The 57,671-nt window shown below is 70.5% G+C and carries 25 protein-coding genes (2 of these 25 running past the window's edge); 9 read left to right on the top strand and 16 right to left on the bottom strand.

The features are described 5' to 3' along the window. Window positions 1-288: the 5' end (the start) of an FAD-binding oxidoreductase gene (locus tag ACQPWW_RS22050; RefSeq protein ID WP_433125187.1), read on the bottom strand. 1,062 nt of this gene lie to the left of the window's left edge; 288 of the gene's 1,350 nt are visible here — the first part of the coding sequence; its start codon is at window positions 286-288; its stop codon lies off the left edge, out of view. 47 nt (window positions 289-335) lie between these two features. On the opposite strand from ACQPWW_RS22050, the gene ACQPWW_RS22045 reads away from it, so the two are divergent. After that, window positions 336-1,757, top strand: a complete 1,422-nt coding sequence (locus tag ACQPWW_RS22045; RefSeq protein WP_433125185.1) for a PLP-dependent aminotransferase family protein — start codon at window positions 336-338, stop codon at window positions 1,755-1,757. 55 nt (window positions 1,758-1,812) lie between these two features. Here ACQPWW_RS22045 and ACQPWW_RS22040 read toward each other — a convergent pair whose 3' ends face one another. Together ACQPWW_RS22040 and ACQPWW_RS22035 are read right to left on the bottom strand one after the other, a co-directional pair. Next, window positions 1,813-2,202 (bottom strand): hypothetical protein, encoded by a 390-nt coding sequence (locus tag ACQPWW_RS22040; RefSeq protein ID WP_433125183.1) that lies wholly within the window; start codon window positions 2,200-2,202, stop codon window positions 1,813-1,815. A gap of 102 nt (window positions 2,203-2,304) precedes the next feature. After that, entirely contained in the window at window positions 2,305-4,920 is a 2,616-nt protein-coding gene (locus ACQPWW_RS22035) for a DEAD/DEAH box helicase (protein ID WP_433125181.1), read from the bottom strand. Here ACQPWW_RS22035 and ACQPWW_RS22030 point away from each other — a divergent pair. Beyond that, on the top strand, window positions 4,919-5,299 hold the full coding sequence (locus ACQPWW_RS22030) for a DUF1737 domain-containing protein (protein ID WP_433125180.1): 381 nt from the start codon (window positions 4,919-4,921) through the stop codon (window positions 5,297-5,299). The genes ACQPWW_RS22035 and ACQPWW_RS22030 overlap by 2 nt on opposite strands. Before the next feature lie 106 nt (window positions 5,300-5,405). Here ACQPWW_RS22030 and ACQPWW_RS22025 read toward each other — a convergent pair whose 3' ends face one another. Next, on the bottom strand, window positions 5,406-5,663 hold the full coding sequence (locus ACQPWW_RS22025; protein ID WP_433125178.1) for a hypothetical protein: 258 nt from the start codon (window positions 5,661-5,663) through the stop codon (window positions 5,406-5,408). Window positions 5,664-6,107: 444 nt separating this feature from the next. Between ACQPWW_RS22025 and ACQPWW_RS22020 the strand changes: the two genes are divergently transcribed. Then, window positions 6,108-7,307 (top strand): FAD-dependent monooxygenase, encoded by a 1,200-nt coding sequence (locus ACQPWW_RS22020; protein WP_433125176.1) that lies wholly within the window; start codon window positions 6,108-6,110, stop codon window positions 7,305-7,307. Between the two features lie 28 nt (window positions 7,308-7,335). Here the strand turns inward: ACQPWW_RS22020 and ACQPWW_RS22015 are convergent, their stop codons facing one another. After that, window positions 7,336-7,992 (bottom strand): response regulator, encoded by a 657-nt coding sequence (locus tag ACQPWW_RS22015; RefSeq protein WP_433125175.1) that lies wholly within the window; start codon window positions 7,990-7,992, stop codon window positions 7,336-7,338. A gap of 216 nt (window positions 7,993-8,208) precedes the next feature. On the opposite strand from ACQPWW_RS22015, the gene ACQPWW_RS22010 reads away from it, so the two are divergent. Then, window positions 8,209-10,698: an HAD-IC family P-type ATPase gene (locus ACQPWW_RS22010; RefSeq protein ID WP_433125174.1), complete on the top strand. Its 2,490-nt coding sequence runs from the start codon at window positions 8,209-8,211 to the stop codon at window positions 10,696-10,698. Here the strand turns inward: ACQPWW_RS22010 and ACQPWW_RS22005 are convergent. Then, window positions 10,667-11,134 (bottom strand): MarR family winged helix-turn-helix transcriptional regulator, encoded by a 468-nt coding sequence (locus ACQPWW_RS22005; RefSeq protein WP_433125173.1) that lies wholly within the window; start codon window positions 11,132-11,134, stop codon window positions 10,667-10,669. The genes ACQPWW_RS22010 and ACQPWW_RS22005 overlap by 32 nt on opposite strands. Before the next feature lie 88 nt (window positions 11,135-11,222). Between ACQPWW_RS22005 and ACQPWW_RS22000 the strand changes: the two genes are divergently transcribed. Next, window positions 11,223-13,052: an ABC transporter ATP-binding protein gene (locus tag ACQPWW_RS22000; RefSeq protein WP_433125171.1), complete on the top strand. Its 1,830-nt coding sequence runs from the start codon at window positions 11,223-11,225 to the stop codon at window positions 13,050-13,052. Here ACQPWW_RS22000 and ACQPWW_RS21995 read toward each other — a convergent pair. Beyond that, entirely contained in the window at window positions 13,008-14,000 is a 993-nt protein-coding gene (locus tag ACQPWW_RS21995; RefSeq protein ID WP_433134482.1) for a TauD/TfdA family dioxygenase, read from the bottom strand. The two genes, ACQPWW_RS22000 and ACQPWW_RS21995, sit on opposite strands and share 45 nt — an antisense overlap. A gap of 189 nt (window positions 14,001-14,189) precedes the next feature. Further along, on the bottom strand, window positions 14,190-16,013 hold the full coding sequence (locus tag ACQPWW_RS21990) for a BTAD domain-containing putative transcriptional regulator (RefSeq protein ID WP_433125170.1): 1,824 nt from the start codon (window positions 16,011-16,013) through the stop codon (window positions 14,190-14,192). 721 nt (window positions 16,014-16,734) lie between these two features. Between ACQPWW_RS21990 and ACQPWW_RS21985 the strand changes: the two genes are divergently transcribed. After that, the gene (locus ACQPWW_RS21985; protein WP_433125169.1) at window positions 16,735-19,281 is read left to right on the top strand and encodes an ABC transporter permease; all 2,547 of its coding nucleotides are present in this window, start codon (window positions 16,735-16,737) and stop codon (window positions 19,279-19,281) included. Window positions 19,282-19,294: 13 nt separating this feature from the next. On the opposite strand, the gene ACQPWW_RS21980 is transcribed toward ACQPWW_RS21985, so the two are convergent. Then, entirely contained in the window at window positions 19,295-20,191 is an 897-nt protein-coding gene (locus ACQPWW_RS21980) for an aminoglycoside phosphotransferase family protein (protein ID WP_433125168.1), read from the bottom strand. A gap of 203 nt (window positions 20,192-20,394) precedes the next feature. Between ACQPWW_RS21980 and ACQPWW_RS21975 the strand changes: the two genes are divergently transcribed. From ACQPWW_RS21975 to ACQPWW_RS21965, 3 genes are read left to right on the top strand one after another with little or no spacing between them, the layout of a single operon-like run. Then, window positions 20,395-20,928: a phospholipase gene (locus tag ACQPWW_RS21975; protein ID WP_433125167.1), complete on the top strand. Its 534-nt coding sequence runs from the start codon at window positions 20,395-20,397 to the stop codon at window positions 20,926-20,928. Window positions 20,929-20,973: 45 nt separating this feature from the next. After that, window positions 20,974-21,474, top strand: a complete 501-nt coding sequence (locus ACQPWW_RS21970; RefSeq protein ID WP_433125164.1) for a cobalamin B12-binding domain-containing protein — start codon at window positions 20,974-20,976, stop codon at window positions 21,472-21,474. Further along, window positions 21,471-22,787, top strand: coding sequence for a methylaspartate mutase (locus ACQPWW_RS21965; protein ID WP_433125162.1), 1,317 nt, complete (start codon window positions 21,471-21,473; stop codon window positions 22,785-22,787). The genes ACQPWW_RS21970 and ACQPWW_RS21965 overlap by 4 nt, the downstream gene beginning before the upstream one ends. A 75-nt stretch (window positions 22,788-22,862) precedes the next feature. On the opposite strand, the gene ACQPWW_RS21960 is transcribed toward ACQPWW_RS21965, so the two are convergent. The 7 genes in view from ACQPWW_RS21960 to ACQPWW_RS21930 are tightly spaced (at most 55 nt apart) and all read right to left on the bottom strand, a layout consistent with a single transcriptional unit that may run on beyond the window. Then, a complete protein-coding gene (locus tag ACQPWW_RS21960) occupies window positions 22,863-23,891 on the bottom strand; it encodes a MupA/Atu3671 family FMN-dependent luciferase-like monooxygenase (protein ID WP_433125161.1) in 1,029 nt (342 codons plus the stop codon). Window positions 23,892-23,905: 14 nt separating this feature from the next. Further along, window positions 23,906-24,334, bottom strand: a complete 429-nt coding sequence (panD, locus tag ACQPWW_RS21955) for an aspartate 1-decarboxylase (RefSeq protein WP_433125160.1) — start codon at window positions 24,332-24,334, stop codon at window positions 23,906-23,908. A 44-nt stretch (window positions 24,335-24,378) separates the two neighbouring features. Further along, complete coding sequence (locus ACQPWW_RS21950; RefSeq protein ID WP_433125159.1) at window positions 24,379-25,179, bottom strand: alpha/beta fold hydrolase; 801 nt, start codon at window positions 25,177-25,179, stop codon at window positions 24,379-24,381. Between the two features lie 3 nt (window positions 25,180-25,182). Further along, window positions 25,183-25,422, bottom strand: a complete 240-nt coding sequence (locus tag ACQPWW_RS21945) for an MbtH family protein (RefSeq protein WP_433125158.1) — start codon at window positions 25,420-25,422, stop codon at window positions 25,183-25,185. A 55-nt stretch (window positions 25,423-25,477) separates the two neighbouring features. Beyond that, window positions 25,478-32,473: an amino acid adenylation domain-containing protein gene (locus ACQPWW_RS21940; RefSeq protein ID WP_433125156.1), complete on the bottom strand. Its 6,996-nt coding sequence runs from the start codon at window positions 32,471-32,473 to the stop codon at window positions 25,478-25,480. After that, window positions 32,470-43,356: an amino acid adenylation domain-containing protein gene (locus ACQPWW_RS21935; protein WP_433125155.1), complete on the bottom strand. Its 10,887-nt coding sequence runs from the start codon at window positions 43,354-43,356 to the stop codon at window positions 32,470-32,472. Before ACQPWW_RS21935 ends, ACQPWW_RS21940 begins: the two co-directional genes overlap by 4 nt. Further along, window positions 43,338-57,671, bottom strand: partial view of a non-ribosomal peptide synthase/polyketide synthase gene (locus ACQPWW_RS21930; protein ID WP_433125153.1) — the 3' portion only. It continues 10,422 nt past the right edge of the window; the window shows 14,334 of its 24,756 coding nt (coding positions 10,423-24,756); the start codon falls outside the window, past its right edge — the gene reads right to left on this strand; it ends in the stop codon at window positions 43,338-43,340. The genes ACQPWW_RS21935 and ACQPWW_RS21930 overlap by 19 nt, the downstream gene beginning before the upstream one ends.

Raw genomic sequence — 57,671 nt, 5'->3', positions numbered from 1 at the left:
GATCGGGTCGACCCGAACGCCGTTCAACGGGGTCAGGTCGATCATCAGGCCGTTCGCGGGAACGGCGAGGCCGGCCACGTTGTGCCCGCCGCAGCGCACCCCGATCTCCAGGTCGAGTTCGCGGGCCAGGCGCACCGCGGCCACCACGTCGGTGACGCTCGCGGCCTGCACGATCATCCGCGGGCGTCGGTCGATCATGGCGTTCCAGACGGAGCGGGCCGCGTCGTAACCCGGATCAGCCGGGGTGAGGAGACGGCCGTCGAAGCGGGAACCTGTCGTTGTCGTCATGCGTCTGAGCCTGACGGAAATCGGTACACCAAGTAAGGTCCGATCTCATGGGCCAACCCAGGACCAATTCGAGCACCGCGACGGACCTGCTCATCGACGTCGACCGGTCCGCGGCCGAGCCGCTGCACCGGCAGATCGCCGCCTCGATCCGGGGCAGCATCCGGGCCGGCCGGTTGCGGCTCGGGACGTCGCTGCCGCCCACCCGCACCATCGCGGCCGATCTGGGAATCTCCCGCGGCGTCGTGGTCGAGGCGTACCAGCAACTCGTCGCCGAGGGTTACCTGACAAGTCGGGCGGGCGGCTACACCCAGGTGGCGGTCGAGCCGGTTCAGCCGTCGGCGGGACGGCGCGGCGGGGACCGGCCGGCGGCCCGGATCGATTTCGGGTACGGCCGCACCGACGCGTCGTCGTTCCCCCGGGCCGCCTGGCTGCGCTCGGTGCGAACGGTCCTCACCACCATGCCGAACGAACGCTTCGCCTACCTCGACGGGCGTGGCGTACCCGAACTGCACACCGCCCTGACCGACTACCTCAACCGGGTCCGCGGCGCGTCCGCCCGCCCGGAGAACGTCGTGATCTGCAGTGGCTACGGCCAAGGCGTCGCGCTGATCCTCCAGGTGCTCGCGGCGCGCGGCGCCCGCCGGCTGGCTGTCGAGGACCCATCCGCCGACGACGACGCCCGCCCAGTCGCGGCCGCCGCCGGCCTGGACGTGGTCGGCATCCCGGTCGGGCCGGACGGCATTCTCGTCGAGGAGTTGGAGCACACCGACGCGGACGCCGTCGTGCTGACGCCCTCGCACCAGTGGCCCACCGGCGGGGTCCTGTCGGCCACCGCGCGGGCCCGGGTCATCGGCTGGGCGCAGCGGCGCGGCGCCGTGGTGATCGAGGACGACTACGACGCGGAGTACCGCTACGACCGCTCGCCCGTCGGCGCCATGCAGGGGTTGGCGCCCGACACCGTCGTCTACTGCGGCACAGCGAGCAAGACCCTGGCGCCGGGGCTGCGCCTCGGTTGGCTGCTGGCGCCGTCACACCTTGTCGACGACATCACTGCGGCCAAGGTACGGGCCGACCGCGGCTCGCCCGTCATCGACCAGCTCACCTTCGCCGATTTCCTCACCCGCGGCGAATTCGACAGGCACCTGCGGCGGATGCGCCCGGTCTACCGCCGCCGCCGCGACGCCCTCCTGGCCGCGCTGCGCGCACGGCTGTCCGACCTCGAACCGGTCGGTGTCGCGGCGGGCCAACACGTCGTCACCTGGCTCCCGCCCGACCTCGACGAGACCTCGGTCGTTGCCGCCGCCGCCCGGCGTGGACTTGTCGTGCAGGGCGTCTCCCGGTACCGACTGAGCCCGGCCGAACCCGGCGGGCTGATCTTCGGCTACGCCACCCTCACCGAACGCTCCATCACCGACGGAGTGGAAGCCCTAGCCGAGGCTGTCGCGGAGGTCCGTGCGGTCGCTTCCTGATCGTCGTCGCACAAGCCGCGGTGAGCAGCATCGACGGTCCGACGCAACCGTTCGGTCAGCCGCCGGGGCAGCGGGTGTCGCCGCCGCTGTGTTCCATGCAGTGCCCCGGCGGGCCGGGTGTCGTCGCTGCCGGCGCCGGATCGAGGTCCCCGCCGGCGCCGACTGCGATCGGTACGGCGGGTACGGCGATCACGACGGTCAGCACCAGGAAGACGGCAGCGGTGCGTACCAGCCGCAGGTGGTACGCGACGAGCGCGATGAGGGCCGGCCCGGCGGTCGCCACCGACGCGGCGACCAGCAGGGCCAGGCTCGCCCGACGTTTGAGGTCCGCCAACTCGCCGGGCTGGTCGTCGTAGCTGACGCTCCACTGCTCCAGGACGATGCCCATCCACCATACGGCCGCCGCGACCATTGCGCAGACCCAGACCAGGACCAGGAGTCCCACGACCGGGCCACCCCGTCGACCTGTGCCGACCGCTTCAGATGCCATGCGGTCCAGCGTGGATTGCCGACCCGGTTGGGCCATGAGCCGGCGTACTCAGGTTTGCTACCGGCGCCCCGACCGGTGAAGCGGCTCGCGCGCCGGTGCCCCCTCGGCTGTCACGGCGGCGTAGACGGCCGGCCAGCCCGTCGCCAGGTGATCGCCCCGCCAGGTGAACAGCGCCGCGCCGCGCCGAGTGGGATCGCCGTCCGGATAGGGCGCTTCGGCCACCCCGCGACGCACCGGCGTCAGCCGCCAGCGCGGCCCGCACCAGGTGACAACCACCGATCCCGGTGGTCCGCTGGCGAACGCGTGCGGCGGATATTCGCTGAGCCGGCAGTTGGTGGTCCGGTCCCGTAGCAAGGCTGCGTAGGCCTGGTCGTCGAGGGCACAACCGTCCGGGCGCCGTCCGGATGGCCAGTCCGGTGAGGTGACGCCCCGTTCGGTCGCCGCCTGCCACATCGTTGGCAGGTCCTTGTCGATCCGGGCCGGGTCCGTCATCTGCTCCAGCATCCACAGCAGTCGTCCGGCGCCGCGGCCAGGCGCGCAGCGCCGCCAGCGGAGCCTGCGGCCCAGGTCGGCGGCGGTGACGGCGCACCAGGGGTGAACGGTGCCGAGTAGTCCCTGGCTGCCCAGCCAGTGCAGATAGCGGGGAGCGTCCTCCAGTACGGGGTACATCGCCGAGTAGGGGATGCCAGCGATGAGACGGTCGCCGGACGGGGCGATACCCGGTGCGGTGAAGGCGAGCATGCTCGCTTGCGCGAGGTCACCCGGGGAACCACCCGGCACGGAACCGGGCTGCATCGGCACTGCCGCACCGAGCAGCCGGGCCACCGCCGGTTTGACGGCGTCACCGGCCACGGCCTGCGCCAACTTCGGCACCACGGTGGCCAGTGTCTGGATTATCAGCCGTTCGGCCTCGTCCGGGCCTGCGGGCAGCGGCAGGCCGGCGAGCGTCCGCCGCAACTCGTCACCGACCTCGGGCGAGATCATCAGCCGGGCCGTCAGCCGGCCGAGCTCGGTCGCGACGACCTGTCCACCACCGGGCTCGGCATCGGCCAGCATCTCGGACGACCGCAGGAACCGGACGGCGTCGTACAGCGGCGTGCTGCCGTGGCTGCCCTGGTGGTGGGCCAGGGTACGGACCCACCACTGGTCCGCGCCACGGTGCGACGCGATGCGGTCCTGCACCACCTCACTGAGCATCTGCTCGGGGAGATTCGCCTGAATCTGCGAGTCGACCGTGTAGCCCGCAGTGAGCTGAGCCCGCCAGGAGGGGTGCTCGTGCTCGTCGACGATCAGGTAGGCCCATCCGTCCTGCTCACCCGCACCAGCGCGACCGGCCCGGCCGAACATCTGTAGCACCGTGGCCACGTCGACGGCGCCGAAGCCGACCTGGGTGTCACGGACCACCACCGCGCGGGCCGGCAGGTTGACGCCGGCAGCGACAGTCGTGGTGGCCACCAGGATGTCCAGCCGCCGCTCGCGGAAGCCGGCCTCGGCGTCGGCGCGATGGTCCCAACCCTTGTAGTGGAGGCCGACACCGACCCGCCGGCAGACCTCGTGCACCTCATCAGCGTCGTCGATCCGGACTCGCCGCACGTCCGCGCCCCGCGCGGCGGCGATGACCAGGGCGGTGAGCCGTACGTTGCGCTTGCTTCCGCAGAAGACAAGCACGCCGCCGCCGTCGGCCGCCACCATCGTGGCGATTGTCGACGCCAGCCTGGTGCGGGCCGCTTCGGTCACGTTCCAGTCCTGATGAGCGGCGATGACAGGCAGCTGCCAGGTGAGCCGGCCCGGCCGCCAGGCGATCGTCACCAGCCGCGCCCGCAACCAGGCGGCGATCTCCGCGCTGTTGGTGACTGTCGCGGAGAGCCCGATCAGCCGGGGTCCGCCGGTGACGTCGCGCATGCGGGCGAGCACGCCCTCCAGGGTCGGTCCGCGCACCGGATCGCCGACCAGGTGGATTTCGTCAACGATCAGTACGCCGACCCGCTCCAGAACCTCCCGCAGCGAACCGGTGCGGCAGATCGACTCGAACTTCTCGGTGGTCGAGATCCACAGGTCGGCCTCCTGCAACCGGGCCAGATCCACCCGGTGTTCGCCGGAGAGTCGCTCGATGCGCAGGCCACGACGCCGCCACAGGTCCAGGTCGCGGTCGAGCTCGTCGGTGAGCGAACGCTGCGGCACCAGCCAGGCCGCCTTACGCCCGGTGCCCAGCACGACCTTCAAGACGGCGGTCATGCCGATGACGGTCTTCCCGGACCCGGTCGGCGCGACCACGACGAGGTTCTCGTCGCTCCCGATGATCTCCGGGACGGCCTGAGCCTGAGCCGGGTTGAACGACGGATACGTGAAGTAGTCCGCCCACTGTGCCGGCACCAGCCGCTCGACCGGTTGGCCGGCCGGCCCATCGGACACGTCGAACCCGATGGCCTGCCAGTCTGCCTCGAACGCGGCGCTCGCGACCTTGGCGGCTGCCCCGGAGCTGCGAGCATGCACCCCCTTGCGGGGGCGGTTCAGGTGACACTCTCGGCTGTCGGCCAGCACGCTGCCGTCGCCGTCGCCGTAGATCTCCTCGTCCTCGACGAGGTAGCTCATCCGCCGCACGGACACGCCCGCCTGCGAGAGCTTGTCGGCGATCGGATTCAGACCAGCATCGGCCGAGACGATTGCGCGCATGTCGATGTGGTCATCAATTTCCGGCATCTCCGCGTCAGGATCACTGATCCTGAGCCACCGGAACCTCGCCACCGACGGATTATGCCTTCTCGGCAGCGATCCGAACGGAATTCATTCTTGGGAGATTCCTCGTAATTCGATCAGCGACCAAGCCAATGCCCCACGCCTGGTTGCTCCTCCGCCTACCAGCGTCGACGTAGGCCGGACGGCCGGACCACCAACGGCCCGAAGGGTCGGCGTCAGCGCGCTTCTCGACCAGGGCTATCAGCCGTACGGGTCGCCGGCGCTGACCTCCAACGGCCAACGCGTCATCGCCGCTCAAGCGTTGGTGCTGCCGCATTCTGTCGGCGCCGAGGCCTCCAGGGGCAGTGTCAGGTAGAGACGCACACTCACAGCCGCTACCGCTCGCCTGTCAGCCGCCGGTGCGGCCATCACCATGCGTGGTTCGGTTCCGCTCGGCAGGTGTGCGTTCGCGCGGTACGCGGCTACGCCCAGGGCGGCACGTATCGGCCGACGTAGTCGCGAGCACGGGGGCGCGGGTCCTGCCAGTACTGGTTCGGCATGCGGTGGTGGCGCTTCTCGCAGAACTCGGCGAGACTTTCGGTGATCCTGAGACGCCTGAGCGGTTGGCCTTCGAAGTCTGCGTTGACCGCCAGCAGTTGCGGCTCGGGGTTCCAGCCTGAGTGGTCGAACGCCCAGCCGTCCCAGGCCGCGTAGGTGTGGAAGACCTGCCGCTCGCCCATGAGGCGAACGGCGGTTATCTCGATGGACCTGTCTGGATAGGAGTCCCGGCAGACCCAGGCGAGGATGTGACACGCTCCGGCAGCGAAGAAGGCTTGGTCCGTCCGCTCCCATGCGACCCGCTGGTCTGACCGCTCGATCGGCGTCCGACGAAACGCTCCCGCTGCTCTGGCTGCCACAGCCCGGACGGTAGTGGATGAGCCGACCCCTCCGATCATGCCGCCGACCGGCCACGGCCTGCCACAGCCGCAGATCGTCGTCGTACGTCCCGCGGCGAAGCGCAAATCCGGTTTCCGACGCCTGGTTCAGGCCAACTCGGGCGGGACAGGGCAGGACTCGCGTCCCGGGTGCCCGGGACACCGGGTCACCTACGGTCGAGGCGGTGGGCCGCGATCACGTTCGATCCGGGATTCGCCGGAGCGGCCCTCGGGGGGAGGAGCACGGCGGTGAGTCGATCGAAGCCCCAGGTGGCCGTCGTCGGCGCCGGGATCGGCGGTCTCGCGGCCGGCATCGCGCTGTCCCGGCACGGGATAGCTGTCGACATCTACGAGCAGGCCGCCGAGCTCCGCGAGGTCGGCCTCGGGCTGCACCTGGGGCCCAACGCCAGTCGGATCCTGCACCGCTGGGGCATGGCCGACGCGTTGCGCGCGACGGCCGTACGGCCCGAGGCCTTGGAGGCCCGCGACCACCGGGACGGCCGGACGCTGGCCCACCAGCCGATGGGCGCGGCGTGGGAGGACATGTTCGGTGCGCCGCACTACACGATCCACCGTGCCGCCCTGCACGCCGCGCTGGCCCGGCGGGTGCCGCCGCGCAGCATCCACCTCGGGCGCCGGCTGTGCGACCTCCGGGACGAGGGGGACGTCCTGACCCTGACCTTCGACGACGGGACGACCGCCCGCGCCGATGTCCTGATCGGCGCGGACGGCGTGCACTCCGTCGTCCGCGGCGCGGTGTTCCCGCCGACGCCCCCGGTCACCTCGGGCAACGCCGCCTACCGTGGCCTGGTCGCCGGCGTCGACCTGCCGAGGGACCGGATCCTCGTCTGGGTCGGCCCCTCGGCGCGGCTGACCTGCTACCCGATCGACGGTGGACGCCGGCTGACCGTCGTGGCGGTCGTACCGGACACCGACGCCGGCTCGCGAAGCGCGACGGGCGGCCTGCCCGACATCAGCGACGCGTTCGCCGGGTGGCACCGCGACGTCGCCGCGATCGTCGATGCCCTGGGCCAGCCGCGGCGGTGGGCACTGCACGACCGGGACCCGCTGGACAGTTGGGGGACCGGTCGGGTCACCCTGCTCGGTGATGCCGCACATCCGATGCTGCCGTACCACGGTCAGGAGTCCAGCCAGGCGATCGAGGACGCGGTGGCCGTCGCGCACTGCCTCGCCGAGGAAACGGCCGGGCGGCCGGTCAGCGCCGACCGGATCGCCGCCGCTCTCGCGCGCTACGAGGCGATCCGCCGACCGCACACCGCCCGCGTCCAGTTGGAGTCGCGACGCGGCGGCTCGTTGGGGATGCGGCCGACGGCGACGACCGACGGTGGGGTCCTGCCGTGCCTCGGGGAGGACGCCGACTGGATCCGGCGGTACGACGTCGAGCACGAGCTGGGCGCGCTGCTTCCGGCCGCGGCGGCGCCCGCCTGAACGTCGCCCGATCGCCGCGACGTAGGCGTCAGCCGAGACCCGCGTCGCGGGCCCGCACCATGGCCTCGCCACGCGTGCTGACCCGCAGTTTGGTGAAGAGGGCCGAGACGTAGTTGCGCACCGTCTTCTCGGCGATCACCAACTCCCGGGCGATGCGGCGGTTCTCGTAGCCGCGGGCGAGCAGACGGAGGATCTGCAACTCGCGGTTGGTCAGCTCGGGGAAGGCCGCCTGGCCGGGCGCCTGGTGCGCCGCCGTGAAGTAGCTGCCGAGTCGACCGGCGATGGCCGGCCCGAAGACGGCACCGCCGTCGGCGACGGTGAGGATCGCGCGGACCAACTCCTCCAGGCTGGTGTTCTTGGCGACGTAGCCGTGGGCACCGGCCTGCAGCGCGGCGACCACCGACTCGTCCCGGTCGGAGGTGGACATCATCAGGACCCGGGGTGCTCCCTCGGGGAACGCCACCTCGGAGGTGATCATCCGGGTGGCCGTGACGCCGGACCCGTCCGGCAGGTGCGCGTCCATCAGCACCACGTCGACGGCCGGGTCGAGCTGCCGCAGCATCCGGACGGCCTCGTCGCCGGTCGCGGCCTCTCCCACGAGGTCGAGGTCGAACGCCTCGAGTGCGGCCCGCACACCGACTCGGAAGAGCGGGTGGTCGTCGACCACGAACACCCGGACCGTCATCGACACTCTTCGTCTTCCGGCATGCTGATCAACCCCCGTGGCGACACGTCTGACGGTGCCGCCAAGGGTAGACGCTCCGGGCTGTTCCGTGGTTGGCCCGCCACCGGCAGGCGGCCCTCGGCGGACCGAAGAGCACCGGGCGACCCCGACAGAAGTCAGGGTTGACTGGTGTCTTTCGTGCATAGCGACTGTGCGCGGCTCCCGGCTAGCGTCGGCGTGACGCGCAGTACGGGCGCGTCCTTGCTCATCATCGGGGGGAGCAGCAACGTGGAGAAGGTCGGTGCCGTGGAGCGGACCCCGGTCGCGGACGAGGCGGACCCGCCCGCCCCGCCGGCCGTCGCGCCGATCACCGCGGAGCGCGTCCGGTCCGGCCTCTCGGTGGCCGAGGTCGCCGAGCGGGTGGCGTCCGGCCAGGTCAACGACCTGCCGTCCAGCACCAGCCGCAGCGTCTGGCAGATCGTCCGGGCGAACCTGTTCACCCGGATCAACGCCATCATCGGTGTGCTGTTCGCCATCATCGTGGTGGTGGGGCCGATCCAGGACGGCCTCTTCGGCGGCGTCATCGTCGCGAACACCCTGATCGGAATCATCCAGGAGGTACGCGCGAAGCGCACGCTCGACCGCCTGGCGATCGTCGGCGACGCCCGGCCACGGGTGCGCCGCGGTGGTGACACTGTCGAGCTGGCGTCGTCGGAGATCGTGCTGGACGACGTCATCGAGTTGGGCCCCGGCGACAAGGTCGTGGTGGACGGCCGGGTCGTGGCCGTCGACGGGCTGGAGATCGACGAGTCCCTGCTGACCGGCGAGGCCGACCCGGTCGTCAAGGCGGTCGGTGACAATGTGCTCTCCGGCAGCTTCGTGGTGGCCGGCACCGGCGTCTGCACCGCCACCCGGGTCGGCCGCGACGCGTACGCGGCTCAGCTCACCGAGGAAGCCAAGCGCTTCACACTTGTCAACTCCGAGCTGCGCAACGGCATCAACTGGATCCTGCGGTTCGTCACCTGGGCGATCATTCCGGCCGGCATCGCGCTGATCATCAGTCAGCTGCTCGTCAACCGCGACGACCTGCCCGAGGCGGCGCGCCGGATGGTCGCCGGCCTCGTGCCGATGGTGCCCGAAGGGCTGGTCCTGCTGACCTCGGTCGCCTTCGCGATCGGGGTGATCCGGCTGGGGCAGCGGCAGTGCCTCGTCCAGGAACTGCCCGCCATCGAGGGTCTGGCCCGGGTCGACGTGGTGTGCCTGGACAAGACGGGCACGCTCACCGAGGCGACGATGGACGTCGCGGAGGTCCGGTCGCTGGTGCCCGGCGTGCCGGTGGACGCGGTGCTGGGTGCCCTCGGCGCCGGCGACGAGCGGCCGAATGCCAGCATGCAGGCCATCGTCGACAGGTACCCCGGCCCACCGGAGTGGGTTGTCGAGCAGACGGCCTGGTTCTCCTCGGCCCGTAAGTGGAGCGGCGCGACGCTCGTGGAACCCTCCGGCCGGACCGCGACCTGGCTGCTGGGCGCACCCGAGATGCTGCTCGCGGAGCACCCGGTGTTGGCGGACGCGGACGCGCTCGGCCAACAGGGGCTGCGGGTGTTGCTGCTCGCCGAGTTCTCGCGTCCGCTGGCGGAGGCGCTGGCGGACCCCTCGTCGGTGCCGGCGTCCACCACGCCGGTCGCCCTCGTCGTGCTCGAGCAGCGGGTCCGACCGGAGGCGTCCGACACCCTGCGGTACTTCGCCGACCAGGGCGTCGGAGCGAAGGTGATCTCGGGCGACAACGCCGTCTCCGTCGGTGCGGTGGCCCGCGGCGTCGGCCTGCCCGGCGCCGCCGACGCGGTGGACGCGCGAAACCTACCCACCGACCCCGAGGCGCTCGCGGACACCGTCGAGACGCACTCCGTCTTCGGTCGGGTGGGTCCGCAGCAGAAGCGGGCGATGGTGGGTGCCCTGCAGTCGCGCGGGCACACGGTGGCCATGACCGGCGACGGCGTCAACGACGTGCTCGCCCTGAAGGACGCCGACGTCGGCATCTCCATGGGCTCCGGCAGCGCCGCCGCGCGCGGGGTCTCCCAGATCGTGCTGCTGAACAACAACTTCTCCTCGCTGCCCTCGGTGGTCGCCGAGGGGCGGCGGGTGATCGGCAACATCGAACGGGTCGCCAACCTCTTCCTGACCAAGACGGTCTACTCGGTGCTGCTCGCGATCATCGTGGTGATCTGGCAGGTGCCGTACCCGTTCCTGCCCCGGCACCTGACGCTGATCGGATCGCTCACCATCGGCATCCCGGCGTTCGTCCTGGCGCTGGCGCCCAACGCGGAGCGGGCCCGGCCGGATTTCGTCGGTAGGGTGCTGCGCTTCGCGATCCCGGGTGGGATCCTGGCGGCCACCGCCACGATCACGTCGTACGGGTTCGCGCGGTCGCACTACGGGGACGACCTGCCCGCGGAGACCTCGGTCGCCACGGTGACCCTGTTCCTCGTCGCGCTGTGGGCGCTGGCCATCATCGCCCGCCCGTACACGTGGTGGCGGATCCTGCTGGTGCTGGGCATGGGTCTGGCGTTCGTGACGGTGCTCGTGGTGCCGTTCCTGCAGACCTTCTTCCAACTGCGGCTGGTCGGCACCGAGGCGCCGCTGGTCGGTGCCGCGATCGCGGTCGTCGCCGGCCTGCTGATGGAGGTCGCCTGGGCGGTCATGCGCCGTCGACTGGCTGGTCGGGCCTGAGCGTGGGGGCCGCCGCGCCGGTGGGCAGGGCGGCCCGGAGCAGGTCCCGCAGCAGCTTCTGATCGTCGTCGCCGAGGCCGCCGAAGAGTTCTTCGGCGGCCCGTCGGCGTGCCGCCGCCAGTTCCTCGATCGTGGACGTTCCGCGAGCGGTCATGGCGACCAGCACCGACCGGCGGCTGTCCGGGTCGGCCCGACGGGTGACCAGGCCGGTGGCCTCCAGTTGGTCCACCAGGTCGGTGACCGTGCGGGGCACCACCTGCAGGTGACCGGCCAGCTCGACCATGCGCAGGGGGCGTCCGGCGTGTGCCAGGACGGTCAGCGCACGCCCCTGCTCCGGCGTCAGACGCAGCGGCGCCAGCCGGTCGCGGGCACTGCGGCGGATGTGTTTGCTCAGCTGACGCACCAGTTCGGCGAGTTCACCGGGGAGTGACTCCATCGGGCCAGCATAGCCACGGCCATCTTGATGCGACCTATTGTTGATGAGACACACAATGAGGCATACTCAGCTTCTGTCTGATAGGAGCATGGCGATGTCTCTCGTGCTGGACCGGGCGGCTGACGCCCCACCCGTCGACCCGCGGCGCCTCCTGCGCCTGTTCCGCCCCTACCGGGCGCGGCTGGCGCTGCTCGCCGTCCTGATCGGCATCTCCGCCCTGGTCGGGTTGGCCGCGCCGTTCCTCCTGCGGGGCATCATCGACGACGCCATCCCCAGCGGTGACCGCGTCCTGCTGACGCTGCTGGCGCTCGGCATGCTGGGCAGCGCGTCCGCTCTCGCGCTCCTCGGGGTCGTGCAGACACTGATCTCCACCCTGATCGGGCAGCGCATCATGCGTGACCTGCGGGTCGCCGTCTACAGCCATCTGCAGCGCATGTCGCTCGCCTTCTTCACCCGCACCCGCACCGGGGAGGTGCAGTCGCGCATCGCCAACGACATCGGCGACATGCAGGCGATCGTCACCAGCGCCGGCACGGCGCTCGCCACCAACCTGACCGTCGTACTGGCCAGCGCCGTGGCGATGCTCGCGATGGACTGGCGGCTGGCGCTGCTGTCGTTCGTCCTGGTGCCCTTCACCGTGGGCATCAGTCGGCGGGTCGGCGCGGCCCGCCGCCGCATCGCCACCCGCCGCCAGCGCCAGATCGCCGCGATGAACTCCCAGGTCCAGGAGTCGCTGTCGGTGAGCGGGATCCTCCTGGGCCGGGGCATGGGTCGATCCGGCGCGCTGGTGGAGCAGTTCACCCGCGCCTCCGACCACCTCGTCGAGCTGGAGGTGGGCGTCGAGATGGCCGGCCGGTGGCGGCAGTCCACCATCTCGATCGCGTTCGCCGCCGTGCCGGCCGTCACGTACCTGGTCGGCGGGCTGGCGCTCACCGGCGGCCGGAGCGGCATCTCGGTGGGCACCCTGATCGCGTTCACCACGCTGCAGGCGGCGATGTTCGGTCCGCTCAACGCGCTGATGCGGATCGGGGTGCAGATCCAGACGTCGCTCGCCCTCTTCGCCCGCGTCTTCGAGTACCTCGACCTTCCGATCGACGTCGTCGAGCGCGCGGATCCGGTGACGATCGACCAGGTCCAGGGGACCGTGCGGTACGAGAACATCGGGTTCGCGTACGAGCCCGGCGAGCCGATCCTGCGGGACGTCACCCTGGAGGTCCCGGCGGGAAGCACGCTGGCGATCGTCGGCGCGACCGGTTCCGGCAAGACGACGATGACGTACCTGCTGGCCCGCCTCTACGACCCGGACCAGGGCCGGGTGACGATCGACGGAGTCGACATCCGGGACCTCAGCTTCGATTCGCTGGCACGCATCGTCGGCATCGTGTCGCAGGAGACGTACCTCCTGAACGCGTCGATCGCCGAGAACCTGCGATTCTCCCGACCGGACGCCTCGGACGAGGAGCTGGTGGCGGCGGCGCGGGCGGCCCGAATCCACGACCTGATCGCCTCCCTCCCGGACGGCTACGACACGGTGGTGGGGGAGCGGGGCTACCGGTTCTCCGGCGGCGAGAAGCAGCGCATCGCCATCGCCCGCACCATGCTGCGCAACGCGCCGGTGCTGATCCTGGACGAGGCGACAAGTGCCCTGGACACGGCGACCGAACAGGCAGTGCAGGCTGCCCTCGACGACCTGAGCGCGGGGCGGACGACCATCATGGTCGCCCACCGGCTGTCCACAGTGCGCCACGCCGACCGCATCGTCGTGCTGGAGCGGGGCCGGATCGTCGAGAGCGGCGGCCACGACGAGCTGCTCCTCCGAGGCGGCTGGTACGCGGCGCTGGTCGCGGCGGACCGGTCGGCGCCGAGCCGCGACTCAGCGGTCCAGCACGTAGCTGTCGTCGGGCCGGAAGTCGCGTGAGCGGCGCAGGTCGGCGCTCACGAAGGTGCGCTGCAACCACCGGTCCCGGCCGTCGTAGCGGGGCGTGAACGCGTCCCGCCCGTGCACCGTCACACGGTTGTCGACGATCGCCAGGTCACCCGGGACCAACCTGATCGTCCGGGCGGTCGCCTCGAACACCCGCTGCAGTTCGAGCAGCGCCTCCCGACCTGCCGCCGTGGTGGCCGACGTCGCCGCCAGGTCGACGCACATGTCCGGGTCGTTGGCCGGCCCGCGCAGCACGGCGTGGGTGGTGTTCGCGCCGCCGGAGCCGAACGAGGGAGGCGCGGCGGTGACGAACGACTTGCTGAACAGCGCCTCGCGGGCCGCCTCCGACAACCGGGGGAGACAGGCGCGGACGCAGGCCAGCCGCAACCCGGCCACCCGATCCGGGTCCGCCCGCAGGCAGAGCAGCATCACGAAGTCCGGACGGTGCTCGTGGAAGGCGTTCTCGCTGTGGAAGGACAACCGGACCGAGCCGGCGTTGCCCTGAAAGGTCTCCATCCCGGGCACCGGAACGACGTCCTGGACGAGGGCGCCCGTCTTCTCGGCGCGGAAGGCGGTCGGGTCGCCGAGGCCGCAGGCGACCATCGCCAGCACCGAGGCCGGGATGGTGGCCGAGCGCTGGACCGAACCGGCGACGGTGGGGGTGGGGGGCAGGTCCTCCTCGCCGACGGGCAGGCCCCGCACGAGCAGCGAGCCGTACGGCCCGGAGTCGCGACGGAAGCGCCGGATGGAGCCGCGCAGGCGGCCCGGCAGCTCCTCCCAGGCGCCCCGCGCCAACGCCACCCACTCGGGGTCGTCGATCTGTCGGGAACCGGAGGCCATCAGCCGGCCGGCGACCTCCGCGATCATCAGACGCTCGTCCCCATCGGCGAGGAATGCCCCGCCATCTGTCGCGGACGCCATCGAATCGGTCTCGACCAACATGGACACAGCGCGGTCTCCTCACTGATGAGCACGGGGGGCCAGAGCGGCCGACGTCCGCACGACGGCGCCGGCAGTCGACCGCGGGTGACGCCGACGAGCGGCGGTCGACGCTCTCCCGAAGCTAGTCAGGACGGTTATCGACCGCATATCACGCGAGCGTTGTACCGGAGCGCCTCCGGCTGCGACTGCTCAGGCGCAACTTGTCGCGACGGTGGTCTCGCGGCCCACGCGTTCCCGGGCGTACAACAGCAGGAGATCCTGGAACCCGTACGCGAACCGACCAGCCTCGCCGCGTCCCACCACGTCGAGCAGATGCAGGTCGACGAGACGTTCCAGTAGATCCTGTGCCTCGACCACGCGCAGTTCGGTCGCCTTCGCCGCACACCACGCGTCGAAGTGCGGCTCGTCGAGCAGGGCCAGGCGGCTGTAGGCGGTCGCCACCGACGGATCCAACTGCCGCCAGCTCGTCTCGAACCGCAGCCGGATGTCGTATTCACCGTGGCTGAGCTCGTCCAACCGCCGGTCCCGGTCCTCCAGGCGGGCGACCAGGTCGGAGACCCGCCAGTGCGGTTTGCCGAGGAGCCGGGCGGCGGCGACCCGCACCGCTATTGGCAGGTTGCCGCAGAGTTCGCTGAGCCGCCGCGCGGCCTGTGGATTCGACGTGATCCGGTCCCGGCCGACCACATCCCGCAGGATGGCCGTCGACGCGCTCAGCGGCAGAATGCCGAGTTGCAACCGGAGCGCGTTGTAGTTGTCCGACAGGCCCTCGAGCTGGTTGCGGCTGGTGACCAGCACGTGGCACTGCCCGTTGCCGGGCAGCAGCGGCCGGATCTGCCCGAAGCTGTGCACGTCGTCGAGGACGATCAGGGCGCGGCGGCCCTCCAGGGTGGTGCGGTACAGCGCCGTGGCTTCGGCGAGGCCGGTGGGGATCTGCTCCGGGCGGTGGCCCAGCGCGGTGAGGAAGCGGCGCAGGACCGACTCGGGCGACTCCGGCTCCCGCGCGTAGCCGTGCGCCCCCAGGTCGGCGAAGAGGTGGCCGTCGGGAAACTCCTCGGCTCGCTGGTGGGCCCAGTGGATGGCGAGGCTGGTCTTTCCGATGCCCGGGCTGCCCGTGATGAAGCTGACGCGTACCGGATGGTTGCCCTGTGGCGGTTGGTCGAGCACGCTGTCCAGCGTCCGCAGCTCGTCGAGCCGCCCGGAGAACGCGAACACGTTGGACGGCAACTGGGCCGGCACGACCGCCGCCGCGCGCCGAGGCGACCAACCGGCGTCGGTGAGCGCGATCTCGTCCTCGCGCAGGATCGCCTCGTGCAGCGACTGCAGCGGTGCGACCATGTCGAGGCCGAGCTCCTCGATCGAGTGCCGCCGACCGTCGTGATACGTCGCGAGGGCGTCGGCACGTCGCCCGGCCCGGTACTGGGCCATCATCAACAGGCCGCGGAGGCGGTCGCGCAAGGGATGCGCCTGGACCAGCGCGGTGAGGTCGCCGATGAGCGCCTGGTACTCGCCCAGTTGCAGGCGTAGCGCCATGTACTTCTCGACGGCGCTCATCTGCATCTCGATCAGCCGGACGGCGGCGTCCTCCACCATCCGTACGTTGATGCCGCCGAGCGGCGTGCCGCGCCAGAGTTGCAGCGCGCCCTCGAAGACCTGCGCGGCCCGCTCCGGTTGGCCTTCCCGGTCGAGGGCCTCCGCCTGCGCGACCCGCTCGAGGAAGTCCTCCGCGTCCACCCGGTGGCCGCGGGTGGACAGCATGTAGCCCGGCGCGACGGTGACGATCACGTCTTCGTCGCAGCCGGCCGTCCGGAAGGTCTTGCGCAGCGCGGCGACGCAGATCGCGACCTGGGTACGCCCGGTGCTCGGTGGCACGCCGTGCCAGACCTTGTCGATGATCTCTTCGACCGATGAGATCTGGTTGCGGTTAATGAGTAGAATTGAGAGTATGGCCCGTTGACGCGGTCCACCGATCGGTAAGCGTCTACTCCCCGCATAGACCTCGAGCGGCGAGAGCATTCGAAAGTCCAAAATGCCCGTGCGTGAACCCCGCATATGTGCCTCCCCCGTTGTTGCGGAGGCAGTCCGGACGGTCGCAGGGCGGCATCGAGTGCCGTGCGTATAAAAATCAGTATGTGAGCGATGCGAAAAAGCAAAAAAGCCAGCGACTACGTCCGGCCCCCCCGGCAGAGCGACTATACACCAAATTGACGGCCGTACTCGACCTTCCTTTCGATCCTGTTCACAGGACGTTCACCTGAATCATCGTGAAGTTTGCATATGCCCTGCTCGTACGCAGCGCGCTCGGATGAATGGCGGGGGTTTGCGCGCACCCGTCTGCGGAAGGCCGGCATCCGGGGTGGCGCGGCCACGGGACGGCCGGGCCGGTCGGGTGCGCGGGAGCGCGTCGGTCCACCCTGGACGGTCCTCGGCGAGCGCCATCCTCTCGGCGCCCGGTCGCGCTGGCGGGGCTACGCCCTCGGTGCCGTGACCCGTCGAGCCCGCGACCGCACCCCACCGCCCGGCGTCACCCCAGCGGTGTCGCCGCCGCCGACAGTGCTGCCGGAGCCCGTCGGGTCGGCGTCAGGGATGCCCCTGATGCCGCGACCCACTTTCGGGACGTTCGACATCCTCCGCAGTGTCGACGTGGCATTCGCGGTCCACGGATAGGTTGGAGTTGCGCCGGACCCCACCGGGACGCACATCGATGACACCTTGACCGGACGGCGGTAGTCGACTGATGTTTCGGGCCACCCTGAAGAGCCTGCTGAGCCGAAAGCTGCGGCTGGCCATGTCTGCGATGGCGGTCATCCTCGGGGTCACCTTCGTCTCCGGAGCGTTGGTCCTCACCGACACGCTGGGCCGCTCCTTCGACTCGATGTTCTCCTCGGTGTACTCGGACACCGACGTCGGCGTGACCGGCGCGGCGAAGGTCGAGGTCTCCGAGGTCGACGGTGGTGAAGCGCCGACGAGCGTGCCGGCGTCGCTGATCGACACGGTCGCGGCGGTGTCCGGCGTCGCGCAGGTGACCGGCGTCGTCTCGGTCGACGGCGTCCGGGTCGTCGGTGGCGACGGCAAGGTCATCCCGTCGGTCGGTGCCCCGCGGGTCGGCGAGAGCTGGACCGGCGAGAGCGCGCTGGTCCGGTTGCGGGAGGGCCGAGGCCCCAGCGCGCCGGACGAGGTCGCCATCAACGCCTCCCTCGCCGACGTCGGCGACTTCACGGTGGGCGACTCGGTCGACGTGCTGACCCTGGAGCCGCGCCGCTCCTTCAAGCTGGTCGGCATCTTCGGCTACAGCGGCGACCGGGACACCCTCGGTGGCACCATGTCCGTCGCGTTCACCGAGCCGGTCGCGCAGCGCCTCATGCTCGGCAGCACCGGCGTCTTCAGCAGCCTGAACGTCCGGGCCGCGGACGGGGTCGAGCCGGCCGAGCTGCGGGACCGGGTGCGCCAGGCGATCGGCGGCGGGTACGAGGCCAAGACCGGCGAGGAGCTCGCCGACGAAGCTGCCGCTGGCTTCCGCGACGGGTTGGCGTTCTTCAGTCAGATCCTGCTCGGCTTCGCCGCGGTCGCGCTGTTCGTCGGCATCTTCCTGATCCTCAACACGTTCTCGATCATCGCCGCCCAACGCACCCGGGAGATGGCGCTGCTGCGCTCCATCGGCGCCAGCCGCCGGCAGGTGATGTTGTCGGTGCTGGGGGAGGCGACGGTCATCGGTCTGATTGCCGCAGTGGTCGGCCTGGCCGCCGGGGTCGGCGCCGGCGCCGGGCTCGCGTACCTGGTGAGCCGGTACAGCGGCGGCCTCACCCTGGCCGGGCTGAGCGTGCCGCCGGTGGCGATCGCCGCGGCCTTCGGAGTCGGCGTCGTGGTGACGGTGATCGCCGCGGTCGTGCCGGCGCTGCGCGCCTCCCGCGTACCGCCGATCGCCGCGATGCGGGACTCCGCCGGGCCGGACCGGCCGCTGACCCGGCTGGCGACGGTCGGCGCCGTGATCACCGGTATCGGTGCGGTGCTGCTGGTGCTGGGCCTCACCGCCGTGGTGCCCGGCGCCATGATCGCCGTGCTCGGGGGGGTGCTCGCCTCGTTCATCGGGGTCTCGCTGCTCACGCCCGTGCTCAGTCGGCCCGCGGTGGCCCTGCTCGGACGGGCGTTCGTCCGCAGCATCCCCGGCAAGTTGGGCCGGCTCAACGCCGGCCGCAACCCGCGCCGCACCGCGATCACGTCGGCCGCGCTCATGGTGGGCATCGCCCTGATCACCGCGGTCAGCGTGGTCCTCGGCTCGGCGTCGGAGAGCATCCGTGGCCTGGCCTCCGGGTCGCTGCGCGCCGACCTCGTGGTGCGTGGCGAACAGACCGGGTTGCAGCAGCCGGGCGTACGTCCCGAGGTGTTCGGCGAGGTGGCGAAGCTGTCCGGGGTGAGCGCGGCGGCCGCGGTCTACCGCGACCAGGCGGTCGTCAACGGCGATCAGCGGTACGTGACGGTCATCAACGACCTGGCTTCGCTGACCGAGGTCTTCTCCCTGCGCCCGGTGCAGGGCGATCCGCGGACGCTCGGGCCGGGCGACATCGTCATCGACCAGGATCACGCCACCGACATGGGGCTGTCGCTGGGCAGCCCGGTGAGCATCCAGTTCGCCAAGGGGCAGCAGCGGACCTACACGGTCACCGGCGTCTACCCGGAGTCCGACCTCCCCGGTGGAATGGCCCTGCCGCAGGACGCCGCGCAGTACCTCAGCACCCCGACGATCTCTCTCGGCTACGTGCAGCTCGCCGACGAGGTGCCGGTCGACCAGGTCAAGCCCCGGATCGAGGCGCTTCTCGCCGACGATCCGGAGGTCTCGGTGGTGGACCTGTCCAGCTTCGCCGACCAGCAGACCGACTCGCTCGACCAGATCCGGCTGATGATCCAGGTGTTGCTCGGTCTCGCCATCTTCATCGCGATCCTGGGCGTGGTGAACACCCTCGCCCTGTCGGTCATCGAGCGGGTGCGGGAGATCGGCCTGCTGCGGGCGGTCGGCCTGAACCGGACCCAGACGATCAAGATGATCATGGTGGAAGCGGTGATCATCTCGCTCTTCGGCGCGCTGCTCGGTGTGGTCGTCGGGGGCGGACTCGGCGCCGCCGCGGTGCAGGGCCTCGGGGAGCAGGGCATCAACGAGCTCGTCGTGCCCTGGGGGCAGATGGCGATCTACTTCGCCGGAGCCGGCGTGGTCGGTGTGTTCGCGGCGGTCCTCCCCGCGCTGCGCGCCGCCCGGATCAACGTCCTGGGCGCCATCGCCGCGCCATAGTCGGCCGGGCCGCTCACCCCCCGAGCGGTCCGGCTCCGGCGGCGTCCTGGCGCATCCGCTCCAGGACGCCGCTCCATGCGCCGCGCAGTGACACGAGACGCTCGCGGGCGTCGGTGTCGTCCGGGTACCGGTCGACACGTCGGCTCACCCCGCGGATCTCACGCGCCATCAGCAGCGTCAGGTTCACCACGAACCCGCGCGCGAGGTCCGCACCACCGGCCGCGATCACCCGGTCGATCGCCTCGCGGCCGCCGGTGACCCGTCCGAGCAGCACCCACAGCTGGGCCAGGTCGAAACCGGGCAGGAACGCGTCGGCGCACGCCCAGTCGATGAACCACAGTTCGCCGTCGGCCCGCAGCACATTGGCCAGGGCCGGATCACCGTGGCCGAACTCGCGACGCGGCCCGGCCCTCTCGACGAGCCGTTCCATCGCGGCCCGGTCGTGATCGTCGAGCATCTGCCGCTCCTGGGCCAGCGCGATCAACGGCCGATAGTCGACCGACCAGCCGGTGCCCTCCGGCGGCGACCAGGTGGCGATGCGCCCCAGCGCCGCCAGCAGATCGGTGAGGTCGTCCTCGGCGAGCGGCGTGGTCGGGTGCCGCTCGCTGTCCAGGGGGCTGGCCGGCACCTGCTCCACCACCAACACCCCGCGGCCCGGGTCCGCGGCGATCAGCGCCGGGGTCCGAACCGGAGCCGGTCGCTCGGCGAAGTGCCGATAGACCTCGATCTCACGGAGGCAGTGTTGCCGCCAGTCCGGCAGACGTACCTTGGCCACCGCCGCGGTGCCGTCCACGCTGCCGCAGAGGACGAACGACGTGCGGCTGCGGATGGTCTGCTTGGAGCAGAAGGCGGGCACCAACTCGCGGACGACCGCGAGCAGAGCGTCGTCGCTGGTGTCCTGCACAGACATCAGGGTCCTCTCGTCGGGGCGTCCACCGTAGCGAGGGGGAGTATCGACGGGCTATCGATGACGAATCAGCGGCGATGGATATGATTCCGATACGTCGCCGATAGCCCGGCGGGCGAGGCTGGCACCATCCACCCGGGCGGAGCGAGCGCATCGAGCCCACCGGCACGCACTCTCTCCGCAACCCTTCCGGAGGTCTGCCAGGCATGCGATCCAGAATCAGCTCTCTCCTGCTCGCCGCCGCCGCCGCGGTCGCCGTCGTCGTCGGTCCCGCCTCGTCGGCGTACGCCGCCCCCGCGGACAAGCCAGCGGTGCTGGCCAGCTGGACCCAGACCAGCGTGACCAGCTACAACGCCTGGCTCGCGGCATACAACAACAAGGCTGCCTGGGCCGACTACGCGTTCGACTGGTCCACTGACTACTGCACGACGTCGCCGGACAACCCGCTCGGCTTCCCGTTCCAGCTCTCCTGCGCCCGCCACGACTTCGGCTACCGCAACTACCGGGCGCTCGGCACCTTCAGCGCGAACAAGTCCCGCCTGGACAGCGCCTTCTACGCCGACCTCCAACGGGCCTGCGACACCTACCCGCTGGGCGCCACCCACGACGCCTGCAACGGCCTCGCCTGGATCTACTACCAGGCGGTGCGACTGTTCGGATCGCCGGCGCTCACCGCGGAACAGCTCGCTGACGCGAAGGCGGTCAAGGAGGGCCGCCAGCCGGCGAGCACGCTGTACTGACCGACGATCGCCCCACCGTGGCCGGACTCCGTTGAGGGGACGTGTGTGCACGCACATCGGGTAGCTGTCATCCCCACCGAGTCCGGCCCGGAGGTCGACGCGCCGGGCCGGCACCGCGGCACCATCGTGTTGTCCAGCGTCTCCTCCGACGCGCACACGTGGAATCTCGTATATCTCGAACTCCTGCTCGAAGAGGCCGGCTTCGCCGTCGTCAACCTCGGTCCCTGCGTCCCTGACGACCTGCTGTGGCGGGAGTGCCTCCGGCACCGGCCCGTCGCGGTCGTGCTGAGCACCGTCAACGGCCACGGCGCCCGCGACGGCGCGCGCATGGTGCGGACGCTGCGCGAGGACCCGGCGTTGCGTCGACTGCCGGCGGTGATCGGCGGCAAGCTGGGCGTGCAGGGCCGGCTCACCCCCGCCGAACGTGACCGCCTGCTCGCCGCCGGGTTCCAGGGGGTGTACGAGGGCAGTGACGTCACGCCGTTCCTCACGTTCCTGCGGCGAGTGTCGCAGAACGCGTCGGACCGCGCTGCGGCGGCGGAATGACGGCTTCGCCCGACCGGGAGAACCCGCTCGCCCGGTTGGTTCGGGAGGTGCGCGCGCAAGGCGGTCTGGTCGTGCAGCCCCGGATGGGCTTCTCGGACACGGCCACCATGCGCGCCGGCCTGCGGGCCGTCGCGGGCCTGCCGCTCCCCACAGTGGGCACGCTGACAGTCGACAGCTACACGCGCGTGGGCGACCACGACGCGGCGGGAGCCGCCCTGCGCGAGGGCCGACGGCTCAACGGATTCCCGATCGTCTCCCACGGTGCCGTGACCACCGCGGCGATGACGGCCGACCTGGTCGCGGCGGGCCTGCCGGTGCAGGTTCGGCACGGCTCGGCCGCGCCGTACGCCATCGTGGCCACCGCGCTCGACGCCGGGCTGACAAGTACCGAAGGTGGCCCGGTCTCCTACTGCCTGCCGTACGGGCGGGTGCCGCTGGCCGCCTCGGTCGACGCCTGGCGGCGCACCTGCGACCTGCTCGCCGAGCGGTCCGCCGACGGGGTGCACTGTCATCTGGAGAGTTTCGGCGGCTGCCTGCTCGGCCAGCTCTGCCCGCCCAGCCTCCTGCTGGCGGTCTCGCTGCTGGAGGGCCTGTTCTTCCGCAGTCGAGGGGTGCCCACCATCTCCCTCAGTTACGCGCAGCAGACGAACCCGGGGCAGGATCTGGAGGCGCTTCGCGCGCTCACCGTGCTGGCCCACCGGTTCTTCGGCCCGGCCGACTGGCACATCGTGCTCTACACGTACATGGGCGTCTTTCCCAGCACGACCGCCGGGGCGCTGCGGCTCATCGCGGACAGTGCCCAACTGGCGGTCTTCGGGGGCGCACACCGTCTCATCGTGAAGACGCCGGCCGAGGCGTACCGGATCCCGACCATCGACGAGAACGTGGATTCCCTGCTCTGGGCCCATCGGCACGCGGCGGCCGCGGCCACCGTCCCGGCACCCGAGCCGGCCGACACCGGGATCCTGGCGGAGACGACCGCGCTGGTGGAGAGCGTCCTGGCGCTGCACGACGACGTGGGCGAGGCGTTGGTGCGGGCGTTTCGCACCGGCGCCCTCGACGTGCCCTACTGCCTGCACGACGACAACGCCGGTCGCAGCGCCGCGGTTGTCGACACCGACGGCCTCCTGCGGTGGACCGCCACGGGACGGATGGCGCTGCCGGCGACGGGCGCGGTCGACCGCCGCATGACCTCGGACGGACTGCTGGCGGCGCTGTCCTGGATGCAGCGTCGCTACGACGACGCCGCGCTGCTGTCCGGCCCGGACCCGACGGTGGAAACCACCGCCGGGTCCGGGCCGGCGACCAGCTAGACGAACGGCTCCGAGGTCAGGGGGCGAGGTCCGGGCAGGTCCGGTCGAGGGGGCCGCAGGAGGACGTCGATGCCGTCAGGCGCCGCCCCGCACCGCGAGCCGCACCTGGTTCAGGTACGGCAACGCGTCGAGCGTGGCCTGTGCCGGTGCGCCGAAGTCGATCAAGCAGGCCACCTCGTCGACGCCGGCGTCGGCCAGGTCGCGTACGAACGCTGTGCACTTCTCCACCGAGCCGAGGAGCGCCGAGGTGCGGAAGTACCGTTCGAACGCGTACTCCAGCAGCTTCGTCCCACCGGCCCGGCCGGCGAGGTCCGTCCAGTGGTTCTTCCACAGGTCGACGGACGACTCCAGGTAGCGCAGGAACGGCTCGCGGGTCGCTTCCCGCACCGCCTCGTCCGTCGGACCGACGAACGTGTGCACCATCAGGGTCACCCGTCCGGTCGCCGGGTCCAACCCGTGGCGCTCGCGTGCCTCCCGATAGCTGAGCACCCGGGTGCGCAGGTCGTCGACGCTCTGGAAGAGCAGCGCGGTCAACACGTTCATCCCCAGCTCGCCGGCCTCCACGAAGCCGGACGGATTGGATGAACAGGTCAGCCACAGACCAGGATCCGCCTGCACGGGCCTCGGGAACGTGGTCACCTCGACCTCGGCGCCCAGGCCGTTACGGCGCGTGGTGGACTTGCCCGCCCACAGGTCACGCAGGACACCGACGGCATCCAGCGTGTGCTGCCGCCGGTCCGGGTAGCGGTCCGGGCGGAGGACGAAGTCGTTCGCGTTCCAGCCGGTGGCGATCGCCAGATCGACCCGCCCCCGCGACAGGTTGTCGACGAACGACCAGTCCTCGACGACGGTCAGCGGGTCGTGCAGCGGCAACACGACGCTGCCGGCCCGCAACCGGAGCCGCTCCGTCACCCGGGCCAGCGCCGCGGCGGCCAGCGCCGGATTGGGGTACGCGCCGCCGAACGGGTGGAAGTGCCGCTCCGGCAGCCAGACCGCGGTGAAGTCGTTCACGTCGGCGAAGGCTGCCGCGTCGAACAGCAGGTCGTACTCCTTCGGTGCGTCGGTGACCTCACGGTTGGCGAAGTACAACAGGCTGAAGTCCATCGCGTCGCCCCGACTCAACGCCGGCCGGCGGCGGCGATGTCGTCGCCGCGGCGCAGGCCCGATCCGGCCAGGGCGGCGGCCGGATCGGCGCCGGTGTGCACCGCCCGGTTCGCCTCGTCGACGAAGACGATCGCCGGCTGCACCTTCGCCGCGTCCTCGTTCGCGACGGACAGATACGAGATCACGATGACCAGGTCGCCCGGGCTCACCAGCCGGGCCGCCGCGCCGTTGATGCCCACGACTCCGCTGTCCGCGGGCCCTTCGATGACGTACGTCGAAAATCGCGCCCCATTGTCGATGTTCACCACGTCCACCTTCTCGCCGGGGAGCAGGTCCGCGAGTTCCATGAGGGTGCGGTCGAGAGTTATCGAACCAACGTAGTGCAGGTCCGCCTGGGTGACCGTGGCGCGATGGATTTTGGACTTCAGCATTTCCCGGAACATTTACACTCCTCGTGGCGGCACGTCGAGCGCGCCGCATCCTGGATTCAACGGCTGAGCAACTCGATGATGCTGTCGTTGACCCTTTCCGGGTCTTCGAGATATCCGTAGTGGCCGCACCGCGGGACGACAACGAAATCAGCTCCTGGAATCGCGTCGGCGACCTCACGGCCCAGGTGGGGCGGACAGATTACGTCGTCGGCGAAGGCGATGACCCGGCACGGCGCGGTGATGGCCCGGTAGGCGTCAAGCCGTTCGGGAATGGCGTCGACCTCCAGTTGCGCCCGGTACCCCGGCCCGGACGGCGCGGTGAGTTCGAAGAGCTCGAGCCAGTCAGCCATCGCCTGATCGTCGGCCTGGGTCGCCGGCGACAGGTTCTGCAGGGCCTGGACCATTGCGGTGTACGCCGGGGGCACCTTCGCCTCCGCGTCGTAGAGTTCGGCCTCGGCGCGGCGCAGGGCCGCCCGGAACCTGTCGGTGCGACCCCGCGTCGCCATCAGGACGAGACGGGTGACCAGGTCGGGGCGGGCGGTCGCCAGCTCCTGCGCCACCTGTGCGCCCATCGAGGTGCCCACGACGCGGCAGGGACCCAGTCGCAGCGCCTCGATCAGGCCGGCCGTGTCCGCGACCAGGTCGTGGATGGTGTACGGCCCGTTGCCGGGTTCGCTCGGCGGGATGCCTCGGTTGTCGAAGGTGATCACGCGGAAGCCGGCCGCGACCAGGGCGGGCACCTGGTGCAGGTGCCACGCCCGGCCGCTCGCGCCGCTACCCATGATCAGGAGCACGGGTTCGCCGGTGCCGGTCTCGCTGTAGTTGAGCCGGACACCGTTGACCGCGACGAAGGCCATCCGTTACTCCTCGCGCCCCGCGCCGTCGGCGGTGGCGCCCTCCATCGCCCGGATCAGGCTCTTGGGCCGCATGTCGGTCCAGTTCTCGTCGATGTGGTCCAGGCACGACTGACGGTCCGTCTCGCGGAGCGCGACGGACCAGCCGGCGGGGACCTCGACGAACGACGGCCACAGCGAGTACTGGCCCTCGTCGTTGATCAGGACGTGGTAGGTGCCCTCGGGGTCTTCGAACGGGTTGGTCACGCTGCTACCTCTTTCTTGGTTCAGGGTTCGGTGCTGCCTCGGTGGTGTGCAGGGTTCAAAGACGGTCGGCCACGGCACCTCCGATCCGCCTCAGGGCCTCCTCGGCCCCGATGAGTCCGAGGTGGTCGGTGTCCACCTCGACGACCTCGATGCGGCCGGTGACGTGCGGTCGCCAGGCCTCGGCCCGGTCATCCGCCGCGTTGCGGCCGCGCAGTGCGGAGACCACGACCACGTCGCCGTCGAATCGGCCGGGAACGAAGTCCCGCAGCAGTGCCGCGTTGTTCGCGAAAATTCGCTTCGCGGCGAGCAACGTGCGGTCGTCCAGCTCCGCCATCGGGTCTTCCTGGTTGCGCAGGAACTCCCGGTAGCGGGCCACCGGGAAGCGCTCGTCCGTCAGGTCGTCGGCCTCGATCGGGAAACCGGCGTCCCTGAGGTTGTGGGCGAACACCTCGTGGACGGGTGGTTGCTGCTGGGTCCGGTCGCTCGCCGTACGCGGATAGGCGTCCAGGAAGACAAGCAGGTCCACCTTCTCGCCAAGCGCCTGCAACTGGGTGGCCATCTCGAACGCGAGGACGCCACCCGCCGACCAACCGAGGAGTCGGTACGGCCCACTGGGCTGCACCGCCGACCGGATCGCCTCCACGTACTCGCCGGCCATCTCCTCGACCGACCCGGGAAGCGCCCGATCGTCGTGCAGCCCTCGCGCCTGCAACCCGAAGACCGGCAGGTCGGCCGGGAGTTGGCCGACGAGTCTCGAGTAGCACCAGCTCATGCCCGAGCCCGGCGGCAGGCAGAACAACGGCGATCGGGATCCACGGGCCCGTAGCGGCGTCAGCAGCGGCGATTCGACGTCCGGCGTGACGCCGCCGAGCCGGGTGGCGAGTTCGGCGACCGTCGGCGCGGCGAAGACGTCGCGCACCGACGCGGTCAGGCGGAGTGTGGCCCGGATCGACGCGGTCAGCCGGGTGGCGAGCAGCGAGTGGCCGCCGAGGTCGAAGAAACTGTCGTCGATGCTGACCCGCGGCACGCCGAGGAGTTCGCCGTAGAGCTGGCAGAGCTCCTCCTCGGTCCCGGTCCGGGGGGCACGGCCGAGGCCGGCCTCGTGCACGGGCTCGGGCAGGGCAGCACGATCGATCTTGCCGTTCCGGTTGAGTGGCAGGCTGTCGAGCCGAACGAGGGCACTCGGCACCATGTATCCGGGGACCAGGCCGGCGAGGTACCGCCGGAGCTCGGACGGGCCGGGATCGTCGTCGCCCTCCCGGGCCACGTAGTAGCCGACGAGGCGTTGGTCGCCGGGACGATCCACCCGTAGCAGGACGCAGGACCGCGCGACCGCAGGATGGCGGGTCAGCGCGTTCTCGAGCTCGCCCAGCTCGACACGCTGCCCCCGGATCTTGACCTGGTGGTCGGTGCGACCGAGGTACTCCAACTGGCCGTCGCGGTTCCAGCGGGCGAGGTCGCCCGTGCGGTACATGCGGTCGCCCGGTTGCCCGTACGGGTCGGCGACGAATCGTTCGGCGGTCAACGCGCGCCGCTCGTGGTAACCGCGCGCCAGTCCGTCCCCGGTGATGTAGAGCTCCCCGGCCACACCGGGCGGCACGGGGGAGAGCCACGCGTCCAGGACCCGCACGCCGACACCGTCGACCGGACGGCCGATCGGCGGGACGGTACGCCCCGAGAGCGGTTCGCTCATCGTGGCACAGACGGTGGCCTCGGTCGGCCCGTACGAATTGACAAGGAGCCGATCCCGCGACCACGTGTCGACAAGCTCCGGAGGGCACGCCTCGGCCGCGATCACCACTGTGGTGTCGGCGGGTACGCCGTCCGTCGGCATCAGCGCCAGCATCGCCGGCGGCAGGGCCGCGTGGGTGACGCGGTGCCGGGCGAGGAAGGCGGCGAGGTCCGGGCCGGGCATCAGCCCCGGCGGCGCGATCACGAGACACGATCCGGTGAGCACGCCCATGGTGATCTCCCAGATCGAACCGTCGAAGCTGGGCGAGAGGTGGTGCAGCACCCGGCTACCGGGACGTACCCCACAGTGCCGGAGGTGGATCGCGGCGAGGCCGCGCAGCCCGACATGGGTGACGACCACCCCCTTGGGCCGGCCGGTCGTGCCGGACGTGTAGATGACGTATGCCGCGGCCCGCACGTCGACGCGCGGCAGCGGGACTCCGGCGGACTCCGGCAGTGGTTCGGCGCCGTCGACGACCAGGCGGTGAGAGCCGTCGTCCGGTAGCCCGTCGGCGTACGCCACGCTGGTGACGACGAGGGCCGGCCGGGCGTCGGCCAGGATCCCGGCGAGGCGCTCGACCGGCTGTTCCGGGTCGAGTGGCAGGTAGGCGGCCCCGGCCTTCGACGTGGCGAGAATCGTGACGACCAGGTCGATCGAGCGGGGCAGCGCCACTCCGACGAGGCTGCCCGGTCGGACGCCCCGGGCGGCCAGCTGGCGTGCGAACCGATCCGCGCGCTCGTCGAGCGCGGCGTAGTCGAGCGTGCTGAACCCGTCGGTGACGGCCGGCGCATCGGGGTGCAGGGCGACCTGCTCCTCGAACAGCCGGTGCAGGGTCTCCGGTGGTGCCGTCCGCGTCGCCCGCCATGATTCGGCAACGAGCTGGTCGCGCTCGGTGGCGGTGAGGATCGAGACAGTGCCGAGCGTCCGGCGCGGGTCGGCGGTGACGGCCGCGAGCACGCGAACCAGCCTATCCACTATGGATTGCGAGGTTTCCCGGTCGAACAGGTCGGTCCGGTAGTCCAGGACGCCGACCAGGCCGAGCGGAGCGCCGTTCGGCCCCCGGCGTTCGATGAGGGCGAAGCCCAGATCCGTCTTGGCCACCGCGCCGCCCGGGTCGATCCGGGTCATGGTGAGGCCGTCCGGTAGCCGTGGCGGCACCGCTGGGGTCTCGTCCGTCGTCAGGCTGAGGACGACCTGGAAGAGGGGGTGGTGGGCGAGGCTGCGGGTGGGGTTGAGGTGTTCGACGAGGCGTTCGAAGGGCAGGTCTTGGTGGGCGTAGGCGGTGAGGTTGGTGTCGCGGACGCGGTGTAGGAGGTCGGCGAAGGTGGGGTTGCCGTCGGTGTTGGTGCGCAGCACGAGGGTGTTGACGAAGAACCCGATGAGAGACGTCAGAGCATCGTCGGTGCGTCCGGCGATGGGGGTGCCGATGGGGATGTCGGTGCCGGCGCCGAGGCGGGTCAGCAGCGTCGCCAGCGCGGCCTGGATGACCATGAAGGGGGTGACGTTGTGGTCGCGGGCGAGGGTGGTGATGGCGTGGTGCAGGTCGGTCGGGATGGCGAACGTGACCCGGTCGCCGGCCCCGCTGGCCGTCGCCGGCCGCGGCCGGTCGGTGGGCAGGGTGAGGTGTTCGGGCAGATCCGCGAGGGTGGTGCTCCAGTAGGCGAGCTGCTGCTCGTGGGTGTCCGCGAGCAGCTGCTGTTGCCAGAGGGTGTAGTCGGCGTACTGGACGGGCAGGGGCGTCCAGTCGGGTTGCTGTTGGTGGATGCGGGCGGTGTACGCGGCGGCGAGGTCGGTGGCCAGGGGGTGGCGGGACCAGGCATCACTGGTGATGTGGTGCAGCAGCAAGACCAGGACGTGGTCGTCGTCGGCCAGGCGCAGCAGGGTGGCGCGGATGGGCAGGTCGGTGGCGAGGTCGAAGGTGTGCCGGGTCGCGGCGTCGATCTCCTCGGCCAACCGGTCGGGATCGGTCGGGAGCAGGTTCAGGGTGATCGTGGCGGTGTCGGGGGGCAGGACGATCTGGTGCGGCCCGTGCTGGTCCTCGGCGAAGACGGTCCGCAGACTCTCGTGACGGGTCACCAGGTCATGCAGAGCCTGCGTCAGCGCCGTGGTGTCCAACGGCCCACGCAGCCGCAGCGCCGTCGGAATGTTGTAGGTCGTGCTGGGACCTTGAAGTTGGTGCAGGAACCACAGGCGTTGCTGCGCCGGTGACAGCGGAACGCGTTCGGGTCGGGGAACCACCTTCGTGACGGGGGGTCGGGCATGCGCGGCACTGTCGAGGGTCGCCGCGAGCGTGGCCACGGTCGGGGTCTCGAAGACCTGCCGGATTGGTAGCTCGACGTCGAGGGTGGCGCGGATCCGACTGACCAGACGGGTGGCGAGCAACGAGTGCCCGCCGAGGTCGAAGAAACTGTCGTCGATGCTGACCTGTGGCACACCCAACACGTCGGCGAACAGGTCACACAGGATCTCCTCGTGCGGGGTGCGGGGGGCACGCCCGGTGCTGCGGTAATCCGGTGCGGGCAACGCGCGACGGTCGAGTTTGCCGTTTGTCGTCGTGGGCAGAGCCTCCAACACCACGATCGCCGACGGGACCATGTAAGCGGGCAGCGTGCTATCCAGGTGCCGGCGGGCCTCTTCGACATCGAGCCGCGCATCCGGTTGGAGCGTCAGGTAGGCCACCAGGCGCTGATCACCGGGCTGGTCCTCCCGCAGTAGAACAGCCGCCGTGGAGACCTGGGGGTGGCTCAGGAGTGCGGCCTCGATCTCGCCGAGTTCGATGCGGTGGCCGCGGAGTTTGATCTGGTGGTCGGTACGGCCGTGGTATTCGAGGTGTCCGTGGTGGTTCCACCGGGCGAGGTCCCCCGTGCGGTACATCCGTTCACCGGGCTGGCCGTAGGGGTTGGCGACGAACCGTTCACCGGTCAACGCCGCCCGCCGGTGGTATCCGCGGGCCAGTTGCACGCCGGCGATGTAGAGCTCGCCGGTGACCCCGGGCGGAACGAGACGCAACGCGGAGTCCAGGACGAGGACCCGGACATTGGCAATCGGGCGGCCGATCGGAACCGCGACACCGGTGAGCGGCGCTCCGGTCGCGATCCGCTCCTCCACGCAGTGCACAGTCGTCTCGGTGGGGCCGTACACGTTCAGCACCGTGGTGTCCGGATGCCGCCGCCGCCACCGATCGAGCGGCTCGGTGCGCAGCGGCTCCCCGCCGAACGTGATGGTTCCCGCCGGTGACACCCGGTCGGGCAACGCGGCCAGCACCGGCAGGTGCGAGGGAGTGGCCTTCATGAACCGGGGCCGCTCACCCCCGACGACATCGGCCAGCTCGTCGAGCGCCGCGATCCGCACCCGACCACCGGACACCAGCGGGACGTGGATCGCGCCGACGCTCTGGTCGAACGCGACAGACGAGTGCAGTACGGCGAGACCTGTGACGTCGGGATGGGCCTCGCGACACCGGACGAGGTAGGCGCTGAGCGCGCGGTGGTCGATGACGGCGCCCTTGGGCGCCCCGGTCGAGCCCGAGGTGTAGATGACGTACGCGGGGTGCCGCGGGTCCAGGGGTGCGCGACGGTCGGTGTCGCTGACGTTGTGTTCGGGCTGGTCGTCGGCGGGGAAGTCGTCGAGGCTGCTCAGGTGCAGCACGGGTGCGGCGTCGGTGAGCATGTGGTGGATGCGGTCGGCGGGGTAGTCCGGGTCGATGGGCAGGTACGCGGCCCCGGCCTTCACGGTGGCGAGCATGGCGGTGATCAGGTCGATGCCGCGGGGCATGCTCAGCGCGACAGTGGTCTCCGGCCGCGCACCGCGGGCGATCAGGGTCCGGGCGAGCCGGTTCGCCGCCGCGTTCACCTGCGCGTACGTGACGACGGTCGGTCCGGCCAGCAGCGCGACGGCGTCCGGGGTGCGCGCCACCTGCTGCTCGAACAACTCCGGCAACGTCGTCGCGGGCAGCTCCGCGGTGCCGCCGTCGCCGTCGCTGAGGACCCGCTGCCGGTCGTCGGCCGCGAGCAGGTCCAGGCGTCCGACAAGCGATTCCGGCGCGGCGGCGATGGTGTGCAGGACCCGAACGAACGTCGCGATGTACGCCTGGACCTCGGCCTCCCCGAACACGTCCGGCAGGTAGCCGAGGGAGCAGTGCAGCGACTCGCGGGGCGACACCAGCAGGCCCAGCGGGTAGTGCATCGAGTCACGCGAGTGGATCCGCAGCACCTGTGGACCGTCGCCGGCGTCGGAGCCGCTTCGGTTGGCTCCCGGCGGATAGTTCTCGAAGACCATCGCGGTGTCGAACAGGGTGGGTACGCCGGCCCAGTTCTGGATGTCGGCGAGGCCGGTCCACTGGTGGTCGAGAAGTGTGGTGTGCCGCTTCTGGATGTGGTGCAGCAGTTCGGTGATGGAGTCGTGGGGGTGCAGGGTGATGCGGACCGGTTGGGTGTTGATGAACAGGCCGATCATGGTGTTGATGCCGTCGATCTCCGGGGGCCGGCCGGAGACGGTGGTGCCGAAGGTGATGTCTGTGGTGTTCGTGTGGTGGGCGAGGGTGAGTGCCCACGCGGCCTGCATGACCGTGTTCATCGTGACGCCCTCGCGGCGCGCGTGGCCGGCGAGTGCGTCGGCCGTCGCGGGGGGCACCGTGAAGGCGAGCCGCTGCGGCGGACTGGTCAGCACGGGACGCTCGGCGGCGACAAGGGTGGGGGTGTCCAGGTCGTCGAGATAGGCGGTCCAGGCGCGCCGGGCGGCCTCCCGGTCCCGGTCGTGCAACCACGCGAGGTAGTCCCGGTAGGGACGGACCGCAGGCATCCCCGCGGTCTGGCCGTCGCTGGCGTAGAGGGTCATGAGCTCGCGGAGCAGGATCGGCATGGACCAGCCGTCGAGCAGGATGTGGTGGTTGGTCATGACCAGGCGGTGCCGGTCGGGGCCGAGGCGGATGAGGGTGAACCGGAGCAGTGGTGGTTGGCGCAGGTCGAAGCGCCGCCAGCGGTCGTCGTCGGCCAGTCGGGTGGCTTCGTTCTCGCGGTCGTTCTCGGGTAGCTCGCTGAGGTCGACGTGGTGCCAGGGCACCTCGACGTGACGCGGGATGAGCTGCACCCACTCGCCGGTGTTGCGCTGCCGGAACGCGGCCCGCAGGTTGGCGTGCCGGCGCAGCAGCCCGTCCACGGCACCGCGCAGCCGTCCGACGTCGACACGCCCGCCCAACTCGATGAACACCTGGACGTTGTAGACGTCCAGGGCCTCCTCGTCGTACAGGTGCTGGAAGAGCATGCCCTCCTGCAACGGCGTGAGGGACAGGATGTCGGCCAGGCCGGAGCGCTTTGTCACAGGTCACCCCACTCGCTCTCCAGCACCGCGATCTCGTCCTGGCTGAGCGACGGGTGCGCGATGTCGGCCGGGGTCAACCCGCCGGCCTCCGGGTTCTTCGCGTGCGCGACAAGGACGCGGAGCGCACGGAGCAGATCGTCGGCGAACGTGACCATCTGCGAACGGTCGTGGCACCGGGTGGCGTAGGTGATGCCGACGTGCAGCCGAATTCCGTCCGGACCGGTCCGCGCCGCGGCGGTGATGTCGATGGGGTGGGTGAGGGGTTGGTGGGGGTGGCGGGGGGCGATGCCGTGGGCGAGGGGTTGCCAGTTGTGGGTGGTGGTGGGTGGGTTGGTGGTGGGTTGGTGGGTGGTCATGCGGCCGAGGTAGTTGAAGGAGTAGTGGGGGGTGTGGGGTGGGAGGTGGGGGTTGGTGTGGCGGAGCAGGCCGTAGGTGAGGCCGTCGTGGGGGATGGTGCGTAGGTGTTGCTTGATGGTGCGCAGGGCGCGTCCGGTGGTGGGTCCGGCGTTCCAGAGGTCGGCCCAGTCGGTGATGTGGGGGGTGAGGTGCACGGGGTGTTGGGTGGTGAACCAGCCGACGGTGCGGGTGAGGTCGGTGCCGGGGGCGTGGTGTTCGTGTCGGCCGTGGCTTTCGAGGTCGACGGTGACGCTGTCGCCCTGGTGGTGGGTCGCGGCGATGGCCAGGGCGGTGAGGAGCAGGTCGTTGATGGTGCCCTGGTAGATCGTCGGGACCCAGGTCAGCAGGGCCTGGGTGGTGTCGGGGTCGAGGTCGACGCTGACGTGGTCGCTGGTGGTGATGGTGTCGTCGGCGGTCAGGGGTGTGGTGGTGGGGGCGTCGTGGAGCAGGCCGGTCCAGGTGGGCAGGTCGTCGAGGGTGGTGTCGGTGTTGGCGAGGGTGGTGAGGGTGGTGGTCCACTGCCGCCACGAGGTGCCCACCGGTGGGAGTGGGGTGTCCGGGTGCTGGTAGGCCTGAGCGAGGTCGGCGGTGATGATGGGCCAGGACGCGGTGTCGACGCTGAGGTGGTTCGCGACGAGCAGCAGCAGACCGGGTTGGTTCGGGCCGCGGTTGATCCAGGTGGTGTGCAGCATCTGTCCCCGGGTCGGATCGAGGCTGTCGCGGGCGGTAGTGGCGTAGCTGGGAAGGTCGGCGCGGATGCGGGCCTCGTCATGCCCGGCCGCGTCCACGTGGGTGATCAACGCAGGGCTGCTGCCCGGCGGTGGGATGTGCAGCTCGCCGCCGGTCACGGTCAACCGCAACGCGTGATGATGATCAACCACCGTGTTCAGGGCCTGGCGCAGCCGCTCCGGGTCGAGCCCGGCGGGTGCCTGCACCACGATCGACTGGTGTGAGATCGCCAACGGGCCGCGTTGCAGGGCCTGCGCGATGACCGGTGTCGCGGGTGTCGGACCACACGGGTCGACATCGGTGGCGCCGGCGGGGCCACGATCCGGGGTCAACGCGCTCAGGTTCGCCACCGTCTGGTGTTCGAACACGTCCCGGATCGACAACGTCAGCCCCGCCGCGCGGGCCCGGCTGACCAACTGGATCGACAGGATGCTGTCGCCGCCCAGGTCGAAGAACCTGTCGTCCACACCCACCTCGCCCAGGTTCAACACCTCGGCGAACAGGTCACACAACAGCGCCTGCACCGGACTCGTCGGCGCCCGCCGCACCGACACCGCACCGTAGTCCGGTGCGGGCAGCGCCGCCCGGTCCAGTTTCCCGTTCGCCGTCAACGGCAACGCGTCGATCGCCACGACCGCCGCCGGCACCATGTACTCCGGCAACACCCGCCGCAGAGACTCCCGCACCCCGCTCAGGTCGAGCGAAGCATCAGCCTTCGCGATGACGTAGGCCACCAACCGGCGATCACCCGGACGGTCCTCCCGCACCACCACACAACCCGCGGCTACCCCCGGATGATCGGCGAGGGCGGCCTCGACCTCACCCAACTCCACCCGGAAACCACGAATCTTGACCTGATCATCAGTACGCCCCGCGTACTCCAACTCACCACGACGATTCCACCGGGCCAGATCCCCGGTCCGATACATCCGCTCACCCGGCTCACCAAACGGATTCGCCACGAACCGCTGCGCCGTCAACCCACCCCGACGCAGATACCCCCGCGCCAACTGCACACCCGCCACATACAACTCACCCACCACACCCGCCGGCACCACCCCCAACCCCGCATCCAGCACCAACATCCGCGTATTCCGCAACGGCCGACCAATCGGCAGGATGCCGTCCGGCAACCCGTCAGTGGTGTCGACCTGCCAGGTGGTGCAACCGACGATCGTCTCGGTGGGCCCGTACTCGTTGACGACTGTCGCCTGCGGGTGCGCGTCCAGCAGCGCCCGTACGGCGGTGCCGGCCAGCGGCTCGCCGCCGAGCACCACCTGGCCGGCCGGGACGAACCCGCGCGGGAACCCGGTGATCAGGCCCAGGTGGCTGGGGGTCGCCTTCAGGAACGTGTAACCAGACTCGTCCGGGCGGTCCGGCAGGTCCTGGAGATCGACCAGTTCCACAAGGCCACCGCTGAGCAGCGGCGCGTACAGGGCGGTGACGGTCAGGTCGAACGACAGCGGTGAGTGCAGCAGCGCCCGTCCGGTGAGGCCCGGATACAGGTCGGTCGCGGCCACCAGGTAGTTGATCAGCGGCTGGTGTTCGACGACCACGCCCTTCGGAAGACCTGTCGACCCGGACGTGTAGATCACGTAGACGGCGTTCCACGACGACAACGGGGCCGGCCGTTCCGCTGGCTCCACGTCGGTGCCGGGAAGTCGGTCCAGTGCCGCCCGTACACCGTCGGAGTCGAGCACCACCTGGGGCACGTCCGTCCCCAGCGGCTCGGACGGCGTGGCGCGGGTGGTCAGCACGCACACCGGTTCGGTGTCGGCGAGCATCAGGGCCACCCGCTCGGCGGGATGATCGGCGTCGATCGGCAGGTACGCGGCACCGGCCTTCAGCACACCGAGCACCGCGACCACCATCTCGACCGACGGAGGCACGGCGATGGCCACTGTCGTCTCCGGTCCGGCGCCCCGCTCGAGCAGCAGCCTGCCGAGCCGGTTCGCCCGGTCGTTGAGCTGCGCGAACGTCAACTCGGTGCGGCCGTGCCGGACGGCCGTCCGGTGCGGTGTGCGCGCGACCTGCCCCTCGAACAGCGCCGGGATCGTCGAGGTGTGCACCTCTTCCGCTGTGTCGTTCCACTCCGCGAGGATCTGCTTGCGTTCGGCGGAGCCGAGGATGTCGATGCGCTCGATCGTCGCATCCGGGTCGTCGGCCACCGCGTCGAGCAGCCGGACGAACCGTTCGGTAATGCCCTCCACGGTCTCCGTGTCGAACAGATCGGTGCGGTACTCGAGGAAACCACGGATGCCTGCCGGTCGGCCGTCCGCGTCGAACTCCTCGGCCAGGGTCAGGTTGAGGTCGAACTTGGCGGCCTGGGTGAGCGTTGGCACCTTCGTCAGCGTCAGACCCGGCAACAGCACCGGTGGGCCGGACCGGGTCGGGTCGTCGATGTTGTTGTAGGTGATCACCACCTGGAACAGCGGATGGTGGGCCAGCGTACGGGTCGGGTTGAGCGCCTCGACCAGCCGTTCGAACGGCAGGTCCTGGTGTCCGTACGCGGCGAGGTTGGTCTCCCGCACCTGACGCAACAGTCCCCGGAAGCTCGGGTTGCCGTCGGTACGGGTCCGCAGCACCAGCGTGTTGACGAAGAAGCCGACCAGCCCGGTGAGAGCGTCGTCGGTGCGACCGGCGACCGGTACGCCGATCGGGACGTCGGTGCCGGCGCCGAGCCGGGTCAGCAGCGTCGCCAGAGCGGCCTGCACGACCATGAACGTGCTCGCGTTGCCCGACCGGGCCAACGCGCCGACGCGTTCGTGCAGCTCGGCGGGGATCGCGATGCCGATCCGGTCGCCGTTCGTCGAGGCCACCGGCGGTCGCGGCCGGTCCATCGGCAACGTCAGCTGTTCCGGCAACCCAGCCAGCGCGGTACGCCAGTAGTCGAGCTGGCGGACGGCCGCACCGTCGGGATCGGCGGGGTCCAGCAGCCGGTGCTGCCAGAGCGTGTAGTCGGCGTACTGGGCTGGCAGCGGCGTCCACAGTGGTGCGTGGCCGTCGCGGCGGGCCGCGTAGGCGGTGGTCAGCTCGTCGGCGAGCAGCCCCATCGACCAGGCGTCGCCGGCGATGTGGTGCAGCACCAGCAGGAGCAGATGGTCGTTGGGCCCGCAGCGCAGGATCCGGACCCGGATCGGCACCTCGGTGGTCAGGTCGAAGCCGGCGCGGGCGGCAGCGTCCAGCACCTCACCGACCCGGTCGGCCGGCACCTCGTCGACCCGTGCGACAGGCGGCACCTGGTCCATCGGCAGCACCACCTGGTAGGCGCCGCCGTCCTCCTCGGCGAACACCGTCCGTAGGCTCTCGTGCCGCGCGACGAGATCGTCCACGCCCTGGAGCAGCGCGGCGACGTCCAGCTCGCCGTCGAGCCGGAGCGCGATCGGGATGTTGTACGCCGCGGACGGCCCCTCCAGCCGGTGCAGGAACCAGAGCCGCTGCTGGGCGTACGACAGCGGCACCCGCTCGGGCCGGGGACGCGCGGCGGTCAGCCGCTCCCGGGCGGTGCCCGCCCCGTCGAGAGCGCCGCCCAGCCCGGCCACCGTCGGCGTCTCGAAGAGCTGCCGGATGGGTAGCTCGACGTCGAGCGTGGCGCGGATCCGCCCGACGAGCCGGGTGGCGAGCAACGAGTGGCCGCCGAGGTCGAAGAAGTCGTCGTCGATCGAGACCCGCGGCACGCCGAGCGTCTCGGCGAACAACCCGCAGAGGATCTCCTCGGTCGGGGTACGCGGCGGACGGCCGCCGACGCCGGTCACCTCCGGCGCCGGCAACGCGGCCCTGTCGAGCTTGCCGTTCGGCGTCAGCGGAAGGGCGGTGAGCGGCTGGAACACGGCCGGGACCATGTAATCGGGCAGACGGTCTCGCAGGTGTGCGCGCAACGCGTTGACATCGACCGCGTGCTCAGCCTCCGCCGGAACGACGTACGCGACGAGACGCTTGTCGCCGGGGCGGTCCTCGCGGACCACGACGACCGACCGGGACAGCTCCGGCCAGCTGGCCAGCGCCGCCTCGATCTCGCCCAGCTCGATCCGGTGTCCACGGAGTTTCACCTGGAAGTCGACCCGGCCCAGGTAGTCCAACGATCCGTCGCGGTCCCACCGGGCCAGGTCGCCGGTGCGGTACATCCGGTCGCCCGGAGCGCCGTACGGGTCGGCCACGAAGCGCTCCGCGGTGAGTGCGCTGCGGTCGTGGTAGCCCCGGGCGAGCTGCACGCCGGCGAGGTAGAGCTCTCCGGGTACGCCGGGGGGTACCGGGGCGAGCGTCGGTCCGAGCACGTAGGCCCGGGTGTTGCGGATCGGGGTACCGAGGCGGGGCTGGTCCGCGGTCCCGGCGTCGACGTCCGACACCGTCGCCCACACGGTGACCTCGGTCGGGCCGTACAGGTTTGTCACCTTCGGCGCGGCCGCGCAGAGGTCGCGGGCCAGGTCCGGAGGCAGCGCCTCGCCGCCGACAAGCACCCGGGTGCGACTCAGGTCGACGCCGTCCTGACCGACGACGCCCCGCCACAGGCTCGGCGTCGCCTGCACGACGGTGATTCCCGCGTGGCCGATCAGGTTGGCGAGCAGCCGGGGGTCCCGGGTGTCCTCGTGGGTGGCGACCACGGTGCCCGCGCCCTCCAGCAGCGGCAGGAACATCTCCAGACCGGCGATGTCGAAGCCGACGGTCGTGACGGCCAGGAGCCGGTCCGCCGGGGTGAGCCGGAACCGGTCCTGCATCGCGGCCAGGAAGTTCCCCAGCGCGCGGTGGGTGACGAGGACGCCCTTCGGCCGGCCGGTGGAGCCCGAGGTGTAGATCGTGTAGGCGGTCTGGTCCGGGTGGACCGGGCTGCGGCGGTCGGCGTCGGTGAGGTCGCCGTCGGCGAGACCGGCGAGCGTCGCTGTGGTGTCCGCCTCGTCGAGCAGCACTGTGGGCGGGCGCTGCGCCGGCAGCCGGTCGAGCACTGTCGTGGTGCTCAACAGCAGCGCCGGCGCGGCGTCGTCGAGCATGCCCTGGATCCGCTCCGCCGGGTGGGTGTGGTCGAGGGGCAGGTAGGCCGCACCGCTCTTGAGGACCGCGAGTAGCGCCACGACCAGGTCGACGGAGCGGTCCAGCGCGATCCCGACGAACCGTTCGGCGTCCGCGCCCTGCCGGACCAGCAGCCGGGCCAGTTGGTTGGCGCGCGCGTCGAGCTGGGCGTAGGTGAGCGTCGCACCGCGGGAGGTCACGGCCATCCGGTCCGGGTACCTGGCGGCGGTCCGGGCGAACCCCTCGATGACCGTCGCCGGCGGTACCGCGACGACCGGACCGGTTCCGGCCTCGACGAGAGCCTGGCGCTCACCGGGTCGGAGGATGTCGAGCGCGGAGACCGTTCGGCGCGGGTCGCGCACCGCAGCGCTCAGCATCCGTACGAACCGGTCCGCCATCGTCTCGACGGTCTCCCTGTCGAACAGCGCCGTGCTGAACGTGATCGCGCCACTGACGTGGTCGAGTGTGCCGTCCGCCGCGAACCGCTCGGTCAATGCCACGGACAGGTCGAAGCGCGCCACGTTGGGGTTCGTCACCTCGACGTCGACGGAGAGCCCGGGAAGCCGGCGCAGCTCACTCGCGGCGCTGCCGTCCTCCGCGTTGTTCAGCGTGAGCAGGATCTGGAACAGCGGGTGGTGAGCCAGGGACCGGGCCGGGTTGAGCTGCTCGACGAGGTGTTCGAAGGGAAGGTCCTGGTGTGCGTGCGCCTCCAGGTGCGTCTCCCGCACGTGGGCGAGCAGTTCCTGGAAGGTCGGATCCGCGCTGGTGTCGACGCGCAGCACCAGCGTGTTGACGAAGAAGCCGATCAGGTCGGTGAGGTTGTCGTCGGTGCGGCCGGCGATGGGAGTGCCGACCGGGATGTCGGTGCCGGCGCCGAGGCGGGTGAGCAGTGCGGCCAGGGCCGCGTGCAGCACCATGAAGACGGTGGCGCCGGTCTTGCGCGCCAGGGCGCTGATCGCGGCGTGCAGCCCGTCGGGCAGGACGAAGGTGACCCGGTCACCGTGGTACGTGGCCACCGCCGGGCGGGGCCGGTCCGTGGGCAGGGCGAGTTGCTCGGGAAGTCCCGCGAGTGACCGCGACCAGTAGGCGAGCTGTGCCGCGCCCGCCTCCGCGAGGAGGTCACGCTGCCAGAGCGTGTAGTCGGCGTACTGCACGGGCAGCGGGGTCCAGCTCGGTGCCCGGCCGCGCGCCCGCGCCGTGTACGCGGTGGTCAGGTCCGCGGCGAGTGGGCGCCGCGACCAGGCGTCGCTCGCCACGTGGTGCAGCAGGAGCATCAGTACGTGGTCGGTCTCGCCGAGCCGCAGCAGTGTGGCGTGCACCGGCATGTCGGTGGAGAGATCGAAGGTGTGGCGCGTGGCCTGCGCGATGTCGTCCGCCAGGCGGTCGGGGTCGGTGTCCCGCACGGGCAGCGCGGGCCGGACCGCGTCCGCCGCCAGCACCCGCTGGTACGGGCCGTGCTCGTCCTCGCCGAAGACGGTCCGCAGAATCTCGTGCCGGGCGATCACGTCGTGCAGGGCCCGGTTGAGCGCCGGCACGTCGAGCACGCCGGTGAGCCGAAGCGCGGTGGGGATGTTGTAGACGGCGTTCGGCCCCTGGAGCTGGTGCAGGAACCAGAGCCGCTGCTGCGCGTACGACAGCGGGATCCGGTCCGGGCGAGGCAGGACGGCGGTCACCGCGGGGCGGATGACGGCGGAGGAGCTGTCGAGTGCCGCCGCCAGCCCGGCAACGGTCGGCGTGGCGAACAACTGCCGGATCGCGAGTTCCACACCGAGCGTCGCCCGGATTCGGCTGACCAGGCGGGTGGCAAGCAGCGAGTGCCCGCCGACGTCGAAGAAGCTGTCGTCGATCGTGATCTGCGGCAACCGCAGCACCTCCGCGAACAGATCGCACAGGATCTCCTCGCGGGGCGAGCGGGGGGCGCGGCCCGCGGTGCGGTACTCCGGTGCCGGCAGCGCGCGGCGGTCCAGCTTGCCGTTCGTGGTCATCGGCATGGCGTCCAGCCGGACCAGCGCCGCCGGGAGCATGTAGTCCGGCAGCAGCCCGGCCAGGTGCTCGGTCACCGCGTCGCCGACCTCCTCGTCGGCGACGTAGTAGCCGACGAGGCGCTTGTCACCGGGCTGGTCCTCACGCAGGATGACGCAACCCTGAGCCACCGCGGGGTGGGCGTTCAACGCGGACTCGATCTCGCCCAGCTCGATCCGGAAGCCGCGGACCTTGACCTGGTGATCCGTGCGTCCGAGGCACCGCAGGATGCCGTCGTCGTCCCACGCGCCGAGGTCGCCGGTGCGGTACATGCGGCTGCCGGGCTCGTCGTACGGATTGGCCACGAACCGCTCGGCGGTGAGCGCCCGCCGCCGGTGGTAGCCGCGGGCGAGCTGCGTGCCGGCGATGTAGATCTCGCCGGGCACCCCCGGCGGCACCGGTCGCAGCGCACCGTCCAGCACGTAGATCTGGGTGTTGAGGTAGGGCCGGCCGACCGGGAGGGGCCCCGGTGGCAACTCCATGCCCGGCGGGATCTGGTACTCGCTGGAGTTGATGGTGGCCTCGGTCGCGCCGTACGCGTTGAGGACCGTGCTGCCCGGGTTGCTCGCCCGCCACGGTGCGAGGGCCTCGCCGAGGAGCTGCTCACCGCCGATGATCAGGGTGCCGGTGGGTGAGGCCTGCGGCGGCAACGCATTGAGGAGCGGCAGGTGAGACGGGGTGATCTTGACAAACGTCGGCCGGGTCGCCTGCTCGGTGTGCTCTTCGAGGCTGGCGAGGTGTACGTGACCGCCGGTGGTCAGCGGCGTCCACAGTGCGGTGCCGGTGAGGTCGAACGAGATTGGCGAGTGCAGCAGCGAGTTGCCCGCCGCGTCCGGGTAAGCGGTCCCGGCACGGTGGAGGTAGGCGCCGAGGGCACGGTGCTCGATGATGACGCCCTTGGGTCGCCCGGTGGAGCCGGACGTGTAGATGATGTAGACCGCGTGGCGCGGGTCCAGCGGATTCGTCCGGTCCGCGTCGGTGACATCCTCCGCTGACCGGCTCGCGACGTCCAGGCCGTCCAGCGTCCGCAGCGTCAGGACGGGGGCGGCGTCGTCGATCATGTGGGCGATGCGCTCGGCCGGATAGCCACTGTCGATCGGCACGTAGGCCGCGCCGCTCTTGACGACGGCAAGCATCGCGGTGATGAGATCGATCCCCCGTGGCATGCACAGTGCCACAGTCGTGTCGGGACCGGCGCCACCGGCGATCAGCGCGCGGGCCAGTCGGTTCGCCGACGCGTTGAGTTCGCGATAGGACACCGACGTCGGGCCGTGCAGGAGCGCCGGGGCGTCCGGGGTCCGCGCGGCCTGCGCCTCGAACAACCCGGGGAGGCCCACCTCGGGCAGGTCCGCCCGTGGGCCGGCCCAATCGTGCAGGATGCGGTGCCGGTCGGCCGCCGGCAGCAGGTCCAGCCGGCTGAGCGTGCCGGTCGGCTGGGCGGCGATCGCCTCGATCACCCGTACCAGCGTCCGCCCGATCGACTGCGCGTCCGCCTCGGAGATGATGTCCGGGTGGTGCTCCACCCGGAAGCCGAGGCGGTCACCGCGCATCGACGCGATCACGGTCAGCGGATAGTGGGAGCCGGTACGCGCCTCCGCCGCGGACACCCGCAGCTGGGTCGTGTCGAGCGTCCCGGCCATCTCGTCCGCGTCGAACGGATAGTTCTCGAAGACCATTGCGGTGTCGAACAGGGTGGGGACGCCGGCCCAGTTCTGGATGTCGGCGAGGCCGGTCCACTGGTGGTCGAGGAGGGTGGTGTGCCGTTTCTGGGTGTGGTGCAGCAGTTCGGTGATGGTGTCGTGGGGGTGCACTGTGATGCGGACCGGTTGGGTGTTGATGAACAGGCCGACCATGGTGTCGATGCCGTCGATCTCCGGGGGCCGGCCGGAGACGGTGGTGCCGAAGGTGATGTCTGTGGTGTTCGTGTGGTGGGCGAGGGTGAGGGCCCAGGCGGCCTGCATGACGGTGTTCATGGTCAGGCCCGCTCGGCGCACGTAGCCGGCCAGCGTCGCGCCCGTCCCGGCGTCGATCGTGAACGGTAGCCGCCGCGGTGGGCTGGTCAGCGCCGGCGGATTCGGCGCGATGATCGTCGGCGTGGCGAGGTCCGCGAGGTAGCCGGTCCACGCCGAACGCGCCGCGTCGGCGTCGCGGCTGCCCAGCCAGGTCAGGTAGTCCCGGTACGGCTGGATCAGGGACAGCGCGGTGGTGTCCCCGTCGCTGGCGTAGAGGGTCATGAGTTCGCGGAGCAGGATCGGCATGGACCAGCCGTCGAGCAGGATGTGGTGGTTGGTCATGACCAGGCGGTGTCGGTCGGGGCCGAGGCGGATGAGGGTGAACCGGAGCAGGGGTGGTTGGCGCAGGTCGAAGCGGCGCCAGCGGTCGTCGTCGGCCAGCCGGGTGGCCTCGCTCTCGCGGTCGCTCTCGGGTAGCTCGCCGAGGTCGACGTGTTGCCAGGGCACCTCGACGTGACGCGGGATGAGCTGTACCCACTCGCCGGTGTTGCGCTGCCGGAACGCGGCCCGCAGGTTGGCGTGCCGGCGCAACAGGGCCTCGATGGCGGCGCGCAGGCGCGCGGGATCGCACGGCCCGTCCAGGTCGAACGCGAGCTGCGAGACGTAGACGTCCAGCTCACCTTCGTCGTACAGACGGAGGAAGAGGAATCCCTCCTGCAACGGTGACAGCGGCAGGACGTCTTCGATCCGGCGGGTGGCGTTCAACTCTGGATCTCCCATTCGGACTCGAGCTCGGCCTCGAACTCGTCGATCTCGTCTTGGTCGAGGGTGCTGTGGGTGAGGTCGGCGGGAGTCAGTCCGCCAGCGTCGGAGCGGCGCGCGTGGGCGACAAGGACCCGGAGGGCGCGGAGCCAGGTCTGTGCCAGCTCCTCGATCTCCTCCCGATCACACAGCCGGGTCGCGAGGGTGAATGTCGCGTGTAGGCGCAGGCCGCTCTCCGTGACGTGGGTGGCGGCGGTGATGTCGATGGGGTGGGTGAGGGGTTGGTGGGGGTGGCGGGGGGCGATGCCGTGGGCGAGGGGTTGCCAGTTGTGGGTGGTGGTGGGTGGGTTGGTGGTGGGTTGGTGGGTGGTCATGCGGCCGAGGTAGTTGAAGGAGTAGTGGGGTGTGTGGGGTGGGAGGTGGGGGTTGGTGTGGCGGAGCAGGCCGTAGGTGAGGCCGTCGTGGGGGATGGTGCGTAGGTGTTGCTTGATGGTGCGGAGGGCGCGTCCGGTGGTGGGTCCGGCGTTCCAGAGGTCGGCCCAGTCGGTGATGTGGGGGGTGAGGTGTACGGGGTGTTGGGTGGTGAACCAGCCGACGGTGCGGGTGAGGTCGGTGCCGGGGGCGTGGTGTTCGTGTCGGCCGTGGCTTTCGAGGTCGACGGTGATGCTGTCGTGGGGTTGGTGGTGGGTGGCGGCGATGGCGAGGGCGGTGAGCAGGAGGTCGTTGATGGTGCCCTGGTAGATGGTGGGGACCCAGGTCAGGAGGGCTTGGGTGGTGTCGGGGTCGAGGTCGACGGTGATGTGGTCGCTGGTGGTGATGGTGTCGTCGCCGGTCACCGGTGTGGTGGTGGGGGCGTCGTGGAGCAGGTTGGTCCAGGTGTGCAGGTCGTCGAGGGTGGTGTCGGTGTTGGCGAGGGTGGTGAGGGTGGTGGTCCACTGCCGCCAGGAGGTGTTCACCGGTGGGAGTGGGGTGTGCGGGTGGTGGTAGGCGTGGGCGAGGTCGGTGGTGATGATGGGCCAGGACGCGGTGTCGACGCTGAGGTGGTTCGCGACGAGCAGCAGCAGACCGGGTTGGTCCGGGCCGCGGTTGATCCAGGTGGTGTGCAGCATGTGCCCGCGGGTGGGGTCGAGGTTGTCGCGGGCGGTGGTGGCGTAGGTGGGTAGGTCGGCGCGGATCCGGGCCTCGTCATGCCCGCTCGCGTCGACATGCGCGATGGGTGCGGTGATGCTGCCCGGCGGCGGAATGTGCAGATCCGTACCGGTGACGGTGAGCCGCAGGGCGTGATGGTGATCGATGACCGTGTCGATGGCCCGGCGCAGCCGTTCCGGGTCGAGTCCGGCGGGTGCCTGCACCACGATCGACTGGTGTGAGATCGCCAGGGGGCCGCGTTGCAGGGCCTGCGCGATGACCGGTGTTGGTGGTGTTGGACCACACGGGTCGACGTCCGTTGTTCTGGTGGGCTGGTGATCGGGGGTGAGTGCGCTGAGGTTCGCGACGCTCTGGTGTTCGAAGACGTCCCGGATGGAGACCGTGAGTCCGGCCGCGCGGGCCCGGCTGACCAACTGGATGGACAAGATGCTGTCGCCGCCCAGGTCGAAGAACCTGTCGTCCACCCCCACCTCGCCCAGGTTCAACACCTCGGCGAACAGGTCACACAACAGCGCCTGCACCGGATTCGTCGGCGCCCGCCGCACCGACACCGCACCGTAGTCCGGTGCCGGCAGCGCGGCCCGGTCCAGTTTCCCGTTCGCCGTCAACGGCAACGCGTCGATCGCCACGACCGCCGCCGGCACCATGTACTCCGGCAACACCCGCCGCAGAGACTCCCGCACCCCGCTCAGGTCGAGCGAAGCATCAGCCTTCGCGATGACGTAGGCCACCAACCGGCGATCACCCGGACGGTCCTCCCGGACCACCGCACAACCCGCGGCTACCCCCGGATGATCGGCGAGGGCGGCCTCGACCTCACCCAACTCCACCCGGAAACCACGAATCTTGACCTGATCATCAGTACGCCCCGCGTACTCCAACTCACCACGACGGTTCCACCGGGCCAGATCCCCGGTCCGATACATCCGCTCACCCGGCTCACCGAACGGATTCGCCACGAACCGCTGCGCGGTCAACCCACCCCGACGCAGATACCCCCGCGCCAACTGCACACCCGCGACATACAACTCACCCACCACACCCGGCGGCACCACCCCCAACCCCGCATCCAGCACCAACATCCGCGTATTCCGCAACGGCCGACCAATCGGCAACACCGCCTGGGGCACGTACGGCGCCCGTACCTCGTGCTGGGTCACGCACAGCGTCGTCTCGGTGGGGCCGTACAGCTGCCGCACGACAAGCTCCGGCCGTGCCGCGAGGACCGCCGCGACGGCGGCCGGCGACACCACGTCGCCGCCGGTCAGCACCTCGCGTACCCCGGCGAAGCAGCTCGGGTCCTCCTCGACCAGGACGCGGAAGAAGCCGGCGGTCAGGTGCACCGCGGTGATCCGCTCGTCGACGAGCAGCCGGCGCAGCGAGGCGTGGTCGAGCGCGCCGGCCGGCGCGACCACCACAGTGCCGCCGGCCAGCAACGGCACCCACATCTCGTACGTCGACACGTCGAACGCGTGCGGGGCGTGCAGCAGCACCCGCTCATGGGTTCCCGGCGTCCAGCACGGATCGAGGGCCAGGTCCACGACACCCCGTTGGGTGGTGACGATGCCCTTGGGTAGGCCGGTGGAGCCGGACGTGTACATGACGTACGCGGCGTCGTCGGGATGCCCGGCGACTGCCGGAGCGTGGTCCGGATAGCTCGCCAGGGCGGCCCGGTCGTCCGCGATCACCACATCCAGACCGAGCCGCGCGGCGCGTGCCTGCTCGTCGAAGTCCGTCACCACAAGCGTGGCACCGGTGTCGGTGGCGACGAACCGCATCCGATCCTCGGGGTACGTGTCGTGCAGCGGCGCGTACGCCCCGCCCGCCTTCGTGATGGCCAACGTCGCCACGACCACGTCGACGGACCGCCGCATCAGCATCACCACCGGGTCGCCGGACCGGACGCCGCGGGCGATCAGGTGGTGGGCGAGCCGGTTGGCCCGAGCGTCGAGCTCGGCGTAGCTCACTGTCACGCCGTCGCTCGTGACGGCGGGATCCTGCGGATGCCGGGCGACCCGTTGCGCGAAGAGCGATGCCAGTGTGCCGGTCGGCGTCGGGTATCCGGTGTCGTTCTGCTCGTGCAGAACTCGTCGACGCTCGTCCGCCGACAGCAGCTCGGCCCGGCTGATCGGCTGGTGCGGATCCGCGACGGCGGCCTTCAGCACCCGGACCAGCCGGTCGGCGATGGAACGCGCGGTGTCCGGTTCGAACAGGTCGGTGCTGTAGTCGAGCACACCGGCGAGCGACCTCCCGCCGTCCGGATCGACGCGTTCGGTAAGCGCGAAGCCAAGATCGATCTTGGTGCTGCCGGTCCTGGTCTCCTCGCGTGTGACAGTCAGTTCGGGCAACGTCACCCCCGCACCGGAGTCGCCTGTCGAATCGAAGATCAGCATGGTTTGGAAGAGGGGGTGGTAGGCGAGCGTCCGGGTGGGGCTGAGGTGTTCGACGAGTCGTTCGAAGGGCAGGTCTTGGTGGGCGTAGGCGGTGAGGTTGGTGTCGCGGACGCGGTGCAAAAGTTGGGTGAAGGTGGGGTTGCCGTCGGTGTTGGTGCGGAGCACGAGGGTGTTGACGAAGAACCCGATGAGGGGGGTGAGGGTGTCGTCGGTGCGTCCGGCGATGGGTGTGCCGATGGGGATGTCGGTGCCGGCGCCGAGACGGGTGAGCAGGGTCGCGAGGGCGGCTTGGATGACCATGAAGGGGGTGACGTTGTGGTCGCGGGCGAGGGTGGTGATGGCGTGGTGCAGGTCGGTGGGGATGGTGAAGGTGACCCGGTCGCCGTTGCCGGTGGCGGCGGGTGGTCGGGGCCGGTCGGTCGGCAGGGCCAGGTGTTCGGGTACGCCGGCGAGGGTGGTGCTCCAGTAGGCGAGTTGCTGTTCGTGGGTGTCGGCGAGGAGGTGGTGTTGCCAGAGGGTGTAGTCGGCGTACTGGACAGGTAGGGGCGTCCAGTCGGGTTCGTGTTGGTGGATGCGGGCGGTGTAGGCGGTGGCGAGGTCGGTGGCCAGGGGGTGGCGGGACCAGGCGTCGCTGGTGATGTGGTGCAGCAGCAGGACCAGGACGTGGTCGTCGTCGGCCAGGCGCAGCAGGGTGGCGTGGATGGGTAGGTCGGTGGCGAGGTCGAAGGTGTGCCGGGTGGCGGCGTCGATCTCCTCGGCCAGCCGGTCCGGGTCGGTGGGGAGCAGATTCAGGATGATCCCGGCGGTGTCGGCGGGCAGGACGATCTGGTGCGGCCCGTGCTGGTCCTCGGCGAAGACGGTCCGCAGACTCTCGTGACGGGTCACGAGGTCGTGCAGGGCCTGGGTGAGGGCTGTGGTGTTCAGCGGCCCGCGTAGGCGCAGCGCCGTCGGAATGTTGTAGGTGGTGCTGGGTCCTTGGAGTTGGTGTAGGAACCACAGGCGTTGCTGTGCCGGTGACAGCGGGACGCGTTCGGGTCGGGGGACCACCTTCGTGACCGGGGGTCGGGCGTGTGCGGCGGTGTCGAGGGTCGCGGCGAGCGTGGCGACGGTGGGGGTTTCGAAGACCTGCCGGATCGGTAGCTCCACGTCGAGGGTGGCGCGGATCCGGCTGACCAGGCGGGTGGCGAGCAGGGAGTGCCCACCGAGGTCGAAGAAACTGTCGTCGATGCTGACCTGTGGCACGCCCAGCACGTCGGCGAACAGGTCGCAGAGGATTTCTTCGTGGGGGGTGCGGGGAGTGCGTCCGGTGCTGCGGTAGTCCGGTGCGGGTAGGGCGCGGCGGTCGAGTTTGCCGTTGGTGGTGGTGGGGAGGTGGTCGAGTGTGACGATCGCCGACGGGACCATGTGTGCCGGCAGCACAGCGGCGGCGTGCTCGGTCAGCGTCGCGGTCGTGATGTCCGGCGACGCCACGACGTATCCCACCAGGCGCTGATCACCGGGTTGGTCCTCGCGCAGCAGGACCGCCGCCGTGGAGACCTGGGGGTGGTTCAGCAGAGCGGCTTCGATTTCGCCGAGTTCGATGCGGTGACCGCGCAGTTTGATCTGGTGGTCGGTGCGGCCGTGGTATTCGAGGTGTCCGTGGTGGTTCCACCGGGCCAGGTCGCCGGTGCGGTACATCCGCTCGCCCGGCCGGCCGTAGGGGTTGGCGACGAATCGTTCACCGGTCAGAGACGACCGCCGGTGATACCCACGGGCCAGTTGCGCGCCGGCGATGTACAGCTCGCCGGTGACCCCGGGCGGAACGAGACGCAACGCGGAGTCGAGGACGAGGAGTTGGTTGTCGGTGAAGGGGCGGCCGATGGGTACGGGGCCGGGTGGGAGGGGTTCGGTGGTGGGGAGTTGGTATTCGCCGGCGTTGATTGTGGCTTCGGTGGGGCCGTAGGCGTTGATGATGGTGGTGTCGGGGTGGGTGGCGCGCCAGGTGTTCAGGGCGTCGGCGTGGAGTTGTTCGCCGCCGAGGATGAGGGTGCCGGTGGGTGAGACCCGTTCGGAGAGGGTGTCGAGCATTGGTAGGTGTGACGGGGTGACCTTCATGAAGGTCGGCTGTTGCCCGTGGGCGGCGTGTTCTTCGAGGCTGGCCAGGTGTACTCGTCCGCCGCTGACCAGAGGAGTCCACAGTGCGGTTCCGGTGAGGTCGAACGCGATCGGTGAGTGCAGCAGGCTGCTACCTGCCGCGTCGGGGTAGGCGGTGCGGGCTCGACGTAGGTAGGTGCCCAACGCTCGGTGTTCGATGATCGCGCCCTTGGGCGCCCCGGTCGACCCGGAGGTGTAGATCAGGTACACGGGGTGCCGCGGGTTCAGCGGCGCGCGACGGTCGGCGTCGCTGATGTCGTGTTCGGGCTGGTCGTCGGTGGGGAACTCGTCGAGGCCGCTCAGGTGCAGGATGGGTGCGGCGTCGGTGAGCATGTGCTGGACCCGGTCGGCGGGGTAGTCCGGGTCGATGGGCAGGTACGCCGCCCCGGCCTTGACGGTGGCGAGCATGGCGGTGATCAGGTCGATACCCCGAGGCATGCTCAACGCGACAGTGGTCTCCGGCCCGGCGCCACGGGCGATCAGGGTCCGGGCGAGTCGGTTCGCCGCCGTGTTCAACTGCGCGTACGTGATCTGTCTGGTGTCCTCGACCAGAGCGACCGCTTCGGGAGTGGCAGCGGCCTGCGCCTCGAACATCCCCGGCAAACATCCCGACGGCTGCTCACCCCGAGCACCAGTCGACCAGCCCAGAACCCGCTCACGTTCGGCGACGGACAACACGTCCACCCGGCTCAACAACCGACCCGGATCAACCGCCACCACACCCAACACCCGAACGAGACGATCCGCTATCGACTCGGCGGTGCCCTTGTCGAACAGGTCGACGCTGTAGTCCAGGACCCCCGCGATGCCCGCCGGCTCCCCGCTGGCGTCCCGGTGCTCGACCAGCCCGAACGCCAGGTCGACCTTCGCTCCGTGGATCGAAAGGTCGAGCAACTCCGTGTCCAGACCGGGAAGTCCGGAGGCGGCGTCGATGGCAGCCTGGAAGTCCGTGTTGTTCACGGTGAGCATGGTTTGGAAGAGGGGGTGGTAGGCGAGCGTTCGGGTGGGGCTGAGGTGTTCGACGAGGCGTTCGAAGGGCAGGTCTTGATGGGCGTAGGCGGTGAGGTTGGTGTCGCGGACACGACGCAGAAGGTCGGCGAAGGTGGGGTTGCCGTCGGTGTTGGTGCGCAGCACGAGGGTGTTGACGAAGAACCCGATGAGAGACGTCAGAGCATCATCGGTGCGTCCGGCGATGGGCGTGCCGATGGGAATGTCGGTCCCGGCGCCGAGACGGGTCAGCAGCGTCGCCAGGGCGGCCTGGATGACCATGAAGGGGGTGACGTTGTGGTCGCGGGCGACAGCGGTGATGGCCTGGTGCAGGTCGGTGGGGATGGTGAAGGTGACCCGGTCGCCGGCCCCGCTGGCCGTCGCCGGCCGGGGCCGGTCGGTGGGCAGGGTGAGGTGTTCGGGCAGATCCGCGAGGGCGCTGCTCCAGTACGCGAGCTGCTGCTCGTGGGTGTCCGCGAGCAGACTCTCCTGCCACAGGGTGTAGTCGGCGTACTGGACGGGCAGCGGCGTCCAGTCGGGTTCGTGTTGGTGCAGGCGGGCGGTGTACGCGGCGGCGAGGTCGGTGGCCAGGGGGTGGCGGGACCAGGCATCACTGGTGATGTGGTGCAGCAGCAAGACCAGGACGTGGTCGTCGTCGGCCAGGCGCAGCAGGGTGGTGTGGATGGGCAGGTCGGTGGCGAGGTCGAAGGTGTGCCGGGTCGCGGCGTCGATCTCCTCGGCCAACCGGTCGGGATCGGTCGGGAGCAGGTTCAGGGTGATCGTGGCGGTGTCGGGGGGCAGGACGATCTGGTGCGGCCCGTGCTGGTCCTCGGCGAAGACGGTCCGCAGACTCTCGTGACGGGTCACCAGGTCATGCAGAGCCTGCGTCAGCGCCGTGGTGTCCAACGGCCCACGCAGACGCAATGCGGTAGGGATGTTGTAGGTGGTACTGGGTCCCTGAAGCTGGTGCAGGAACCACAGCCGCTGCTGCGCCGGTGACAGCGGCACCCGCTCGGGCCGAGGAACCACCGATGTGACCGGAGGCCGGGCACGCGCGGCGCTGTCGAGGGCCGCGGCGAGCGTGGCCACAGTCGGGGTCTCGAACACCTGCCGGATCGGTAGCTCGACGTCGAGGGTGGCGCGGATCCGACTGACCAGACGCGTGGCGAGCAACGAATGCCCACCCAAATCGAAGAACCCGTCATCGATACCGACCTGCGGCACCCCCAACACGTCAGCGAACAGATCGCAGAGGATCTCCTCGTGCGGAGTGCGGGGGGCACGCCCGGTGCTGCGGTAGTCCGGCGCGGGCAACGCGCGACGGTCGAGTTTGCCGTTGGTGGTGGTGGGCAGCGCGTCCAACACCACAATCGCCGACGGCACCATGTACGCAGGCAGCACCGCACCCGCATGCGCCGTCAACGCCGCCGCCGTCACCTCCGCCGACACCACGACGTACCCCACCAACCGCTGATCACCCGGCTGGTCCTCACGCAACACCACCGCCGCTGCGGACACCTGCGGGTGACCGAGCAGAACCGCCTCGATCTCACCAAGCTCCACGCGGTGACCACGCAACTTGATCTGATGGTCGGTCCGGCCCCGGTACTCAAGGTGCCCCTGGTCGTTCCACCGCGCCAGATCACCGGTGCGATACATCCGCTCGCCCGCCGGACCATACGGATTCGCCACGAATCGTTCACCCGTCAACGCCGCCCGCTTGTGGTATCCGCGGGCCAGTTGCGCGCCGGCGATGTAGAGCTCGCCGGTGACGCCGGGGGGTACGAGGCGTAGTGCGGAGTCGAGGACGAGGAGTTGGTTGTCGGTGAAGGGGCGGCCGATGGGTACGGGGCCGGGTGGGAGGGGTTCGGTGGTGGGGAGTCGGTATTCGCCGGCGTTGATGGTGGCTTCGGTGGGGCCGTAGGCGTTGATGATGGTGGTGTGGGGGTGGGTGGCTCGCCAGGTGTGCAGGGCGTCGGCGTGGAGTTGTTCGCCGCCGAGGATGAGGGTGCCGGTGGGTGAGACCCGTTCGGGGAGGGTGTCGAGCATCGGTAGGTGTGACGGGGTGACCTTCATGAAGGTCGGTTGTTGCCCGTGGGCGGCGTGTTCTTCGAGGCTGGCCAGGTGTACTCGTCCGCCGCTGATCAGGGGGGTCCACAGTGCGGTGCCGGTGAGGTCGAACGCGATCGGTGAGTGCAGGAGGCTGCTACCGGCCGCGTCGGGGTAGGCGGTGCGGGCTCGGCGTAGGTAGGTGCTCAACGCCTGGTGTTCGATGATCGCGCCCTTGGGCGCCCCGGTGGAGCCCGAGGTGTAGATCAGGTACACGGGGTGCCGGGGGTTCAGGGGTGCGAGACGGTCGGCGTCGGTGATGTTGTGCGCGGGCTGGTCGTCGGCGGGGAACTCGTCGAGGCTGCTCAGGTGCAGCACGGGTGCGGCGTCGGTGAGCATGTGCTGAACCCGGTCGGCGGGGTAGTCCGGGTCGATGGGCAGGTACGCGGCCCCGGCCTTCACGGTGGCGAGCATGGCCGTGATCAGGTCGATGCCCCGGGGCATGCTCAACGCGACAGTGGTCTCCGGCCGCGCACCACGGGCGATCAGGACCCGGGCGAGCCGGTTCGCCGCCGCGTTCAACTGCGCGTACGTGATCTGTTTGGTGTCCTCGACCAGAGCGACAGCCTCGGGGGTAGCAGCGGCCTGAGCCTCGAACATCCCCGGCAGAGATCCCGACGGCTGCTCACTCCGGGCACCGGTCGACCAGCCAAGAACCCGCTCACGCTCGGTGCTGGACAACACGTCCACCCGGCTCAACAACCGACCCGGATCAACCGCCACCACACCCAACACCCGAACGAACGTCTCCCGCACCGCGGTGGCGAACTGCTCGTCGCACACGTCCGGCCGGTAGTCGAGCCGCAGGTCCAGCACGCCGTCCCGGGTGTGCGCGACCAGGTTCAGCGTGAAGTCGGTGCTGTCCACGGCCCGCACCTCGGCGACCGCGAGGCCGGTGGCGCCGAGCATCGAGGTCATCTGCTCGGGGTCGAACGGATAGTTCTCAAAGACCATGGCCGTGTCGAACAGGCGCGGTACGCCGACCCAGCTCTGGATGTCGGCCAGGCCCGTCCACTGGTGCGCGAGCAGACCGCTCCGCGCCCGCTGCACCCGGTGCATGAGCGCGGCGATGCTCTCCCCGGGGTCGAGCTCGACGCGGACCGGCTGCGTGTTGATGAACAGGCCGACCATGTTCTCGACGCCGTTCAGCTCCGGCGGTCGGCCCGCGACGGTGACGCCGAACGTGACGTCCGTCGTGTTGGTGTGGTGCGCGAGCGTCAGGGCCCAGGCCACCTGGACGACGGTGTTCAGGGTCAGGCCGAGCGTCCGGGCATGCTCGGTCAACTCAGCCGTGGTCGCGGCGCTCAGGGTGAACGGAAGCCGCCGTGGCGGTTCGGTCAGTGCGGGCGGGGTGGCCGCGAACACCGTCGGTGTCCGGAGCCCGGCCAGGTGATTCGTCCAGGCCCGGCGGGCTTCCTCCCGGTTCTGCGTGCGCAACCACCGCAGGTGGTCGCGGTAGGGGCGGACCCGGGGGAGCGCGGTCGGGTCACCACCCGACGCGTACAACGCCAGCAACTCGCGGAAGAGGATCGGCAACGACCAACCGTCGAGCAGGATGTGATGGTTTGTCATGATCAGCCGATGGCGGTCCGCACCGAGGCGGAGCACCGTGAACCGCAGCAGCGGCGGCCTGTCCAGCTCGAAGCCGCTCCACCGGTCGTCGTCGGCGATTGCCTCCGCCCGTGCCTCGCGGTCGTCGAACGGTACGCCGGTCAGGTCCGCGTACCGCCAGGGCACATCGACCCGGCCCGGAACGAGCTGTACCCACTCGCCGGTGCGCCGCCGCCGGAACGCGGCACGCAGGTTGTCGTGCCGGTCCACAAGCGCCTGCGCCGCAGCGTGCAGTCGATCCGGCTCACACGGACCCGAAAGGTCGAACGCCAGTTGACCGACGTAGATGTCGAGCGCCTTGTCGTCGTACTCCCGCAGGAACAGAAATCCCTCCTGCAGAGGCGACAGCGGCAGCACGTCGGACAGCCCGGCCGTCGCTGCCTCGAACTCGTCGACCTCCTCCTGGTGGAGGTCGCTCTGGGTGAGGTCTGCCGGGATGAGCGCGGTGGCGCCGGGCTGCCTGGCGTACGCGACCAGCCCGCGGAGGCAGCGCAGCCAGGCCTCGGCCAGCTCCTGCGTCTCGGCCTCCCCGAGCAGACGCGTGGCGTAGGTCCACACCGCGTGCAGTCGAGGGCCGTCGGCCGTCTCGTGGGCGGCCGCGTCGAGCGTCAGCGCGTGCGCCAGTGGCAGCTCCGGCGGCGCCTCGGCGACATCGCCGTCCACCACTGCCCAGTCGCCGGAGCCGGTGACGATCCGGCCCAGGTAGTTGAACGCGTACCCGGGGGCGTGCTCGCGGAGCAGGCCGCCGAGACGGAGCAGGCCGAACGTCAACCCCTCAGACGGGACGGTGCGAAGGTGCCGCTTCACGTTTCTCAACGCCCGGCCAGCGGCCGGTCCACCACGGAACAGGTCCGCCCAGTCGTCGACCTGCGGTGCCAGCCGTACCGGGTGCAGGCTGGTGAACCAGCCGACGGTACGGGTCAGATCGAGTCCGCTTCCGAGGACGTGATCGTGCCGTCCGTGGCTCTCGACGTCGACGAGCACGGCGCCGGCATCACCTCGTCGGGACTGCACCGCCGCGGCGAACGCGGTAAGCAGCAGGTCGTTGACTGTCGCCCGATAGACGGTGGGAACCCATGTCAGCAGCGCCTGGGTGGTCTCCGGCTCCAGGTCGACGTTGACCCGCGCACCTGTCGCCCAGGTGTCCACGCTCGGATCCACTGTCGGACCCTCGTCCGCGCTACCGTCGCCGATCACCTGTTGCCATGCCGACATGTCGTCAAGCGCGGCCGGGGTCGTCGCGTGCTGGGCCAGTGCGCCGCTCCAGTAGCGCCACGACGTGCCGGCCGGCGGCAGCGCAACCTGCGGGTCCCGGTACGCGGTGGCCAGGTCGGCGGCGATGATCCCCCACGAGACGGTGTCCACGCTGAGGTGGTTCGCGACGAGCACGAGCCGTCCCGGACGTCGCGGCCCACGATCGAGCCAGGCGACGCGCAGCATGTGGCCGCGGGCCGGGTCGAGCAGGTCGCGGGCCTCCGCCGCGTGCTTACCGCACGCCGTCCGGACCTGGGCGTCGTCGAGGTCGGTGGCGTCCACCCGGACCAGCACGTCGGCGGCCGCCACGACACCGGGCTCGGGGACGTGCAACACGTCGCCGGTGACAGTCAGCCGCAGGGCGTCGTGCCGGTCCAGGACCCGCTGGACCGCTTCGGTCAGGAGGTCGCCGTCCACACCCGCCGGAACCTGGAACACCACCGACTGGTGGAAGCCCCGCACGGGGCCGCCGCGGCGCAGCAGGTCCGCCATCAGTGGCGTCGGCACCGCAGTACCGGTCGCGGTGTCCGCCGCGGCCGGCGCCACCCAGGACGCGGTCGCGGCGACGTCGGCCAGGTCCGCGACGGCCGGGTGCTCGAAGACGTCACGCACGGAGATGACGAGCCCGGCGACTCGCGCCCGGCTGACCAGTCGCATCGACAGGATGCTGTCGCCACCGAGGTCGAAGAAGCCGTCGTCGATGCTCACCTGCTCGATGCCGAGAATGTCGGCGTACAGGTCGCAGAGGGTCTTCTCCTGCGGGGTGCGCGGGGCGCGTCCGGTGCTGTGGTACTCCGGTGCGGGCAGTGCGCGGCGGTCGAGCTTGCCGTTGGTGGTGGTGGGTAGGTGCTCGAGCGGGACGATCGCCGAGGGCAGCATGTAGGCGGGCAGCGTGGTGGCCAGGTGCCGGCGCAGGTCGTCGGTGTCGACGGTGGTGCCGGGTTGGACCGTCAGGTACGCCACCAGGCGCGGGTTGCCGGGCTGGTCCTCGCGGAGGATGACGCAGTTGGCGCTGACGTCTGGGTGTTGGGCGAGGGCGTTTTCGATTTCGCCGAGTTCGATGCGGTGGCCGCGGAGTTTGATCTGGTGGTCGGTTCGGCCGTGGTATTCGAGGTGTCCGTGGTGGTTCCAGCGGGCGAGGTCGCCGGTGCGGTACATGCGCTCACCCGGGCGGCCGTGGGGGTTGGCGACGAATCGTTCGGCGGTGAGGTCGGTGCGGTGGTGGTAGCCGCGGGCGAGTTGGATTCCGCTGATGTAGAGCTCGCCGGTGACGCCGGGTGGGACGGGGCGCAGGGTGGGGTCGAGGACGTGCAGGTGGGTGTTCCAGACGGGTTGGCCGATGGGGGTGGTGGGCTCGTCGGTGGTGGTGGTGTGGTGGGTGACGTCGACGGCGGCTTCGGTGGGTCCGTAGAGGTTGTGCAGGGTGGTGTGGGGTAGGGCGCGGTGGGTGTGGTGGGCGAGGTGGGTGGGTAGGGCTTCGCCGCTGGCGAACAAATGCCGCAACCGCGGATGAGTGGTGTCGGTGGTGGTGGTGTCGTCGAGGAAGGTTTGCAGCATCGAGGGCACGAAGTGGGCCACGGTGATGTGGTGCGCCTCGATGGTGTGGTGCAGGTAGGTGGGGTCGCGGTGCGCGTCGGGGTCGGCCAGGACGCAGGCGGCTCCGGTGATCAGGGGCCAGAAGAACTCCCAGACGGAGACGTCGAACGTGGCGGGGGTTTTCTGCAGGACCCGGTCGGTGGTGTCGAGGTGGTAGGTGTGTTGCATCCAGTGCAGCCGGTTGGTGATGGCCTCGTGGGTGACGACAACACCCTTGGGCCGGCCGGTGGACCCGGAGGTGTAGATCATGTAGGCCGGATGCTGCGGCGTCAGCCGCACGTCGGGGCGGTGCCCGGCTTGGCCGTGGTGTTGCTCTGGTGCGGCGGACACCACCGGGACCCCGGTGTGCAGAGCCCGCTCGGTGATCAGCGCCGCCGGGCGGGCATCAGCGAGGGTGGCGTGGATGCGCTCGTCGGGGTGGTCCGGGTCGATGGGCAGGTAAGCGGCCCCGGTTTTGAGGATGGCGACGAGAGCGACGAGCAGGTGGGTGCTGCGGGGCAGGGCGACGGCGACGAACCGCTCCGGTCCGGCGCCGTGGGCGATGAGGGTGTGCGCGAGCCGGTTGGCTTCGGTGTCCAACTCGGCGTAGGTGAGGCTGCGGTGCCGGTCGACCGCCGCCACGTGCTCGGGGGTTCGGGCGGTCTGCGCCTCGATCAGCCGCGGTAGGACGTCGGTCGGCACGGGGTGGGTGGTGTCGTTCCACCGGTGCAACACCTCACGCTCAACCGGGTCGAGGATGTCCAGGTCGGTGATCGACCGCTGCGGGTCGGTGGTGACGGTGTGCAGGATGCGGGTGAGCCGGCGGCCTAGTGCGGTGATGGTTTCGGGGTCGAACAGGTCGGTGCGGTATTCGATGGTGGTGTCGAGCCCGGTTGGGGTTTCGGTGAGGTCGATGGTGAGGTCGACCTTCACCGCACCGGTGTGGGTGGGGTGGATACCCACGTCGAGGCCGGGCATCGTCGCGGCGGTGTCGAGCGCGCCCTGCTGGGTGGTGTTGAGGGTGAGCAACACCTGGAACAGCGGGTGATGCGCCAGGCTGCGGGTCGGGTTGAGGTGCTCGACAAGCCGTTCGAAGGGCAGGTCCTGGTGCGCGTAGGCGCT

This window comes from Micromonospora sp. CA-240977 (genome assembly GCF_050942285.1).
Classification (GTDB): Bacteria; Actinomycetota; Actinomycetes; order Mycobacteriales; family Micromonosporaceae; genus Micromonospora.
This window is presented reverse-complemented; position numbering and strand designations above follow the sequence as displayed.

Coding starts and splice junctions, on each gene's coding strand:
- ACQPWW_RS22000 (WP_433125171.1), top strand. CDS start 11,223: ATGGCGATGTCTCTCGTGCTGGACCGGGCGGCTGACGCCCCACCCGTC.
- ACQPWW_RS21990 (WP_433125170.1), bottom strand. CDS start 16,013: ATGCTCTCGCCGCTCGAGGTCTATGCGGGGAGTAGACGCTTACCGATC.
- ACQPWW_RS22025 (WP_433125178.1), bottom strand. CDS start 5,663: ATGGGCGAGCGGCAGGTCTTCCACACCTACGCGGCCTGGGACGGCTGG.
- ACQPWW_RS22045 (WP_433125185.1), top strand. CDS start 336: ATGGGCCAACCCAGGACCAATTCGAGCACCGCGACGGACCTGCTCATC.
- ACQPWW_RS22030 (WP_433125180.1), top strand. CDS start 4,919: ATGTCGATGTGGTCATCAATTTCCGGCATCTCCGCGTCAGGATCACTG.
- ACQPWW_RS22015 (WP_433125175.1), bottom strand. CDS start 7,992: ATGACGGTCCGGGTGTTCGTGGTCGACGACCACCCGCTCTTCCGAGTC.
- panD (WP_433125160.1), bottom strand. CDS start 24,334: ATGTTCCGGGAAATGCTGAAGTCCAAAATCCATCGCGCCACGGTCACC.
- ACQPWW_RS21950 (WP_433125159.1), bottom strand. CDS start 25,179: ATGGCCTTCGTCGCGGTCAACGGTGTCCGGCTCAACTACAGCGAGACC.
- ACQPWW_RS21965 (WP_433125162.1), top strand. CDS start 21,471: ATGACGGCTTCGCCCGACCGGGAGAACCCGCTCGCCCGGTTGGTTCGG.
- ACQPWW_RS21960 (WP_433125161.1), bottom strand. CDS start 23,891: ATGGACTTCAGCCTGTTGTACTTCGCCAACCGTGAGGTCACCGACGCA.
- ACQPWW_RS22035 (WP_433125181.1), bottom strand. CDS start 4,920: ATGCGCGCAATCGTCTCGGCCGATGCTGGTCTGAATCCGATCGCCGAC.
- ACQPWW_RS21980 (WP_433125168.1), bottom strand. CDS start 20,191: ATGTCTGTGCAGGACACCAGCGACGACGCTCTGCTCGCGGTCGTCCGC.
- ACQPWW_RS22005 (WP_433125173.1), bottom strand. CDS start 11,134: ATGGAGTCACTCCCCGGTGAACTCGCCGAACTGGTGCGTCAGCTGAGC.
- ACQPWW_RS21985 (WP_433125169.1), top strand. CDS start 16,735: ATGTTTCGGGCCACCCTGAAGAGCCTGCTGAGCCGAAAGCTGCGGCTG.
- ACQPWW_RS21935 (WP_433125155.1), bottom strand. CDS start 43,356: ATGGGAGATCCAGAGTTGAACGCCACCCGCCGGATCGAAGACGTCCTG.
- ACQPWW_RS21975 (WP_433125167.1), top strand. CDS start 20,395: ATGCGATCCAGAATCAGCTCTCTCCTGCTCGCCGCCGCCGCCGCGGTC.
- ACQPWW_RS21995 (WP_433134482.1), bottom strand. CDS start 14,000: ATGTTGGTCGAGACCGATTCGATGGCGTCCGCGACAGATGGCGGGGCA.